This window comes from Methanoculleus chikugoensis, from assembly GCF_900095385.1.
Lineage (GTDB): Archaea > Halobacteriota > Methanomicrobia > Methanomicrobiales > Methanoculleaceae > Methanoculleus > Methanoculleus chikugoensis_A.
In genome coordinates, this window is record NZ_FMID01000044.1 from 1 (window position 1) to 55,978 (window position 55,978).

Below are 55,978 nucleotides of genomic sequence, written 5' to 3' on the forward strand. Positions count from 1 at the left end.
AACCCGGGGCAGCCGGAAGTGCAGGAGAAGATCCGTAAGGCGATGCAGTGAGGGCGCACGGCGCTCCCGAAGCTTTTCACCATCACCGGCCGCAGCACCGCAGGGGAACAGCAGGTTCTTTCCCGATGAAGAACACCGGGACCGGCATGGCACACCACACGCGTTCCCGGAGATACCTGCCCGGGGATGAAGCCGCCCGGCGGCGCTGGCAGCACCCCGAGTCCATCCTTGAAGGGATCGGGCTTGCCTTCGGCTCGACCTTCATCGACGTCGGGTGCGGGGAGGGGTTCTTCGCACTCCCGGCCGCGCGGATGGTCGGACCGCACGGCCGCGTCTGCGGGATCGATATCGATGCGGAGGCCCTCGATCTCCTGCAGGAGAAGGCTTTTTCCGAAGGGCTCGACAACGTCGTCCTCCACCGGGGGATGGCCGAGGAGATCGTTCTCTGCAGCGGCTGCGCGGACGTCGTCTTCTTCGGCATCGACCTCCACGACTTCGTCGACCCGGTTCGGGTGCTCCGGAATGCAAACCGGATGGTATCCGGATCCGGCCTGATCGTCGACGTGGACTGGAAGAAGGAGCCTCTCCCCCTCGGTCCGCCGCCCGAAAGAAAGTTCAGCCGGGAGCATGCGGCGGCGTTGATGGCGGAGGCGGGACTGGAGGTCAGGGCGGTGGCGGAGTCAGGACCATACCATTACATCGTCACGGCCGTGCCGGAGAATAAAAAAAAGGGTTAGGGGTTACTTCAGGTTCGCAAGGCCGCCGTAGTTGACGGCGTTCACGAACGCATCGAGATCCGATTTGGAGCCGCCTTCAACGCTGACGTAGACCATGAACCGGTCGTTCACGCCGATCCAGGTGCCGTAGGAGTCAGGCTTGGTGAAGTACTCCCAGGACGGGTAGCCGCCGGCCTTCCCCTGCTTGTAGTAGCCCTCGGTCGACTCGAACGAGACCATCGAGTCCCAGGACTGCCAGTAGCCCACGTCGTAGTAGGCCGAATCCTGGATCAAGATCGTCGCCCAGGCGTTGTCCTTGCCGTATTCACGGGACGCCCAGGTCCACTGGCTGTCCTCGACCGTCCAAGACGCCCCGACAGGCTCTTCTGCAGTCCAGCCTGCAGGCGCATTCGGGAGGAACGCGATCAACGCCGTATACGAGACCGCGGTCACGCTGCCCGGGACGCCCCCGGGAGCGGAGGTACCGCTGGCGGTGACGCTGGTGGTGGCCGCCGGGCCAGTTCCAGAGGAGGCGTCGCCGGTCGTGTCTGAGTCTGAAGTACCTGTACAGCCTGCCGTCATGAGGCAGAGCGCGAGCAGCGCAAAGAGTCCCAGAACCATTGCTGGTGAGATGTTTCTCATGATGATGCCCTCTGAACGACCAGAATGATAGAATAATATTTATAGATTGTTATTTTGCCCTTCAGACCGTTCTAATCATCCAAAAACCGTTTTGGAGCATGCACGAATCTCCCGTTAAAAGGGCCGGCTCCGAAACGATCGAATCCGGATACGCCCGGGCTGCGAATATCATTTCCAGGAGTTTAAGAAAACTATTTAACCATTCCGAGATACCTTACCGCATGGTTCAGAAAAAGAGCATCTGCAGCGTCCTGGTTGCAGGATTGCTGGTAATGTGCCTCCTCGGTGCCGGCTGCACATCGCAGCCGGAAGAGGGAACCCCGACCGCGACGCCCACGCCCGCCGCGACGGGGGAGTATGCCTTCAACGAGACGAACAACAACGAGACCGTCACCCTCCCGGCCGGAAGCGAGATCACCATCAGCCTCGATGAGAACCCGACGACCGGCTTTTCGTGGAACGTCACATCGTCTGCCGGACTCGAGTACGTGAACGACACCTACATCGCGCCGGAGACCGAACTCGTGGGCGCCGGTGGAGTGCACGTCTGGCAGTACCGCGCCGCCGAGCCCGGTGCCGCCGAGTTCACCGCGATCTACAAGCGCCCCTGGGAAGAGACGACCGGCAACGAGACCACGTTCTCGCTGGCCTTCACCATCGAGTAACCTGCGCACGTTCCCCCGCAACCGTGCGGGGGGCAAAGACCCCTCTTTTGGGAGCCGGGTCACCCCAGGAACCTGCGCCGGTGCGCGGCCGAGAGAATGAGCGAGCTCAACCTCCCGGTCTCGTTCTCGCGGAGCGCCCGGGCGATCTCGCCCGTGATCTCCGCATGCTCCGCGTCCGGTTCGACATCCACCAGGTCGGCCACCCTCTCCGCAAGTTCCCGGGGGACGAACCCGGTCTCCGTATTGAGGAAGCGGGCGGCGGCCCTCAGGTCCTCGTCGAAGTTTATGTAGGTGTCCCTGAGAAACCCGATGTCCGCATCGTCCAGCGCATCCAGGCCGAGGACCTCGGGAGGGAGACCGATCGAGTAGAGGGCCGCGGTGAACTTGATCGCCCGCGGCAGGGTGATCCCGCCGGTGCTCCGGGCGTAGCCGAAGAGGCCGATGTGCAGTTTCCGCTTCCGCCTCTCGGGCACATGCCGGGCAACCCGGTTGATCACGGGGGCAAGCGGCCCGAGCCGCCGCTCGTATGCCCGGGTATACCTCCCGATCAGGTCGAGAGCCGCCGCCTCGTCGACGGGCCGGGGGCGGCCGGGCCTTCGCTCCTCCAGCCTCCGGACCGCATCCTGGACATCCTCAAGCGGGTGATCGTACTTGAACGCCGACTGGACGGTGAACGTGTGGACGCTCGGGTACTCGGTGGTAACCCGACCGACGGTCCCCGGGGAGAGACCGCCCCGAAACGGCGCCGAACCCACCCCGATGATGGGATAGATCCGTGTCCCCGTCTCCTCCGAGACCTCCTGGAGATGCAGGAGCGCGATCTTGTTCAGAAGAACCGCGCTGACAAGCCCGTAGTTCATCGCCGGGTCGGATCGGGCTAGGAAGACGCGCTGGTCGGCGATATCCTTGCCTTCGAGGTAGCGCCTGACCGTGGTATGCGCATCCAACATATGGTCCATCTCCTCAAAGAGCGGGATCACGTTGATCCTGTTCGGCCGGAACCTCCCGATCCAGTCCGCGATGGTCAAGCCCCCTTCCCCAAGGCTTCTCTCCTGCTTCCCGACGACGATATCGGTGTAATAACGATAGATATTATCGATAGCGGCGTGAGACGCCGTCATCGGGAGGATCACCTCGAATATCGGAGGACACTCGTCCCCGTAGAAGAGGCACGCCGTATCGAACGACCGTGGGATGCTCTCAAGCGTCTCGAGGAGTATCTTCGCCTCGGCCGTCTCGACCTCGGGGTTCGGGACCCGGAGCGTCAGGAAGACGTCCCGGCCGAGCCTCTTCTCCCGGAAGTAGGTGTCGTACCGGGAGAGGAGTTTCCTGACCACGAAGTTGTCGACCTCTTTTCCCTCGCAGTCCCACATCTGCTCGGTGCACCCCAGGTGAGAGTAGGCGTAGTACGCCTCCTGGACCTCGTCGTCGCCGCCGAGCTCCGGGCTCTCGGCAAAAAACGGCAGGTTGACGTTGTCGGGGTGCTGGGTGCTCATGCACTGCGGTATTCGTACCATAGAGTTTAGCGCTCCTTCATAGCGGGGACCGGGCGTCTCATGTCAACCCCCTCTTTGGTCTACGGTTGACATGAAAAGATCTTCGGTCGCCTCCTGTCCCACCGCGGTTCATTCCCGGGCCTTCCGCCCCGTCTTCCCGCCGCCGAACCGTCTCAATACTTCCGTTCCCGGCCACGGCCCCCCGCGTGCCGCATAAACCTGTTCCGGCCCGAAGGCAAGAAGATCCAAAAGGCTCCTCTTTGCCGCCGCGGGATCGTCCATCCTGAAGGGAAACCGGGGTCTTCCGCCCGGGAAGATGGCGGAGAGGAGATCGCCGACGATGGCGGTGCCGCCGGCGAGGAGAACCGAGACCGAGCCGGGAGTATGCCCCGGCGTGGGGACGATCCTGCCCCGGAGACCAAACGCCCCGAGGTCGGCGATGCCCTCGATGATGATATCGGGCTCAATGCCCCCCGGACCGGAGACGGCCTTCCTCTCGCGCACAAGCCGGATCAGGCCCGGGACGACCCGGGCGGGGAAGCACAGGCCGTCGACCCCGAGGCGGACGGCACCGGCATCGCCCTCGTGAACGGCGACCGGTGCGCCGGTCAGTTCCCGGAGCGCGTCGGCACTCCCGTAACTCTCCGGATGCCCGTGCGTGACCAGGATCAACGAGACCTCGTCGCGCCTGATGCCCGCCTGCTTCATCGCGGCCAGGATGGCCGCCTCATCCCCGGGATTGCCGGTATCGACCAGGAGCACGCTCCGGTCCCTGACGATGAACGCAGAGGTCGCGCCGAGCGGCACGGCAACGACCGCCGGAAGGCGGCGGGTGGCAGGGCTCCTTGTCTTCTGCTCCATAATCCACCCGCTCCCGGCAGAACCCACCGCATTCCGACCGTCGGCCTTCATGGCACCCCAACCCCAGGATGCCTTCTCCCTACATCAATGATTCGGTCGGAACGAGGAGAATACGTAGGGGATAGGAGATATCGGCCGACATCGGAGAGATTTGCAAGACGGGGGACAGGAACTCCGACCGAATTTCAATACACATATATATCGAAGAAATGAGTCTGAATCTATGGCGTATGAGAAATCGACATCCCGACATCTCCTCGTGATCCTCGTAGTCCTCTCCCTGGCGCTCGTCGTCCCGGCAGCCGCACAGGAGAAGACCGGTACACGATTGGTGCAGCCCGGCGATACGATCGAGGTGGAGGCCGAACCGATCGTCCTCGACCTCATAGGGCTCCGCAAAGCGGATTCGTTCAACCCGATCACGGAACTCCGGAAGTACCAGGACGACAACCCTGCAAAATCGATCAAGCGGGTTATCGGCGTCCCGAAGGACAGCTACTTCACGATCAACGTCTATACGTTCAAAGGGCATTACGGACGATATTTTGCGTATAGTAAGGAAGACGGCCTGATTCACGAGAACAGCATCGTGTTCGTCCATGCTCCGCCGCCCACGGCCACGGAGACCACTGCCGAGGTCACGGAGACGCCCACGGAGACACCGACGGCCACGGCCACGCAGGAACCGACCCGGGCACCGCTCCCGGGACTGATCGCGATCGCCGCGATCGCTCTCGCTGGACTGCTCGGCGCAGCGCAGAAGCGGTAGACAGACTCCACGATATCGTTTGATGAGGCACCGCGGACCTCCCCGACCGGTAAAACGGCTGCCGGTCGGCCTCGCAACCGTTCTTAGGGGACGCCTCTCCCGGCTGCAGGTCGGTATTATATACAACCATCCCTACTTCCCCACCCGAGGAAGGATCACCCATGCAGGATCGCCGGCACCGCCCGGTCACCATCTCTCGCGAGACGTCCCTCTCATCGAATCGGTGTCGATATAGGGACGCTGCAGGTGTTTGCAAGGCGGGGTGAGAACTTTCTCCGTGAATGAAGGGAACCTGCCCGGCCGGTGCTCCGGAGGAGCGGCGAGCGGGGGGTTCCGGGAGGCTCAAACGATGAACGGATGTAACCTCTATGCACCGGCGGTGGCCCTGATCGCCCTCGCCCTTCTCGCCGGTGTCGCAACGGCCTCGGAGCACCGGGTCACCAACGCCACGGTCGACCAGGTCTATTCAACGGTCCTTGCCGACCGCATCCTCTGGTCCGACAACCGAACCGGGGACTACGATGTCTACCTCTACAACCTGACCGGGGAGAGCGAACGCGCGCTCTCACCGCCGGAGACAGACCAGTTCGCCGCAGCCCTCCCCGCCGGGATGGGGGTGAGCGGCGATAAGGTCGTCTGGGAGGACAACCGGAGCGGGAACCGGGACATCTACCTCTACGACCTGGCCACGGGGGAGGAGAGGCAGATCACGAGCGGGTCCGGTCATGAGGTCAATCCCGTCATCGCCGGAGACTGGATCGTCTGGCAGGACGACCGGAACGGCAACTGGGATATCTACCTCTACGACCTCTCTACCGGACAGGAGACCCGGATCACGGACAACGAGAGCGCGCAGATGACTCCCGCCGTCACGGAGAGCATGGTCGTCTGGAACGACTACCGGCACGGCAACTGGGACATCTACGCCTGGACCCCCGATGAGGCGGCAACGTCCGCACCATCTGCGCCGTCTGCCCCCTCCGCACCGGGGCCGGGCCTGACACCCGCCTCACCCGGAACGCCCGGAGTGCCCGGTACAACCACCCGTCCGACGGCCGCAACACCGACGGCCACTCCGACGGCTACTCCGACGGCGACGGCCACACCGACGCCGGAAGCAACGGTGACCATGCCGCCCGATGATCTGACGGAGACCTTGACGCCGACAAGAACCCTGCCGCCGAGAACCTTCCCGCCGGTGACCTTCGTAACCCTCGAACCAACCCAGACACCGTTCCTCCTGTGACGGGGCGGAGCATGCCGTGAGGTTGTCCCGGAGACGAGGGGTTCCTCACCACGCCCCTCGCTTCAGGACATCCGGCGCCATGCCCTCCTGTATCGCATAACGGACCCGGCAGGCATCGGCCGGAGGCATCCGCTCGCAGGGACGAAAAACAAAAAAGGGAGGGTATCGGGGAGGTGATTACGCCAGGTAGTCGTCCGGGCGCGGGAGCTGTTCCTTCAAGCCCTTGCGCTTGCGGATAGCCATGACCACGTCGTTCACGATGCCGGAGGGCACCAGTTCGAACCCGGCGAACTCGGTGCTCCACATCGCACGGCCTTCGGTAGCGGACCGGATATCTCCGGCAAACCCGAAGAGTTCGGCGACCGGGGCCCTGCCGACGATCGTCATCGTGTCGCCTTCACTCAGCATATCGAAGACCTGGCCGCGCCGACCCTGGATCTGCGAGGTCGCCGCACCCATCTGCTCGCTCGGGACGGTGATCTGGATCTTCTGGATCGGCTCGAGGAGCGAGTCGCCGGCCATCAGGATGCCTGCCTTGACGGCGCTCCTGACCGCCGGGATGACCTGGGCGGGGCCGCGGTGGATGGCGTCTTCGTGGAGTTTCACGTCCACCAGCCGGATCTTCAGGTTCTGAACCAGCTCGTCGGCGAGCGGGCCGCCGCGGAGCGCTTCGCGCCAGCCGTCGAGGACCAGTTCCATCGTTTCGTTGAGGTACTGGATACCCTTCGTCATGTCGATGAACATGTTGCTGCCCTCGATCGCCTTGACGTTCTTGGCCTCCTCCTTGTCCATGCCGGCAGCAGCGAGAATGTCACGCCGCTCGACCGCCTGCTGGTGCATCGAGACCTCGCCCTCCTGGATCAGTTTCACGATCGCAGGGTCCATCGGTTCGAGCTCGATATAGAACCGGTTGTGACGGTTCGGCGACTTCCCTTCGACCGGGCCCGCGGGGCCCGTGACCGTCTCGCGGTAGACGACGATCGGCGGGGAGGTGAGGATATCGACGCCCTTGTCGCGCTTGATACGGCCGGTGATGATCTCGAGATGGAGCTCGCCCATGCCGCTGATCAGGTGCTCGCCGGTCTCCTCGTTGATCGAGACCTGCACCGTCGGGTCTTCCTTCGCCACCTGGCGGAGAACCTCGACGAGTTTCGGGAGATCCTTCATGCTCTTCGCCTCGACGGCGACGGTCATGACCGGCTCCGAGTAGTGCTTCAGCGACTCGAACGGGGTCATCTCAATGAGCGTCGTGACGGTCGAACCGACGATGGCGTCTTTTAAGCCCGTCACGGCGGCGATGTTGCCTGCCGGGAGCGCTTCCACCTCGATCCGCTCGGCACCCATGAAGACGCCGACCTGGGCAAGGCGGTTCGCGCGCTTCGCCGCACCCATGATGTAGCACTCGGTGCCCCGGCGGAGCGTCCCCGAGAAGAGACGGCCGGTGGCGACCTCGCCCGCGTGCGGGTCGAACGAGATATCGGTGACCATCATGCAGACAGGTCCGTTCGGGTCGCAGGCAACCATGGCCTTGCCCTCGGCGGTGTTGTAGTCCCCGTGCCAGATGATGTGGGTACGCCGGTCCTGGGCCTGGAGGGGGTTCGGCAGATGCTTGACCACCATGTCGAGAAGGACGGCGTGCAGCGGGCTGTTCTTTGCCAGCCACTTCATGTCGCCGGCGTTGCACTTCTCAAAGACGTCCTTGAACGAGACGTTGCTCTTCTTCATGAAGGGAACGGAGACGGCCCAGTTGTAGAGCGCGGAGCCGAAGGAGACGGTGCCCTTCGCGGCATCGAGCTTCCAGCCCTCGTTGTACATCTTCTCGTTCATGCCCTTGATCAACTTGTTGACCTTGTCGATCACCTTCGCAAGGCGGATCTGCATCTCCTGCTCGTCCACCTTGAGTTCGTTGACCAGCCGGTCGACCTTGTTGATGAAGAGAACCGGGCGGACACCTTCTTTGAGGGCCTGCCGGAGCACCGTCTCCGTCTGGGGCATGGTGCCTTCGACCGCGTCCACCACGACGACGGCGCCGTCCACCGCACGCATGGCACGGGTCACGTCACCGCCGAAGTCCACGTGGCCGGGGGTATCGATCATGTTGATGAGATACTCTTCCCCGCCGTACTCGTGAACCATCGAGACGTTGCTCGCATCGATGGTGATGCCGCGTGCCTGTTCCTCCTCGTCGGAGTCCATGAAGAGCTGCCGGCCGGCAAGCTCCTCACTGATCATGCCCGCGCCGGCGAGCAGGTTGTCTGAGAGTGTTGTCTTTCCGTGATCGATGTGGGCGACGATACCGATGTTCCGGATGTGCTCCGGCTTGTCCATCAGCTCCGTCACCCGCTCTACCATCTTCTTTCGTCGGGTCATGTTTCACCAAAAAAATAAAGGGTATTAGCGAGCAGCCTTTGCGATACGCTCTCTTTCTTCTTTCTTCGAGACGGCGTAGGAACGGGTGTCGCCGTTCGCGGCTGCAATCAGTTCTTCGGCAAGCGCTTCGCTCACGCTCTTCTTCTTCTTGTGGCTCGCCTGCAGGACACCGGCGGTGATGAACCGGAGCGCGGTGTCGACACGGCGCTGGGGAGCGGTATCGACCGACTTCGGGACGTTGATGCCGCCGTACTTCAGCCGGACGGTCTCCTCGCGGGGCCCGGTGTTCGCGACTGCGTCCACCAGCACCTGGACCGGGTTCTTCTTGGTCTTCTTGTTGATGATCTCGAAGGCTTCCCGGACGATGCGGATGGCGAGTTCCTTCTTGCCGGTATTGTTCTCGGTCTGCATCATCTTGTTGATCAGCCGCTCGACGATCAGCATGTTGCTCTTGTTGAACTGCTGGCCGACGAGCTTTCCGCAGGAGTGCGGCACGATCATCGTGTGCAGGTTCACGTAACGGGCAAGGCTCGGATCCTGGATCTCCACCTCGCTCATATCCCAGCGGTTGAAGAGGAGCTGCTGGGACTGTTCTGCTCCTGCTTCTGCTGCTTCTACCATACCACTTACCTCCGCGGCTTCTCTTTGCGGCCCACAACCATCTCGTGCAGGCTAACGTTGTTCACCTTGGTCACGACGAACCGGACGCCGGGGATATCACCCTTCGACCTGCCCAGTCTGCCGCCGATGCCCTCGATCTCGACTTCATCGTGCTCGTCGATGAAGTTGATGGCACCGTCGCCGACGGCGAACGCGGTTACCTGACGACCGTTCTTGATCAGCTGTACGCGGACGCACTTCCGGATCGCGGAGTTCGGCTGCTTTGCTTCAACACCCACCTTCTCGAGAACGATCCCGCGACCCTGCGGCGCTCCCTCAAGGGGGTCAGCTTTTACATCGAGCCCGAGCTGACGACGCGCGTAGTTGGTGTCATGCCACCGGTTATTATTTGCGTCGCGCTTCAGTTTTCGGGCTGCAAATTTTCCATTTCCCATCGAATACCCTCGAATTAGTTGAATTTGTGGATAGGAGCAACTCCTGGTGTGCTATAAAGCAACGCGCGTTGCGGATTTATATATTGTGGAACCCGCTTGCACGCCGATCTTCTGCCTTAGGTATTAGATCGGGAGCTGATATAATATTATATCCTGGCGGGCAACCTTCATTGATGACAACCCGGATATACAAAGAGGTTTTTTTCGAGGCGACCCACCGCCTGATCCATTACCGGGGGAAGTGTTTCCGGCTGCACGGGCACCAGTGGCGCGTGGAGGTCTGGATCGAGGGGACGGCCGACGAACGCACGGGAATAGTGCTCGACTACAACTGCATCAAAGAGGTCGTCGGGCGGTTCGACCACCAGGTGATCCTGAACAAAGACGACCCCATGGCTGCGTGCATCGAGGAGTTCCACCCTGTCGTCACCACCGATGGCGACCCGACGAGCGAGCACCTCGCAGGGCTGATAGCGGAGATGATCGACGCCGAGGCCGCACGGCAGGGACACGACGCCCGCGTCGCGAAGATCCGGGTCTGGGAGTCGACGACCTGCTACGCAGAGCGCACCTATGATCGTCAGTGAGATCTTCCGGAGCCTCCAGGGGGAGGGGAAGAACCAGGGGCGGCCCTGCACGTTCGTCCGGCTCACCGGGTGCAACCTCAGGTGCGCCTGGTGCGACACCCCATACGCCCATGAAGGTGGGGAAGAGATGAGTGTTGCGCAGGTCCTCGACCGGGTCTGGCTGCTTCGCGGAACGCATATCTGCATCACCGGCGGGGAGCCGCTCCTGCAGCGGGAGGAGGTGCTCAAACTCCTTGAGAAGTTCGATCTCCACGGGTATACCGTCGAGATCGAGACGAACGGCACCTGCGACTTCCGCGAGGTGCAGGCATACGCCTCCATCTGCATGGACGTGAAATGCCCCTCGTCCGGAGAGAAGAGCGATCTCTCGCTCCTCCCCTACATCACCCCGCGCGACTGCGTCAAGTTCGTGGTGGCGGACGAGGACGACCTCCTCTACGCCCGGGCGGTGATGAGCCGGTACGAGATCCGGGGCGAGGTCTTCATCTCGCCGGTGGAGGGATCCGACTACCGGGCCGTCGCGGACTACATCGTCGAAGAGAACCTCCCGGTGAGGTTTCAGGTGCAGCTCCACAAGCTCCTGGGGGTACAATGAAGAGAGCGGTCTGCCTTCTCTCGGGCGGCATGGACTCGACCACGCTCGCCTACGTCGCGAAGGATATGGGCTACGAGATCGTCGCGCTCCACTTCACCTACGGCCAGCGGACGGAGGAAAAAGAGCGGGAGTGCGCCCGCGCCGTCGCGAAAAAACTCGATGCGCTCGATTTCGTCGAGATCAGCCTTGAGCACTTCAGGAAGATCGGGGCATCGAGCCTGACGGACACCTCGATACCGGTCGAGGAGTACGCCGGCAAGGAAGAGAGTGTCCCGAGCACGTATGTGCCCTTCAGGAACGCGAACCTCCTCGCCATCGCGACCAGCCTCGCGGAAGCCCGCCGTGCGGAGGCGATATTCATCGGCGTCCAGACCGGCGACTACCCGGGCTATCCCGACTGCCGGCCGGAGTTCATCGAGGCGTTCCAGCGGGCGGTCGACCTCGGCACGGCGGCGGATCCGCGGATCGTCCTGATGACGCCATTCGTCCGGATGTCGAAGGTGGATATCGTCAGAAAGGGGCTCGCGCTCGGCGTCCCCTACGAGCTGACCTGGTCGTGCTACCAGAACGACGACCGGGCCTGTGGGGTCTGCTCCTCCTGTCACTACAGGAGGACGGCGTTCCGGGAGCTCGGGCTCGAAGACCCGATCAAGTACGAGGTGTGATGGTGGAGATCTACCGGGGCAAGAGGCTCAGTATCGAGACGAGGGAGTTCACCCTCCCGAACGGCACGAAGAAGGAGCGGATCGTCGTCCATCCCGGCGGCGCGGTCGCGATCCTCCCGATCGAGGGGGACGACTGCTACCTCCTCCGGCAGTACCGGTTTGCCGTCGACGACTACGTCTTCGAGGCGCCGGCAGGCACCATCGACGAGGATGAGGAGCCGCACGAGACCGCATACCGGGAACTGATCGAGGAGACCGGGATGAAAGCAGAGACTTTCGTCCCGAAAGGCTGGATCTATCCCTCTCCCGGTTACACAGACGAGCGGATCTGGCTCTACCTCGCAGAGGGGCTCTCCCCGTGCTCCGACTACCAGATGGACGACGACGAGGTGATCGAAGTCGTCCGTGTCCCCGTCGGGGACGTAAAGGCGATGATCGAGGACGGGAGGATCGTCGATGCAAAGACGATCTGCCTGGTCTGCCGGTGCCTCGGGTGAAGGTGCGGGAGGGATCGGCGAATGTGCGCAGATTTATGCCGTCCCCGGAGAAACACATAGTAGCTTCGATATATGAACAACCTTTGGCAAGCCAGGTGAACCTCCATGGAAGAGACGCAAGAGATGGATACCGCGCGGAAGCGCTACGAATTTAAAAAGATGCTCGAGAAGCTTGCGGAGAAGGAGGGGAGCGGCACCGAGCTGATCACACTCTATATACCTCCGGACAAGCAGATATACGACGTGACCGCCCAGCTCCGCGACGAGTTCGGGCAGTGTGCGAACATCAAGAGCAAACAGACCCGTACCAACGTCCAGAGTGCCATATCCTCCATCCTCTCCCGCCTGAAATACTATAAGCGCCCGCCGGAGCACGGCATGGCGGTCTTCTGCGGCACGATCAATATCGGCGGCGACCGCACCGACCTCGACTGCGAGATCATCGAGCCGCCCGAGCCGCTCAACACCTACATGTACCGGTGCAGTTCTTCGTTCGAACTCGAACCGCTGCAGCAGATGCTCGGGGAGAAGGAGGTCTACGGCCTGATCGTCCTCGACCGGCGGGAGGCCTACATCGGCTTCCTGCGGGGCAACCGGATCGAGCCGGTCCACGGTGTCACCTCGACGGTTCCCGGCAAGCAGCGGAAAGGAGGTCAGTCGAGCGTCCGGTTCCAGCGGTTGCGGCTGATCGCCATCAACGAGTTCTACAAGAAGATCGGCGACCGGGCGAGCGATATCTTCCTTGCCGAGAAGGACTTCTTCGAGCGGTTCAAGGGCGTGCTGATCGGCGGCCCGACCCCGACCAAGGAGGAGTTCGAGGCGGGCGGGTTCCTCCACCACGAGTTGCAGAAACGGATCATCGGGCTCTTCGACGTCTCCTACACGAATGAGTCGGGGCTGGCCGAACTCGTCGAGAACGCGTCGGACGCCTTGAAAGGCCTCGACATCATCAAGGAGAAGAACGTGATGAACCGGTTCCTCCAGGAACTGGTGAAGGACGATGGAGCGTCCTCCTACGGCGAGGAGAGTGTCAGGAAGAACCTGGAGCTCGGCGCCGTCGACACCCTCCTCCTCTCCGACAAACTCCGGAGAGCCCGGCTGAAACTCGCCTGCCCGAACGATGACTACACCGAGGAGCGGACGATCAGCATCGAGCCGGGCATGCATATTAAAGACCTCGACCTCGGCACCTGCCCGAAGGACGGCGGAACGCTCTACGTGGCCGAGGAGAGCGATATCATCGACGAACTGACCGCGCTCGCCGATCAGAGCAGCACGACGGTCAGGATCATATCGGACGACTTCGAAGAAGGTTCGATGCTCTACAATGCATTCGGCGGGATCGCTGCAATCCTGCGCTACAGGACAGGATACTGATGATGTACCAGGAGAAGTATCACCAGATCGAGCGCATGCTCCGGGCATGCATCGGCGAGGAGGACGTCCTCCTCACGACGGGGGGGGATCACGCCGATCTCGCCTCGACGATAGCGTTCAAACTCGCGAAGATTGAGAAGCGGGCTCCCCAGAAGATCGCCGCCGATATCGCGGAGAAACTCTCGGGGAACCCCGAAATCGGCGACGTCCGGGTCGAGGCGGCCGGACCCTACGTCAACTTCCGGTTCGGCCCGACGCTTCTTTCGGAAGCGGTCAGGGAGGCGATCGAGCCCGGCTACGGGGCCCTCCAGCGCCGTTCCGGCAGGGTCGTGCTCGAACACACGAGCGCGAACCCGAACGGCCCCCTCCATGTCGGCCACATAAGAAACACCGTCATCGGCGACACCCTTGCCCGGGCGTTCCGCAAGGCCGGGCACCCGCTCGAGGTGCAGTATTATCTCAATGATATGGGCCGCCAGATCGCCATCGTCTCGTGGGGGTTCGACCACCTCGACATCCCCCGCAAAGATGGCGAGAAGGAGGATCACTACGTCGCCCGGATCTACGTCGCGGCGAACCGTGAGATCGAGAAGAACCCCGCCATCACCGAGGAGATCGACCGCCTCATGCAGAAGGTGGAGCGCGGCGATGCCGAGACCGTCGCGAAGTTCCGCAGAGCCGTCTCCCTCTGCGCGGAGGGGATCAAGGCGACCCTCGCCGCCCTGAACGCCCACCACGACCGGTTCGTCTGGGAGAGCGATTTCATCCGTATCGGCGACGTCGACCGGATCGTCGAACAGGTCCGGCGGCTGCCGCAGGCCCACGAGGACGAGACGCTCTGGGTCGACCTCACCGAGCAGGGGTTCGAGAAGAAGTACATCCTCCGCAGGAGCGACGGCACCTCGGTCTACAGCACCCGCGACCTCGCCTACCATACCTGGAAAGGGCGCAACTACGACCGGCTGATCGACGTCCTCGGGGCGGATCACAAACTGATCGGCGCCCAGCTCCGGGCCACCCTCGAACTCCTCGGCGAGAAGCCGCCCGAGATTGTCTTCTTCGAGTTCGTCTCCCTCCCCGAAGGCTCGATGAGCACCCGGGCGGGCAAGTTTGTCTCGGCGGACGAACTGATCGAGGAGGTTGCCGCGAAGGCGTTCGAGGAAGTGACCACCCGGAGGCCGGAACTCCCCGAGGAAGAACGGTGCGCGATCGCGAAGTCGGTCGCCATCGCCGCCATCCGCTACGACATCGTGAAGGTCTCTCCCGAGAAGAGCACGGTCTTTAACTGGAAGGAGGCGCTGGACTTCGAGCGGCAGAGCGGCCCCTACATCCAGTACGCCCACGCCCGGGCCTGCAGCATCCTCGATAAGGCCGGCGAGTTCGAGCGGGCCTACACGCTTGAGACCGACCACGAGGTCGCGCTCGCCCGGCACCTTGCCCGGTTCCCGGCCGTCGTCGAGCAGACCGTGCAGGAACTCCGCCCGCACCTCCTCGCCGCTTACGCTCGCGAACTCGCCGACCTCTTCAACGCCTTCTACCACTACGACCCGGTCTTGAAGAGCGAGGGCGAGACCCGGAACAGCCGTCTCGCGCTCGTGGATGCGGTCAGGAACACCTTACAGGAGTCGCTTGGGACTCTCGGGATCGATGCGCTCAGAAGCATGTAAGGCCCTCAGAAAGCAGGGCTACCAGTTCATCACCCCGAACTCCTCGGCGGCCGTAAAACCCTGCATGTGGAACAAGCGGGCGCTCAAGGGCGGGGAGATGTGCTACAAGGCGCAGTTCTACGGCATCGAGAGCCACCGCTGCGTCCAGATGACCCCGACCCTCAAGTGCAACCAGCACTGCCTCTTCTGCTGGCGGTCGTTCGAGCACGAGGTCGTGGAGGAAGAGGAGTGCCCGCCGGAAGTGATCGTGGCAAACCTCCGGCGCGTCCAGAAGAAGGCCCTCTCGGGCTACAAGGTCTCGCCCTACGTCGAGCCCGAACAGTTCGCGGAGGCTCTCGCCCCCACCATGGTCGCGATATCCCTCTCGGGGGAACCGACCTGCTATTCAAGCCTCCCGGAACTGGTCGACGCCCTCAACGCGGACGGATATACGACCTTCCTCGTCTCGAACGGCACCAAGCCGGACGTCCTCGCCCGGTGCCGGCCCTACCAGACCTACGTCTCCCTGGACGCCCCCGACCGGGAGACCTACCTCGCCCTCTGCCGGCCGGTGGAGGATTACTGGGACTGCATACAGGAGAGCCTCGCCGGACTCCGGGACCGGCGGTCGGCCGTCCGCACCACCGTGGTCCGCGGCTACAACGACTTCTCCCCCGAGCGCTACGCGGCGATCTACCAGGACTCCGGCGCCCGGTTCATCGAAGTAAAGGGTTATATGCATCTGGGGTACAGTAGGAATCGACTGCAGAGGGACCGAATGCCGGAACATCACGATATTCGGGCGTTCGCCGAGAAAATAACGGAGCACTGCGACTATGCCATCAAGGATGAGAGCCCGGTGAGCCGGGTCGTCTGTCTGGAGCGGAAGATATGAGATTTGATGTGGAAGCGTTCAAAAAGAGAGCGAGAGAGGACTTCGAGCATGCCTGGCATGAAGGGCCGTCGGTTCTGACACCGGCCGGGGTCTCCGGCCGGTACCCCCGGCTGAGGTACACCCGGGCGACACCGCACCCGATCTTCGAGATCGTACAGCGGCTCCGCGAGACCTACCTCGCGATGGGGTTTGACGAGGCGATCAACCCCCTGATCGTCGAAGAATCGGACATCTACCGGCAGTTCGGCCCCGAGGCCATGGCCGTCCTCGACCGGGTCTTCTACCTCGGCGGGCTGCCCCGGCCGAACGTCGGGATTGCAAGAAAGCAGGTTGATGAGATCGAGGCCATCCTCGGCCGTGCACTCTCGTCCGGGACCGAGGATAAACTCCGCGAAACCCTTCACGGCTACAAGAAGGGGACGATCGACGGCGACGAGCTGACGCACGAACTCGCGGCCGTCCTCGAGGCCGACGACGCCGCCGTGGTGCATATCCTGGACGCGGTCTTCCCCGAGTTCCGGGAACTCGCACCCGAGTCGTCGCGCAACACCCTCCGGAGCCACATGACGAGCGGCTGGTTCCTGACGCTCTCCTCCCTCTGGGAGAAGCGTCATCTCCCGATACGGCTTTTCTCGATCGACCGGTGCTTCCGCCGCGAGCAGGAGGAGGGGCCCACCCGCCTGATGACCTACCACTCGGCCTCCTGCGTCGTTGCGGGCGAGGACGTCACCCTCGAAGAGGGGAAAGCCATCAGCGAAGCCCTCCTCTCGGCCTTCGGGTTTACCGAGTTCCGGTTCCAGCCCGACGAGAAGCGCTCGAAGTACTACATGCCCGAGACCCAGACGGAGGTCTACGCCCGTCACCCGGTCCTCGGCTGGGTCGAGGTCGCCACCTTCGGCATCTACTCCCCCTCGGCGCTTGCGGAGTACGGGATCGGCGTGCCGGTGATGAACCTCGGTCTCGGGGTGGAGCGGCTCGCGATGATCGCCTACCAGTCAAACGACGTCCGCCAGCTCACCTATCCGCAGTTCTTCCCGCAGAAGATCTCCGACCGCGAGATCGCCGGCGCCGTCCACCTCCGTGAGGAGCCGGTATCCGCGGCCGGAAAACGGATGGCGGAGGCTATCCGCGATACGGCCGCCGAGCACGCGGCCGCGGCCGGGCCCTGTGCGTTCACCGCGTGGAAGGGCGAGATCGCCGGAAGAGAGGTTGAGGTGATCGTCGAGGAGCCCGAGTCCAACACGAAACTCTGCGGGCCGGCCTGCGCGAACGAGGTCTACGTTCACGACGGTTCGGTGCTCGGCGTCCCGGATATCGAGAAGTGGGCGAAGGTCCGGGAGGAAGGCGTCTCCACCGGGATAACCTACCTCGACGCGGTATCGAGCCTCGCCGCCGCCCGGATCGAGGAGGCGGCACGGTGCGGCGAAGGGACGCACGTCCAGGTTAAGATGTCGAAACTCCCCTCCGACGTCAACCTGCGCATCGAGGAGTACGCGATGCGGTATGTCACCGACCACAACAAAAAGGTGGACCTCCGGGGCCCGGTCTTCCTGACGGTCAGGTCCGTCATCCCGGAGCAGCCGACTCAATAAGGGGCTTCTCCCTCCCGGGCCTCTCTTTTTTTCCGGAGACGCACCCCCTATCGCCCTCGATGCACCTCCTCAAGAGAGGCAGCACGTCCCGCTGGGCGACCAGATTGAACCTGGCCCTGCTCGGAGCAAGCCCGACCTTGATCGAGTAGGCGTCCGGCGGCATCGCCTCGAAGAGGTCTTCGTCCGTCCGGTCGTCCCCGATGGCGAGGATGAACTCCCAGGCGTTCCGGGATACCCAGTTCAGCGCCGCTCTGCCCTTGTTGACGACGTTGTTCTTGATCTCGATGACCTTGTTCCCGTCCATGACCCCGACGTTGAGGTTGGAAGTCAGGTGCAGGAGGTCGTCTTTGAGGTCTTTCGCCCGCTGCGCCCCGAGCAGAGGCTCGGTTCTCCGGTAGTGCCAGACGAGAGAGTAGTCCTTCTCCTCGATGAAAGCGCCGGGCGTACGATCCGTGTAGAGTTCGAGGAGCGGGTAGATCTCCCCTTTCCACTCGTCCGAGAGCGCCTCAGGCATCCGCCACTCCCCGGAGCGCTCTTTCACCCAGACGCCGTGCTCGGCGATGATCCCGATATCCAGTTCCCCGAACCAGGTATCCAGCGTGGACCGGTCCCTGCCGCTGATCACCACCACCTCGTTTCCGGGCGTCCGGGAGAGGGACGTGAGCACCTCCCGTGTTACGTCGCCGGGAACCGCTTTCTGGGGCCTTGAGGCGAACGGAACCAGGGTGCCGTCGTAGTCGAGGAGGAGGAGACGGTCGTTCGCGGCACTGTAATCCGCGACCAGTTCGTCCCTGATGGCGGGGGTGACGATCTGCTCGGAGCGTTCGACCCGGACCGCCCGGGCGTCGCCCAGGCGTGTGAGGAAGTCGCCGACCCAGTGCTCGATGTCGTAGCGCATCAACCTCCTCTGCATCGTCCGGTTCCGCTCGATCTGCTCCTTCTCCGGCATGGCGAGCGCCGTCTCGATCGCCTCGATCACGGCGTCCTGGTCGTTCGGGTTGACGATGATCGCTTCGCCGAGCTCCTCGGCCGCCCCTGCCATCTCGGAGAGGATGAGGACGCCTATGCCGTCGGTCCTCGTGGCGACGTACTCCTTCGCCATCAGGTTCATGCCGTCCCGGAGCGGCGTCACCAGGGCGACGTCGGCGGCGCTGTAGAACGCCACCAGCGTCTCGAACGGGAGGAAGTTGTAGAAGTAGCGGACGGGAACCCAGTCGGTCGTCCCGTACTTCCCGTTGATCCGGCCGACGAGTTCGTCGATCCGCTTCTTCAGCACCTTGTAACTGTTGACGCTTGTCCGGGACGGGACTGCGACGAGGACGAGGGAGACCTTTCCCTGGTACTCCGGCTTCTTCTCAAGGAGCGCGTCGAACGCCTCGAGCCGGAGCGGGATCCCCTTCGTGTAGTCCAGGCGATCGAAGGAGAGGATGATCTTGCGCTTCCCGTACTTCTGCCGGATCCGGGTTATCTCCTTCTGGACGGGGGCGCTGCCCGCGGAGTCGGCGAACCGGTGGTAATCGATGCCCATCGGGAAGAGGTCGGTCCGCACCACCCGGGTGCCGGTCCTGACCTCCCCGAAGGAATGTTCATAACCGAGGATCCGCCGGACGCTGGAGAGGAAATGGCGGACATAGCCGTAGGTATGGAACCCGATGAGGTCCGCTCCAAGGAGGCCGGAGAGGATCTCGTTCCGCCAGGGCAGGTGCCGGAAGACTTCGAACGACGGGAAGGGGATGTGGTGGAAATAGCCGATCTCGGCATCGGGGAGACGCTCCCGGAGCATCTGCGGGAGGAGCATCAGGTGGTAGTCGTGGATCCAGATGGTGTCGTCGGGCCGGGCCACCTCCATCACGGCGTCGCAGAACTTCTCGTTCACCCGCTGGTAGACCTGCCATGTCTTCGGGTCGTAGTCTGCATAGAGGTTGAAGTAGTGGAGGAGCGGCCAGAGGGTGTTGTTGCAGAACCCGTCGTAGTAGTGCCTGATATCATACGGGGTGAGGAAGACCGGGTGGCACTGCTCCTTCCTGAGCGTCTCGACGATCCGATCTCTCTCTTCGCTCTGCTGCTTCTGGATGTTCATGCCGGGCCACCCGACCCAGAGGCTCTCGTAAGACTTGTAAAACGAACCGACCCCGGTGGCAAGTCCGCCGACGCTCCGCTGGAGATGGAGATCGCCGTTTTTCCGGGATACGCTGACCGGAAGCCTGTTTGAGACTATCAGTAACCGATTCATGGTTCGACCCTGTTCATGATAGGATATGATCAGCACCCAAAGAATCTCAATCAAAATTAAGGTTTTGGAGAAATCTCGAAAAATTACAGACATCAGAGATCGAGGAACCAACCCATCTGCCCGGTTCTGCCGGTCTCCGGAGAACCCATGCATACCGTGCACGCCCGAACGCGGCGATCCCGCCGGGGCATCACCGGCAACGGCTGCCCGGTGCCCCTCAGATATATGGGAACGTGAGGAGACAGGGCATTTACGGTCGATCCGGCATCCCGTCCCCGGAACCTGCGTGTGATACCGATAACGTTATATTTTTCTAACACATTGTTAGATATACCTAACAGGTGCAACGATGAAGAGACGATACGCAATACAGATTGCAGCGGGAGCGGTTCTCAGCGCTGCAGGCATCCTCCTCCCGTTCCTCGTAGACGGGACGGAGGCGCTCTCCTCGCTTATGGTGACGATCGGTCTCGTGATCCTCGCGGTGGCCGTGGTTCGGTACTGGAGGTTCCGGGACGAGCCGGAGAAAGACGAGCGGACGCAGAAGATCGGGGCCTACGCCATCTCCTACTCCTGGCTTCTCACCATCGTCTTCCTAGCAATCCTCTTCTGGGTGGACTACCTCAGGCTGCTCGCCCTCACGGTCGAGACCGTGCTGCTCTCCGCCATCCTGCTGATGGGGCTCTCCGCACGGCTCTTCCAGTGGTACCTCTTCCGGCAGGGGGACGTGGCGTGAAGCCGGCCCGCCTCATTTTGAGGGGGGATGTGCTGTGAAGACACGGATACGGGAACTGCGGGCGAAGACGGGGATCACCCAGGAGGAACTGGCGCAACAGGTCGGGGTCAGGAGGGAGACGATCGTCTTCCTCGAGAAAGGAAAGTACAATCCCTCCCTGAAACTCGCCTACAGGGTGGCCCGGACGCTCGGCTCCACCATCGAGGAGGTCTTCATCTTCGAGGAAGAGGATCTGGCATGAACGTACCCTGCAGGTGACTGCACGGCAGGTTACGACAACACGGGAACAAACCGCAAAAAGGTATTGGGGGCAAGTTCTAAGGTCGGAACCGCAGTTTAAAAAACATTTTGCTCTGCAATTCCCCCTCTCCAGCCCCCTATTCGCGAATAAGGACAGGTTACACGCGATACCAAGTATTTGAGTTTTTATTGTCAGGTAAACATATAATCCGAGAGTATGCTCATTCTTCGGGCTGAGCGCGGTACAAAGGAAGTATTGTTTCGGCATTCCGCGGATTTGTCCCGATATTTTCCTTCCTGCCGCCCCCTTCCGATCAGCCGCGGCATGGTGCCGCACCACCATCGCCATCCCCCCTGAGGAGTGCGAAGAGCCGGGCAAGCGAGACGATGTCCTGCCGGTTATGCTCCACGACCGGGACAAGCGGGCCGGGATTTCCAGTCCTGCGGTAGGTCTCGTAGAACTCCGGAACCATCCGGCTCGGGACATCGTCCGCCCGGGCGACGCCGAGAACCCCTGTCTCCAGCGCACCAAGCCGGCAGGAGGCGAGCGAGTCCTTCCAGCGCCGGCGTGCGAAGTAGAGAACGTCGAAGTGGGGAGCGGCAAGGTCTGCCGGGATGCCGTGCCGGGCGAGCCGGTCCCGGATGTACGGGACGTCGAACGCCCGGCCGTTGAAGGTGACGAGGGCCGTTCCCTCCGCCTCCAGGTCGGGCAGGACGGCGGCGAGCGCCGCTTCCTCTTCCTCGACCGACCTTGAGAGGTACTGGCGGACGGCGATCGACCCGCCGCTCACCCGGGCGAGGCCGATGAGGATGATCGGCCGTGAAGAGAGCCCCAGCGTCTCGATATCGAGGAAGACGAAATCTTCGGGTGCGTGGAACCGGCTGGCCTCGAGGAGGAGCGGGTCGCTCCGCCGGCGCCGCCGCTCGATCTCCGCCGTGAGGCCCCGGGTATCCGCTATCGAATCGAGGAGCCGGGCAGCATCCCGGCGATAGCGAGGATACGCCATAAGATCGGCGATCGTCCGGCAGCCCCGCTCCGCGAGGCGCCGCCGGGTCGCTTCGCCGATGCCGCGAACCAGGGTGAGGTCGCCGAGGACGGCCGATGTCGCCCGACCGGGGTCGCGGGCGTCAAGGCTCATGGGGGTCCGGGACTCGACGACGTAGCACGTCCCGGAAGGGCACGCTATCTCACGGCCGCAGAAGACGTCCTCGACCGCCCGGCCCCGGTATCCGGCGACGAGGTCGTCCCGGAGCCTTCGGGCCTCGTCGTCGTCGGAACGGCGGATGAACGGCGGCCGGAAACTCGGGGCAGACCTCCAGCGCTCATCGAACGGGTATGACATCCTCCCGGCCAGGGTTGGATTCTCCCGGCCTTCAACCTACCCGCCGCGTGGCGAAAGTGAACGGTGGACCCGGGGTCCCAGCATCACTTCCGCCGTGCAGGCCTCACCACGATCGAACACGCTGCGTCGCCGGCGCAGATGGCGCTCTGATAATTCGGGGCGTAGTTCGGGTTCAGGCCGGATATCGCGGCGTTCGTGTAGGCGTGGCAGGCGTTGCAGGCTGCGAGCGGGTTTTCGCCCTCCTCCTCTGCCCGGGCGGTCATCGCACACCCGCTGACGGTCAGGAGCGCCTCTCCCGGCGCCGGGTCTTTGACCTCGTACCGGTATTCCGGCCCGAAGAGCAGTCTCGTCGCCGCCGCAAACGCTTCCGCAACCTCCCGGGCGTTCCCGAGCGGCATCCCGAAAGCACGGGCTATGACGCCCGCTTCCCGGCCCTGCTCCTCCCACACCGCCCGCTCGACCTCGTTGTAGAGCTGGTCGTCGGCGCCGTCCCTGATGGCTCTCCGGTAGGCAAGCGGCAGCGCGGAGACCTCCCGGGCGGCGAGTTTCCATCGCACGTCCACGGGAATTCGCTCGAATGTATCCATCTTCTCATCCCCTCCTTATGACGGTTTTCGGATCGGGGACGGATACACCTGCAACCCCATGAAGGTTCTCACGAATCTGCCGCCCCTCCCGGGCACCGCATAAATACTCCCGCGGACAACAGAAGGTATGAAGATCGGAGCAGTCCTGATCGATATCGACGGCGTCCTCTACGTCGGCAATCGGTCGGTCGCCGGAGCCGGGGAAGCGCTCCGGGAGCTCGACCGGCGGGGGATACCCTACCGGTTCGTCTCCAACACCACCCGGCGCTCCCGCCATTCGGTCGCGCAACGTCTGCAGGCTCTCGGCTACGCCGTCCCGGAGCCCTGGATCGTCACCGCCCCGGTCGCTGCCGCCGCACACCTGCGGGAAGGGGGCCGGACCCGGTGCTTCCTCCTCACCACCCCCGACGCCCGGACGGACTTCGAGGAGGCCGGGATCGTAGCCGTGGAGGAGGGAGCCGATGCGGTCGTGGTCGCCGACGCGGCCGACGGCCTTTCCTACGAGCGCCTGAACCGGGCGTTCCGCCTTCTTGTGGAGGGCGCGGACCTCGTCGCGCTCGAGAAGGACCGGTTCTGGATGGGAGCGGACGGGTTGATGCTCTCCGCCGGGCCCTTCGTTACCGCACTCGAGTACGCCGCCGGGAAAGAGGCGGAGGTGATCGGGAAACCCTCTCCGGCGTTCTTCCTGCGTGCGCTCCGGGAGATCGGGGCCGGGCCCCGCGAGGCGGCGATGGTCGGCGACGATATCGTTACCGATATCGGCGGCGCCCGGGCCTGCGGCATGAAGGGCATCCTGGTGAAGACCGGCAAGTACCGGGAAGAGGCCGTCCGTGCTTCAGGCATCGAGCCCGACCTCGTCATCGACTCGCTCGCTGACCTCCCGGAGTATATCTGATCCTATGCGGCGACGAATCCTCACCGCGCTCACCCTCGCCGCCGCGATCCTCGCGGTCGGGTGCCTGGGCGGCCTCCCCGGGCTTGGAGAGCGCCGGGGAGAGGTCGTCCCGCCGGCGATCGTGCCGGTCGAGGGGGCGGCCCCGGGGGAGGCGCCGGTCTATACCTTCCCCTTCGGTGACGGGGAGGAGACGATCCGGATCGAGCCCGACCCGGCGGTCTACGCCGGTGCGAAAGAGGCCGACCGGCAACTCTACCTCTACGAAGACCTCGCGAAGGAGGAGTGGATCCCGATCTATTACCTGGCGTTCGCGAACGACCCCCACCAGGAGCCCTTCTATATCGACCTGCTCGCGGCTCTCCGCGAGATCCGGGACCGGGAAGAACTCGACGACGATCGTTACCTCGAACTGATCGCCGTGTTCGTGCAGTCGATCCCCTACAAAACCGATGCCTCGACGACCGAACCGAAGTTCCCGATCGAGACCTACATGGACGGCGAGGGCGATTGCGACGACAAAAGCCTCCTCCTCGCCGCGCTCCTCGCACGGGAAGGCTACGGGGTCGCGCTCCTCTACTTGGGGGAGGAGGAGCATATGGCCGTCGGGGTGAAGAGCGCCGGGTGCCGTTACCGCAACACAACATATGCCTACATTGAGACGACGAACAGGAGCTACGCGGGCATCCTGCCTGCAGCGCTCGCGGACGGGACGGCCCTCTCCTCCGATCCGCTCGTGATACCGGTCGGGGATGGAGACGGACTCTATGCTGCCTGTGAGGAGATTGAGACGATCGAGCGTGCCCTCTCCGCATCGCGCGACAGGGTCGGGGAACTCGAAGAGGAACTTGCGGTGCGCACCCACGAACTCGATGCGGACCGGGGGGCTCTCGCGGCCCTGGACTCAAAGATGGCGGACCTCTCACGGTCGGGGAATATCCGGGAGTACAACCGGCTCGTCCCGGAATACAACCTGATGGCCGGCGACTACAACGACGCGGTAGAGGCCTACAACGTCATGCTCGATGAGGCGGAGGCTGCCGTGAACCTCCACAACCACCTCGCCGGCCACGCCCACGACCGGCCCGGGTCGTACCTTTTAGCCCGCGAGTATCTTACGGGGTGACCGGGAGAGGACTTACGCGAGGCTCTCCGCCACAAGGAGGGGTCGGTTTGCCGGGGCGTCGGAGGCGAAGTACGCCGCCTTGCGCATCTGGCTGCGCCGAACAACGGTCGGATACCGGGCGGCCCGCTCGGCGATGCAGGCAAACGTTGAGAATGCAGATTGTTCCATACATCAAACGGGGCGAGGGGCCTACTTAACCGTAGGCCGCGTGCGGGGTGAAAGTGAACTGCCGGAATTCCGCCCCAAATCCCGGCCCCAATCCGAATAAGAGTCTTACTAAACCGGCAAATCCTCAAAACCGGTGCATTCCGACCACCTGCCGGCCGAAACAGCAACAGTTCTGTTGGCAAGTGTTAATGTATCCCCTGACAAATACATGAAACGGAGTGCCGTATGCTGGATATCAGTGATTTGCACGTGGAAGTGGATGGCACCGAGAAACTCCACGACATCAACCTCCATATCGGGCAGGGGGAGACCCATATCCTGATGGGGCCGAACGGCTCGGGAAAGAGCACGCTGCTCAAAGCCATCATGGGGTTCGGCGGCTACACGATCACGTCCGGGTCCATCGTTTTTAAGGGAACGGATATCACCAGGATGCCGATCCACGAGCGCGCCCATCTCGGGATCGGCATGATGTTTCAGCACCCACCCGCGATATCGGGGCTGAAACTCGGAAAACTCCTCACCGCCACGTCTCATCTCGGCAGCGACGCGATCGAGGCGCTCGCGCAGACGGTCAATATGGAGCGCTTTCTCGCCCGGGACACCAACGTCGGGTTCTCCGGCGGCGAGATCAAACGGAGCGAGGTTCTGCAACTGAAGGTCCAGCAGCCCGATTTCCTCATGCTCGACGAGCCGGAGAGCGGTGTCGACCTCGAGAACATGGGCCTGATGGGCAAAGAGATCGCGAACCTCCTCGAAAAGGATGTCCATATCGTCAACCGCCGCAAGAGCGGCCTCATCATCACCCACACCGGCTACATCCTCGATTACCTCGAGGCCGACCAGGGTCACGTGCTCATAGACGGCCGGATCCGGTGCCACGGGAACCCCCGCGAGATCCTGCGCGTGGTCAAAGAGAAAGGATACGGAGAGTGTCTGCGTTGCAAACAGATGTAGGCGACATCGAACGGCTACCGGAGAAAGACCGGGAACGCCTCGCCCTGACCGGTCTCGAGGTCGGGATGCAGAACCGGTGCGGGAGCTTCTTTCAGATCGACCAGAACGTGATCCAGACCACCTGCGGGGCGGAAGGGATCGAGATGATCCCCATCAAGGCCGCTCTCGAGAAGTACGACTGGGTGAAGGACTACTACTGGAACGCCGTTCCGAAGGATAAGGACAAATACACAGAATACCTTGCAAAACAGGAGAATCCGCAAGGCCTCGTCGTCATCGCCCACGAAGGGGTGAAGGTCGAGATGCCCCTCCAGGCCTGCCTCTTTCTGCGCGACGAGCCGGTGCAGCACGTCCACAACCTCTTCATCGCGAGAGAAGGCTCGGAGATCAACATCATCTCCGGCTGCGCAAGTTCCTGGCAGAAGGAGCACGGGGCGCATATCGGGGTGACCGAGATCTACGTCGGCAAAGGCGCCAAGGTCACGTCCACGATGATCCACAACTGGAACCCCGGGATCAGCGTCTTCCCGCGGAGCGCCACCGTCGTCGAGGAAGGCGGAACCTTCCTCTCGAACTACGTCTGCATGCAGCCGGTCAGGAAAGTCGACATGTACCCGACGGCCCGCCTGATCGGGAGGAACGCCGTCGCCCGGTTCTCGAGTATCGTCGTCGCGACACCGGGATCGACCCTCGATCTCGGCTCCCGCGCCATCCTCGGCGCCGAGCATACGAGCGCCGAACTGATCACCCGGGCGATCACCACCGGCGGCACCATCATCTCCCGCGGTCACATCCTCGGCGAGAAGGACGAGACCCGGGGCCATATCGAATGCAAGGGCCTGATCTTAAAGGACGGGATCGTCCACGCCATCCCCGAGATCGAAGGAACGCTGACCGGCACCGAACTCTCCCATGAGGCTGCGGTCGGAAAGATCGCCCGCCACGAGATCGAGTATCTCATGGCCCGGGGGCTCTCCGAGGAGGAGGCCACCGCAACCATTATACGCGGGTTTCTGGATGTGAAGATCAGCGGTCTGCCTGCAGTCCTGCAGGAGCAGATCGACGCCGCGATCGACAAAGCTGAATCAGGATTCTGATCCGGGAGAAGGTATGACGACGGCCGACCCCTGCCAGAGGGAGCGCGAGGAGATGGTGGAGTTCCAGATCCGGGCGAGAGGGGTCAGGGACGAGCGGGTTCTTGCCGCGATGGAGAAGATCCCCCGCCACCTCTTCGTTCCGGAGAACTGGGAGCGTGCCGCCTACGAAGACCGGCCGCTCCCCATAGGCGAGGGGCAGACCATCTCCCAGCCCTACATCGTCGCCGTCATGACTGAACAACTGGAGATCCGCTCCCACGACCGCGTCCTCGAGATCGGGACCGGCAGCGGCTACCAGGCGGCGATCCTCGCCGAACTCGGCGGGAAGGTCGTCTCCGTCGAACGCCTGCCGGAGCTCGCCGACCGGGCGCGGGAGAACCTCGCCCGGGCAGGGGTCAGGGGTGTCGAGATCGTCGTCGGCGACGGCACACAGGGTTACCCGCCGGAGGCACCCTACGACGCCATCATCGTCACGGCGGCATCGCCCGATATCCCCGGCCCCCTGGTAGAGCAACTCGCCGAAGGCGGGCGATTGATCGCTCCCGTCGGGCCACGGGAATGCCAGGACCTCGTCAAACTCGTCAAACGCGGGGCGAGAGTGGAGACGATCCCGCTCGGCGGCGTCTGCTTCGTGCCGCTGATCGGGCAGTTCGGGTGGCAGGGAGAGGTATCCCCGTGACGATCTACGACATCACCCGGGACCTCTCCGGGGATGCCGTCCTCTACCCGGGAGACGTCCGGCCCCGGTTCCGCGAGATCGACAACGGACAGTATCGCGTGACCGAGATGGTGCTCGGGAGTCATACCGGGACGCATATCGACGCCCCTTCGCACTACATTGAGGGAGGACTGACGGTAGACGAGATCCCGCCCGCGGTGCTGATGGGGCCCGCACGGGTGCTCGACTGCAGCACCGCAGGCGGGATCATCGAACCGGGTCATCTCGCCGGCCGCCTCGACGGCGCGAGGACGATCCTCGTAAAGACCTGGTTTTCAGGGCGGCGGGAGTTCGACCCCGGGTACCCGGCGCTCTCCCCCGAAGCGGCGGAGATGACCGTCGAGGCCGGGATCGTCTGCCTCGGGATCGATACCCCGTCGATCGAGTCGTTCAACGGCGACGGTTCCGTCCACCGCCTGCTGCTCGGGAGCGGAACGGTCATCCTCGAACTCCTCGATCTCTCCGGCGTGCCGGAAGGAGACTATCGCATGACGGCGCTCCCCCTGCGGCTCAAAGGTATCGACGGGTCGCCCGTGCGGGCAATCCTGTCGGATGTGGAGGAAGAACCATGAGTTTCTGGAACAGTGCAATCGAGAGGCTGGAGACGATCCTCGCTGACAGCGGGTGCGAGGACGGTATCGTGACGCTCAGCGTGAATCACGACGCGGACATCTGCCAGTACCCGAAAGGCGTCGCCATGGAGGGACGCTTCGGCGGGCGGAGCGGACAGTTCATCACGAGCGAGCCGGTCCGGGCAAACACCCGGATCTCCTTTATGTTCGGTGCGCCGCTCAAAAATCAGAAGCAGCGGGGCGCGGCAGGCGCGATCGTCAACACCGTCTCGGCGTTCCTCTGCCTGGCGCGGAGACTCCAGCCCTGCACCCCCGACTGCTACGCCCCCTGCCTTGCGGAGCTCTCCCGCGAGGTCGCGGGAAAACGGGTCTACCTCGTCGGTCCGATGCCGGTGCTCGAGCGGGCGCTTGCACCGCAGATCGTTGATACGCCGGAGGCGGCCGATATCCTCCTGGTCGGCGGAGACGGCATGACGAGCGATGCGGGGGTCGCCTGCATCGACGAGTACCGGGACCGGAAACGGATGGTATTCCTCGGACCCTCGGCCGCCGGGGTCAGCGGGCTTATCAATCTCGAGCACTGGTGTCCCTACGGACGATGAATACCTTTTTTTAGGAAAGAAAGGATTATACAAGAATATGCTTTTCGGCTCTTCCGGCATCCGGCAGGAGTTCGGCCCCGGCCTCGTCGACCTCGCGCTCCGCGTCGGAGCGGCCGTCGCAGCCGGGGCTTCGGGGATCGTCGTCGGCCGGGACACCCGCACGACCAGCGAACTGCTTGAGCACTGTGTCGTCTCCGGGATGCTCTCGGCCGGTGCAACCGTTTATTCCTGCGGGATCGCGCCCACGCCGACGGTCGCGCACGCTACGCGGAATGCGGACGCAGGATGCATGATCACCGCCTCCCATAACCCCGAGTCCTACAACGGGGTCAAATTGCTCAACCCCGACGGGTCGTCGTTCACCCTCCGGCAGCAGGCGGGGATCGAAGATGCGCTCCGCGCCACACACTGGAGAACCTGGGACAAGCAGGGGCATGCCCGGCCGATAGACGCGGTGGACGCGCACCGGGAGGCGATCCTCGATAAGGTCAGTCTCTCCCGTCCCACCACGGCCGTGCTCGACTGCGGCAACGGTGCCGGAAGCGTCATCACCCCCGATCTCCTCGCCGGGATGGGGGTAACCGTGATCGGCCTGAACTGCAACGTCATGGGAAGGTTCTCCCGGCCGTCGGAGCCGCTCGAGGCAAACCTCCCCTACATCGGCGAGATCGTCCGGCGGCGGGGTGCGGCGTGCGCGGTGATCCACGACGGCGACGCCGACCGGATGATGGCGTTCGACGAGCGCGGCCGCTATATCGACGGCGATCACCTCCTCATGCTCTTTGCGAAATATCTCGACCGCAAACGCGTCGTCACCACCGTCGACGCCTCGATGGCGATCGAGGAGGTCGCAGAGGTCCGCCGCACGCCGGTCGGCGACAGTTTCGTCTCCGAAGAACTCCTCTCCTGGGGGGACTTCGGCGGCGAGGCGTCGGGGAGCTGGATCTTTCCCGAGCACTCCTACTGCCCGGACGGGATCTACGCTGCGGCCCTCCTCTGCGAGATCGCGTCGGAGTGGTCGATCGCCGAGGAACTCGACCGGATGCCCCGCTACACCCTTCTGCGGGAGTCGTACCGGATCAACGTTCCGCGGGAGGTCATGGGGGCGATGGGGGCCGATGAGCCGACGCACGGGGTCCGGTTCGAGGATGAAGACGGCTGGTACCTGATCCGGGCAAGCGGCACCGAACCGAAGGTCCGGATCACGGCCGAGGGAAGAACACCCGCAAAGGCGAAAGAAATGCTCGACGCGGGGCATGCCGCCCTTGAGAAGGCGAAACATACTCTGGAGTAATATATGCAGTGTGTCGTACTGGCAGCAGGAGAGGGGAAACGGATGCGGCCCCTGACCGCCCGGCGCCCGAAAGTGATGCTTCCGATAGCAAACCGCCCGATGATGGAGCACCTGGTCGTCGCGGCCCGCGATGCAGGAATCACCGACTTCATCTTCGTGGTCGGGTACTTTGAACGCGAGATCCGAAACCACTTCGGGGACGGCAGCAGCCTCGGCGTGAAGATCGCCTACGTGACCCAGCGCCACCAGCTCGGTACCGCCGACGCACTGCGGGTGACGGCAGGGTTGATCGACGACCGGTTCCTCCTCTTGAACGGGGATATGATCCTCAAATCCGGCGATATCAGGAAATTCTGCCGGATGGATGCCCCATGCGTGGGAATTCACGAGACCGACCACCCGCAGGACTACGGCGTGGTGACCGTCGAAGGGAACCGCATCACCGGCCTCGAAGAGAAGTCCGAGGAGCCGAAGAGCAACCTGATCAACGCGGGCGCTTACCTCTTCGACCCCGGTATCTTCGACCTTCTAGCGGGCATCAAGGTATCGGGCCGGGGCGAGTTCGAGCTGACCGACGCGCTCGATACCTACATCGGGGAGGGGACGCTCAGGGCATACCCGCTCGCCTACTGGCTCGATGTGGGGCAGCCGTGGGATCTCCTCGACGCAAACGAAGGGCTTCTCGCCTCGATCCACCACGAACGGCACGGCGCCGTCGAGGACGGATGCACCGTCCCGGAGACGGTCAGCATCGGGAAAGGGACGGTTATCCGGGCAGGAACCTATATCGAGGGTTCCTGCGTCATCGGCGAGAACTGCGTCATCGGTCCTCACGCCTATATCCGGGGCTCCACCGCCATCGGGGATAACTGCCATATCGGGCACGCGACCGAACTCAAGAACTCCATTATCATGCCGGGGACGAAGATCCCCCACTTCAACTACATCGGCGACAGCATCGTCGGGAGCGGCTGCAACTTCGGGGCGGGCACCAAGGTCGCGAACCTCAGGCACGACAACGGATCGGTGAAGGTCTGCGGGAAGACCACAGGACGGAGGAAGTTCGGCGCCATCATCGGCGACGACGTCCTCTTCGGGATCAACTGTTCGGTCAACGTCGGGTGCCTCGTCGGCAGCGGCAGCCGGGTGGCTCCTCACTCCTTCGTCGAAGGGTGCGTCGAGGAGAACTCAGTCATCAGGTGATATGATGCAGGCAGTCATTCTGGCAGCGGGAGAAGGGAGCCGTCTGCGGCCGCTGACGAGGAGCAAGCCCAAGGCCATGCTCCCGGTCGCGAACCGGCCGATCATCGAGTACGTCATCGACGCCCTTCTCGAGAACGGAATCCGCGATATCGTGGTGGTGGTCGGCTACCGCAAGGAAGAGGTCATCCGGCACCTCAACCGGCTCGACGCCCCCATCCAGGTCGTCGTGCAGGAGCGCCAGCTCGGAACCGCGGATGCTCTCCGGGCTGCCGAGTCGGAGATCGCGGACGACTTCCTGGTTCTTCCCGGCGACAACTACATCAACGCCGGATCGATAGCCCGGATCAAGGAGGAGCGGAACGCCATGCTCGTCGCCGAGCACCCGAACCCCTCGAACTTCGGGGTCGTGGTGATCAGGAACGGCATCGTCCGCGAGATCGTCGAGAAACCCGAAGACGCCCCGACGTTCACGGTATCGACCGGGATCTACTCCTTCACCCCCGACGTCTTCTCCTATCTCCAGACGAACGAGATCCCCGACGCCCTCTCCGCCATGATCGCGTCGGGCCGGCGGATACGCGCAATCCCGGCAGACGACTGGCAGGACGCCGTCTACCCCTGGGATCTCCTGAAACTGAACAGCCGGATGCTTCGGGGGGTCAGGCCCGGGATCGCGGGGGAGGTCGATGCATCCGTCATCCGCCGGGGCACCGTGCGTATCGGCGCCGGAACGACCGTGGGGCCGAACACCGTCATCTATGGTCCCGCCGTCATCGGGAGCAACTGCAACATCGGCCCGAACACCGTGATCATGCCCGATACGAGCATCGGCGACCGGGTGGTGCTTGAACCGTTCACCTACGTTGCCGACTCGCTCATCATGAACGACGTCACGATCGGGTCGCATTCGAGGATCGTCTCGGCAGTCCTCGGCCAGGGGTGCATCCTCGCCGACCATACCACCACCTACCCCTCCGCGAGTTTCATCGAGGTCGGAGGCCACGTCCAGAAGGAGGAGTTCGGCGCAGTCCTCGGTGAGGGAGTACGCGCGGCACCATTCACAACGTTTAAGAACTGCATCGCAGGTAACAATGTCACCGTCGGTGAGCGGAAGACAGTGGTCGGCCTCATCGAGGACGGCACGCGGGTGATGTAGATGTGCGGGATCGTCGGCTATATCGGGAGACGGGAGGCAACCCCGATCCTGGTCCAGGGTTTGAAACGGCTCGAATACCGGGGTTACGACTCCTTCGGCATCGCGACGGTCGGGAGCGCGATCGAGGTCTACAAGAAGACCGGCCGCATCTCGGACGGCGAGGCCGGAGCAGCCAATCTCACCGGATTCACCGGGATCGGGCATACCCGGTGGGCCACCCACGGCGAGCCGAACGACCTCAACGCCCACCCGCACACCGACTGTTCGGGAAGGATCGCCGTGGTGCACAACGGGGTCATCGAGAACTACGGTGAACTGAAACGGCAGCTTGAAGAGCGCGGCCATACGTTCCGGTCGGAGACCGACACCGAGGTGATTGCCCACCTCGTCGAGGAGCATTACGACGGCGATCTCCTCGCCGCGGTCAACGCGACCCTCCCCCTGCTCCGGGGCTCGTACGCCGTCCTCGTGATCGCGGAGGACACCCAGCAAATCGTCGCCGCCCGCGACGCGAGCCCGCTCGTCCTCGGCGTCGGGGATGCCGAGATCTTTGCCGCCTCGGACATGACGCCGCTTCTAGAATACACCGAACGCGTGATCTTCCTCGAAGACGGCGACGTTGCCGATATCGCGCCCGGCCGTTACACCATCTACCATGACGGCCGGGCGGTGGAGCGCCCGATCGAACTGATCAACTGGTGCGTCGAGGATACCCGGAAGGGCGGGTTTGCCCATTACATGCTTAAAGAGATCTACGAGCAGCCCCAGTCCTTCTACGAGACCATCAGGGCGGGCATCGACGACCGCGTGCAGCGGATGGTCATGGAGGCCGACGAGATCACCCTGGTCGCGTGCGGGACGTCCTACCACACCGCCCTGGTCTTCAAGTACCTGGCCGAACCGCTCTGCGGCATACCGGTGCGGGTCGAAGTGGGGTCGGAGTTCAAGTACTTCACCCCGCCCCTCCACGGCCTCGTGATCGCGGTCTCGCAGTCGGGGGAGACGGCGGACACAATCGCCGCCCTGAAGATGGCGAAAGCCCGCAACTGCCCGACGCTCGCCATCACCAACATGCAGGGGAGCACGGTCACCCGGGTTGCGGACGAGACCCTCCTGATGCGGGCCGGCCCCGAGATCGGCGTCGCCGCGACCAAGTCCTACACGGCGCAGCTTGCGGCGCTGATGCAGATCGTCAACCTCCGCTGCGAGGGGGCGTTCGACGATGCCCTCTCGCACGCGCACCTGGCCATCGGTGACGTTCTCCTCCAGGATATCCACGAGGCGGTCGCCCTCTGCTCGAAGGCCGAGCACGTCTTCTTCGTGGGAAGAGGACCGTTCTACCCGGTCTCGATGGAAGGCGCCCTGAAGATGAAGGAGATCAGTTACGTCCACGCCGAGGGGTATGCGGCGGGAGAACTCAAGCACGGGCCGTTTGCCCTGCTCACCCCCGAGACGCCGGTCGTCGCCGTCTGCACCCCGGGCCCGACCTACGGCGTGATGGCCTCGAACATCAAGGAGATGAAGGCGAGGAAAGCCCCGGTCATCGCGCTCGGGGTTGCCGGGGATACGGAACTCGCCGAGATCGTGGACATCTTCATCCCCATTCCGAACACGCACCATCTGGTGCAGGTGCTGACCGCGTCGGTCGTCCTGCAGCTGCTTGCCTACCATACCGCCTGTGCCCTGCAACGGGACGTCGACAAGCCGCGGAACCTGGCAAAGAGCGTGACCGTTGAATGATAGAGTATGGACGTAACGCCCTCGGCGAAGGGGCGACGATATTCGAGCCGGTGACCGTTGGGTTTCCCTCCCGCGACCGGATGGGAGAGAAAGATTACCCCGGCACCACCATCGGGAGGGGCGCCGTCCTCCGTTCGGGCACGATCATCTACTGCGACGTCGTGATCGGCGACGACTTCCAGACCGGGCACAACGTGCTGATCCGGGAAAAGACGACCATCGGCGACCGGGTCGCGATAGGGACGGCGGCGGTGATCGAGGGCGACTGCACGATCGGCGACGACGTCCGGCTCCAGAGTCTGGTCTACGTCCCCACCGGCGCCCGGATCGGCAACCGGGTCTTCATCGGCCCGAACGCCGTGCTGACGAACGACCGCTACCCGCCCGGCCCGCACGAGTCCCTCCGGGGGCCGGTGATCGGGGACGACGCCGTCATCGGTGCGAACGCGACGATCCTCCCCGGCGTCGTCGTCGGTGAGGGGGCATTCGTCGCCGCGGGAGCGGTGGTGACGAAGGACGTCCCGCCCGGGATGCTCGCGGTGGGGACACCGGCACGGTTCCGGCCGCTCCCCCCTGAAGCGAGGCGGTCCCAGTGAAGATTCCCGTCGCCCGGCCGCTTGTCGGCGAGGAGGAGGTCGAGGCTGTCGCCCGCGTGATGCGATCGGGAATGCTGGCCCAGGGGTCGGTCGTCACGGAGTTCGAGTCGCGGTTTGCGGATTACTGCGGCGCCGCTCATGCCGTCGGCGTCAACTCGGGCACTGCAGCGCTCCACGCGGCCCTGCTTGCTGCAGGCATCGGGCCGGGTGACTCGGTGGTCGTTCCGGCGTTCACGTTCTTTGCGACGGCGTCCAGCGTCTCAATGTGCGGGGCGACGCCGCTCTTTGCGGATGTCGATCCGGAGACGTTCAACATCGACCCGGACTCCGTCGCGGCCCTCATCCGGCCGGATACCCGGGCGGTCATCGGCGTCCACCTCTTCGGGCAGCCGTTCGACGTCGGTTCCGTTCGCGAGGTCTGCGACGACCACAACCTCATCCTCATCGAGGACGCGGCCCAGGCGCACGGCGCGGAATACCACGGGAAGCGGGCGGGGAGCCTCGCCGATCTCGCCTGCTTCTCGTTCTACCCCACGAAGAACATGACCACCAGCGAGGGGGGCATGGTCACGACCGACGACGACGCCCTCGCGGAGCGGGTCCGGCTCCTCATCAACCACGGGCAGAGCCGGAAGTACCTCCACACGGTTATCGGCTACAACTACCGGATGACGAACATCGACGCCGCGATCGGCCTCGTGCAGCTCGGGCGGCTCGAAGGGTTCAACGAGCGCCGGAGAAAGAATGCTCGCTACCTCGACCGCCACCTCGCGGGCACGGGGCTCGCGACGCCCTGCGTCGCACCGGGCGTCCGGCACGTCTACCACCAGTACGTCGTGAAGGTTCCCGGCGATTACGCGCTCTCAAGGGACGCGTTCATGAGCGCCCTCGCGGATCGGGGGATCGGAACCGCCGTCCACTACCCCATCCCCGTCAACCGGCAGCCGGTCTACGAGAACGAGCGCGCTTCCTGCCCGGTATCGGACGACCTCGCGGCATCGGTCGTGAGCCTGCCCGTCCACCCGGCGGTGACGGACGAGGATCTCGCGTATATCCGCGATACGGTGCGGGGGCTTCCGTAACCGGGTAGCGGCCCGTACACGACCTCAAACCGCCCGGATCCAGTCTTATTTCCTGTCCTCGTGACCAGAAGGCATCGCCAGCGGCGCGTCTTGAGATACGAACGATCGCTTTCGCGAAGGGAGAGGAAAGAGCACCATACAACTAGAAAAAGGAGAACGCAATGAGGACGAACCACTTCTTCTATTCCCAAACGATAAATACCAATCCCATAGATTAATTTCATGCTTCTCTGGATCGGCCTGGGGCTCCTCGCGGCTGCGGTCGTACCCTACGTCATCTTTGTTATCGGGATCCATATCGGAAAAAAGCCGGAAGAACCGCCGGCACTCAGTGAATACCCCCCGATAAGCATCGTCATATCCGCCTATAACGAAGAGGCCGTAATCCGGAAGCGGGTCGAGAACATTCTCGTGTCCTCGTATCCGGCGGACCGGTACGAGGTGATCTTCGTAGACGACTGCTCCTCCGACAACACCAGAGCGCTTGCACTGGACGCCTTCGAGAAGGCCGGCATCGATCACCGGATCATCGCGAACACGGAGCGCCTGGGCACGAATCGGTCGTACAACAAAGCAATCTTAGCGGCACGTTTCCCGATCGTCGTCACCACGGACGCGGACGTCTTTTTCGAGCGCGAAGCTCTCGAACGCCTCATCGCCCGGCTCGTCAGCGATGAGCGTATCGCTGCAGTCTGCGGCGACCTTTACCCCCTTCCCGGCGACGGGTCCCACCCGGCGCAGATGGAAGGCGCTTACCGGAACTACTACGGGCGGATGTGCAGCTGGGAGAGCGCCGTCGACTCCACCTACGCCTTCAACGGTGCGCTCGTCGCGTTCAAGCGCGACCTGGTGACCCGGATCGATGACCGGCGCGGGGCCGACGATGCAAACACGGCGTTCGAGGCGATCCGCCGCGGATATCTGGCGGTGTACGAGCCAGGCGCCCGGGTATACGAGGACGTGCCCCCGGACTTTCATCGGCAGTACCGCCAGAAGATCCGGCGGGCGACGCACCTGATCGAGGCGACGATCTCAAATCTCGATCTCCTGAGGCATCCCCGCCCGTTTTCGCGGTTCTTCTATCCCCTGCGGATCTACATGTACCTCGCAACGCCGGCCCTCTTCTTTACCGGCAGCGTCCTCTTCGTTGTAGGGCTCGCCCTTGCATTCCCGGTCCTCGCCATCGGGGTGCTCGGCCTCTTCGCTCTGATTGGTTACTTCCGGAGGGGCAGCACGATCGTTTCCTTCGCCACAAATCAGGTTTATCTGGCAAAAGGACTGCTCAACCTCGGAAAAGACATGAGGGTATGGGAGAGCACGTCTAACAAGGTGGGGACCGGGTAGCCGGCCCTGTTACCCGGGTTCACCGACGACCGGTTCCGGTCGCCATCAACAAACTCTATTCTATGTAACTCGGAGATACTTCCGACCGGATTAACGTGCTGCGCGGAACGCCCTGCCGGATTATGTTTTCAATAATCCACTGCACCCCCGTCAAAACCCCACTGCAGTGAAGCCGGGATCATCTTTAACTACTTCTAATCGATCGCAAGAGCGCAAGATCGATGAAGATCCTCCTCGTCTCCACTCAGGACTACATCCACCACCCGATCCCCTCGAGGCACCACAACATCTTCGAGGAGCTCGCGACACGGCACGAGGTTCATGTCCCGCACTTCCATGTCAGCCGGGGCAAGGAACGCGAGACCCGCCTTCACGTCCACGAGGCGACGCGGTTTCCCGTCGAGAGCCCGTTCCTTCACTATACCCTGAACGCACCCTGCCACTACCGGGTCATCAGCGAGATCATCCGCGACCACGATATCGACGTTGTCGTCGGGGCCCATGTCCTCGCAGGGACGGCGATGGTCAAAGCGGCGAAGAAGTACGGCGTTCCGGTGGTCTTCGACCTCAAAGACTGGTTCCCCGACTCCGCCGCCGCTTACTACAAAAACCCCGCCGTGAAGTGCCTGCTCCAAAAAGGCGTCCTCGCCATAACCCGCTACAACCTCGATCACAGCGATGTCGTCACGACGGTCTCGCCCGGACTCGTCGAGAAACTCAGGGTCTACGGCTACGAGGCCGAACTGATCACGAACGGCGTCGACACCGACCTCTTCCGCCCGACCGACGATGGGGCGATGCGCTCGGCCCTCAATATCGCCCCCGATGCCTTTGTGCTCGGGTTTGCAGGGGCGGTCGAGCGGTGGTACGCCCTCGACGAGGTGATCCGGGCGTTCCCGAGTATCCTTGAGCGGCACCCGAACGCGGAACTCCTGATCGTCGGGAGTTCGCTCTTCACCGGCTACCTGGACGAACTGCAGGCACTCGCTGCCCGGCTCGGGGTCGCCGGCCGGGTGCATTTCACCGGCGCCGTCGACTACCACGACCTTCCCGGCTACATCGCGCCGATGAACCTCTGCCTCATCCCGCTCTCTCCCCCCCAGTGGGTTGATATCGCGCTCCCGAACAAGTACTTCGAGTACTCGGCATGCGGAAAACCGATCCTCTCGACCCCCATCCCCGACATGCTCCGGATGGCCGGCGACAATATCTCCGTCTACCGGGATAGAGTTGAGTTTCTCGACCGGGTCGACGAACTGGCACTCGCCCCGGGGTGTACCCGCCCCGGGATCGAGGAGCACAGTTGGAAGAAGAAGGCCGAGGCGTTCGAGAGGATCTTCGAGCGGGTGGCGGGAACACGCTGAAATTCGCTCGTTTTCCGGCGACGCGGATACGCCAAGGTTATTAATGGTTCGAAGGGAAACAGATTCGTAACAAGGAGTGTCCGATGGCTCAGATGGATCTCAAAAAGTACCAACCATACATCATCATTGGTATCATCGTCCTGTTTGCCCTGCTCACGCTCTGGACGCGGGGTATCCCTTCGGAAGGTCTGGTAACCGCCGAAGGCGTCAATCTCCTCGGCAACGACCCCTGGTACAAGGTTCGCCAGGTTGAGCAGACCGTTGCGAACTTCCCCGGCTACGCCTGGTTCGAGGTGATGACGCTCTACCCGACCGGCGATAACATCCACTGGGGGCCGCTCTTCGCCCAGATCATAGCGACGCTCTGTCTCCTCACCGGCGCATCGACGCGCCCCGAGATCATGGTGGTGGCGTCCTGGGTTCCGCCGCTGATGGCCGTGGCAATGGTGCCGATCACCTACCTGCTTGCAAAAAAGATCGCCGACTGGAAGACCGGTCTCATCGCAGCGGGCCTGATTGCGGTCATCGGCAGCAACTATGCCTACCGGTCCCTCTTCGGCTTCGTCGACCACCATATCGCGGAGACACTCTTCTCGACGATCTTCGTCCTCGCCTACGTCACGGCACTGCTCGCGGCACGCGACCGTCCGCTCTTCCCGATGAACTTCGAGAACCTGAAGATCCCGGTGATCACGGCGGCCCTCGCCGGTATCGCGTACCTCCTCGGGTTTTTCAACATGCCGACGATGGTTCTCTTCGCGCTCATCGTGGCAGCCTTCACTCTGGTTCAGTTCATCCTCGACTCCTTCGAGGGCAGATCGAGTGAATACCTGGTTCTCGTAAACGCCGTCGCCTTCGGCGTCGCCATCGTCGGGGCGGCGGCATTCGGCTTCCCGCACCCCGGACTCGGCCTCCCCCTGTACAGCGTCGGACACGTTATCGCCTACGCCGCCCTCATCGCAGGCACGCTCGCGCTCTACGCGCTCTCGGTCTTCCTGAAAGACCGCCCGAAGTACTACTTCCCCGCCGCGCTCGCGGCCGTCGCGGCGCTCGCCGTCGCGGTGCTCTACTTCGCCCTGCCGGAGATCTACAACCTCCTGATAGCGAACCTCTTATCCTTCTTCGGCACTGGAGCCACGACCACGACCGTCCAGGAAGCCCGGGCCTGGTCGTTTGACGCGGCCTGGGCAACGTTCCACTGGGGCCTCGTCCTCGCGGCCGGCGGGGCTGCCGCCCTCCTCTGGCAGAACCGCGAGCGGGTGAACCCGGCCCACGTTTTCGTCCTGATCTGGACGGCGATCATCCTTGCTTCGACGGCCGCACACGTCCGGTACGAGTACTACCTCGCGGCAAACATCGCCCTGCTCGCGGCGGTCTTTGCAGGCGCGGTCATAGACGCGACCTGGAGAGACGTTGCACGTCTCCTCGGGAGAGGGAGCGGCAGCCGGGCCTCCCCCGACCCTGAGGTTCCCGAGAAGCAGGAGACGCCGGTAAAGAAGGGCAAGAAGGGCGGCAAGGCTCCCGAGGCCCGGAAGGCAAAGACCCCGAGAAGGGACCAGCCGGATTACCTCAAAGTCGGAGCGTTCGCCGTGGTTGTCGGCGTCACGCTCATCTTTGCGGGAACGTCGCTCCTCGGGAACATCGCTCTCGCCAACAGCGCGAAGTACGGCGGCATGGACTCACAGTGGATGGAGGCCCTCGAGTGGATGGGCGAGAACACGCCCGACCCCGGCGTCGACTATTACACGATCTACGACCAGAATACCTTCACCTACCCCGAAGAGTCCTACGGCGTCATGTCCTGGTGGGACTTCGGGCACTGGATCACTTTCATTGCAAAGCGGATCCCGAACAACAACCCCTTCCAGCACGGGGTCGCGGGGCCGAACGGCTCTGCGGTCTACCTCGTCTCGACCGACGAAGCGGCCGCAAACCGGATCCTCGACAACATCGGCACCCGCTACGTCATCACCGACATCGAGGTCGACACCTCGAAATTCCACGCCCCGGTGACCTGGGCCGACGTGGGTCAGGAGCGCTTCCAGCCCTACTTCCTCCTCCCGGTGAGCGCGGGCTCGTCGGAGTACCAGGCAGTGCCGTTCAACAGCCAGGAGTACTACCTGACGATGATCTCGCGGCTCCACAACTTCGACGGATCCATGACCGATCCGACGGAGGCATCGGTGATCTACGCCGAGTACCGGGAACCGGCGGCAGCAAACACGTCCCTCCCGGTCATCACGCGCACCCAGCAGATGAACGCCACGGAAGGTGCGGCCGCGGTGGAGGCCTACAACAGGAACGCTCCGGCGGGGTCAGGCGCGACCCTGCTGAACATGTACTACCAGTACCGTGGGGACTCGGTCCTCCAGCCGCTCGAGCGGGTGCCGGCGCTCCAGCACTACCGACTCGTCCACGAGACACCCCGGAACGTCTACGGCAACGTCGGTGAAGACGGGCCGGACCTGAAAGCCGTCAAGATCTTCGAGTACGTCCCGGGGGCCACGATCAGGGGCGAAGGGATCATCGAAGTTCCCATCGTCACAAACACCGGCCGTGAGTTCACCTACCGGCAGGAGAGCGTGAACGGTACGTTCGTCGTCCCGTACGCAACGTCCGGATGGTCGGGCGAGGTGAAGGCGACCGGGCAGTACCGGATTGCGGGCACCGGCCAGACGTTCGACGTCACCGAAGAGGATATCCTGCAGGGACACACCATCAACTGACGAGGATGCGGTCTTCAGTCATCTACGGTGACGTCTTTACCAGGCACGACATGGAGGCTCACCCCGAGTCGGGTGCCCGGTTACGGGCGGCCCTCTCGGGGATCCCGAAGAACGTGAGGTGGCGCGCTCCCGTCCGCGCCACCGAGAGCGATCTCGAGCGGGTTCACGACCCGCGATACATCAGGTGGGTGCAGGAGATGGCGACGGGAACCTGTTTTCTGGACGTGAACACCTACGTCACCTGCCACTCCTTCGATGCTGCATCCTACGCCGCCGGGTCGACCTTTGCGGCAGTGGAACGAGCACTCGACGGCGAACACCTCTTCGCCCTGGTCCGCCCTCCGGGCCACCATGCCGAGCCCGATCGCGCGATGGGGTTCTGCATCTTCAACAACGCCGCCGTCGCGGCGGCGAAGGCGCTTTCATCGGTCGATCGGGTGGCGATCCTCGACTGGGACCTGCACCACGGCAACGGCACCCAGACGGCTTTCTACGGGAGCGACCGGGTGCTCTACTGCTCGGTGCACCAGGAGAACAGTTTCCCGAAGACCGGGTGGGTGGACGAGATCGGCACCGGGAGGGGCCGGGGCTACACCCTCAATGCCCCGCTCGCGGCAGGCTCGACCATCGCCGATTACGCGCTTGTCTTCGACGAGGTCTTCGTCCCGGCAATCGCCCGGTTCCGCCCCGACGTCCTGATCGTCTCGGCCGGGCAGGACGGTCTCGCCGACGACGAGCACGGCCGGATGAATCTCGAACCCGACGACTACGGCGTGCTTGCCGGGATGCTGATCGACGGCACGGATCTCCCCCTTGCGCTGACGCTCGAAGGGGGCTACGGCCCGTCGATCGGGGAGGCGATCCGCGCAATATTCCAGGCCCTCGGGGGGAAGCGGTTCGAGCCGGCAGAGAGACCGCTGAACCGTGGGACGAAGAGGGTCGTGGACCTCCTGAAGAAGGTCCGGTTCTGTTAAGCAGCCCCTTTCGACCGTTGAACCGGCAGTGTGCCGGTGTGGAAGGGGAGATGACATGGGCTCATGCATGGGCTCATGTGAAGACGCGAGGTCCGGCTCTGTTGAAACCCTGTTCCGATCTTCATCCTTTCCCTGATGAGGCTGGTGCCTGAGCAGGCTGTCGCCGGAACGACCTTTTTCTCGGGCATGTCCTCATGCAGTGGACCGTGGTGGCTATCGCAACCGGGGGTGGGGCTGACGGGGAGGGGGAGGCCCCCTCCCCTGTCTCTTACGCGCGAAGAACCGCATACCTCATCGACCCCACCCCACCCGGCCTCCGGCCTCCTCCCCCGCCCCAAGGCGGGGGCAGTCATCGCGATACCCGGTGGAAAACCGTGCCCCTGAGTACCCCTGATTGCGGCCATCTGGGGCAAGCAGGGAGGGTTCAACAAGGCCCGAGGTCCAGATGTTAAGCACTGGCAAACTCCCTTCGCGGCTTCGCGTGAGTCGGCGGCATACTGGAATGATCCAGTCTCACACGAAGCCGCGAGGAACGCGAAGAGTTCCGCCGCCTGGCGCGCGTCACCCCTGCGCCGGCCGCTTCCGGTCGGGATCCATATACGAGACCTCGAAGCCCGGGACGACGACCCGGACCACCGGCACCGCCGTCCGCGAGAGATCGCAGACGCAGACCCTGTCTGTGTGCACCGCGACCTCCTCGAGCACCTGCCGGATATCGGTGTCGAACCGCCGGGTGCTCGCATCGGGAACGTCGGCGATATCGACGGCATCCGCGTCGGCAAACCACATCCGGTTGATCCGCTTCAGCCGCTCGTATCCGGCCTTCCTGATGATCATCTCCCGCTGGGGATCGTTGCGGCCGCCCTGCAGGTAACTCCCCCGGCTCTGGGCGACCTCGGTCAGGGCACGGAGCGCGGCGATCTCCGGGGAGAGATGCGTCCCCGACCCGATGACGAGCATCGCCGGGTCCTTCGTGACGGTATCGTCTGCAGCCGCCGCGACCGTGGGGACACCGGTCTTTCCCTCAAGCAGCCAGAGGTGGATATCGATCCCGTTCTCCTCGAACCGGTCGAGGACCTCGCGGGCGGCACACTCCTTCTGGATGAGGAGACGGCGGCCGAGGTCGTGCTTCTGGTCGGCAATGCTGAGCGCGTCCCGCTCGATCACCTCGAAGAGAGCGTGCAGGATCGCCTCCTCGATGACGTTCCCTGATGCCAGCCCGTTCGTGTCGCTCCGGAAGAGCGGGAACGCCATGCCGAGCGAGTCGTAGGGGTGGAAGACGGCGTTGCTCGGGACGGAGATCTCCTCGTCGTTTAATATGTCCCACCCCGGCGTCCAGTGAACCTTCTCCCCCTGCTTGAACTCCCGCGGGAGGAGGAGGTCTTCGGGATGCACCGCCCTTCCCGGGCCGATCTCTTCGTAGGTCGCATACTCCATCCGGTCGCCCCGGTACTCGGCGCAGTAGCGCTCGAGCGCCTCCATCATCGCCGAGACCCGGGCGTGAACCGACTCCTTCCCCTTTCCCGCGTGGACGCGAACCGCTCCCCGGGCCGCTCCCGGCCGAACCGCCGCAAAGACCGGGATCCCGATACGGTCGAGCGGGGTGACGTCGATGATCTCGGTGACGCCGATCTCCGGCATCAGCGGCTCCACGGCGGCACGGGTCTCCTCCGGGGAGCGTGAACGGTGGGTGCCGTCAAAGTACAATTTCTCTACCGGGCGAATCGTGATTGCCATTGAAGATACCTTGGAGATGATACCTTAATAGTATGGCAGATAGACTACCTCGTATGAGCACGGATGATGTAGCAGTGGGCGCAGTCGTCCGGTACCCCCGCACCGGCACGACCGGAAAGGTCGTGCGGATCGAGGAGATCGACGGCCGGAGGTATGCCGAGATCGACAGCACCGGGCTCTATTACCGGGTGGACGAACTCATCGGCGCCGAGAAGACGAACGAAAAGGTGGAGAGAGAGGAACGATCTCTTGAAGAGTACCTCAAGGAGCACAGGGAACTCCAGGAGCAGCTTGAGGAGGTCTGGGAAGTAGGGACCGATCGGAGCTGCGAGGGCGGCGGTTAACCCTCAACCGGTATGGTGGTGAGTTTCACCGCCTCGACACCTTTCTGTGCCATCAGTCTCTCAGTAATATCCTTCAGTACCACCCCGTCGCCCCGGATCAGGATCACTTCGAGGCACTTGTTGTGGGTCACGTGCGAGTGCAGAGATGCTTGAATGCTGCTAGCATACTGGTGCTGGATCTCGGTGAGCGTCTGGAGCAGGCCCCGCTGGTCATGGTCGTAGACCATGGTGATGACGCCCTGGCGCTCGCCTTTTACGTCGGATATCCACTGGTAGTGAGTGATGTAGCTTCGTATTGAATCCCGTATCCCTTCGGAACGGGATGAGTACCCCCGGAGGCTCAGGATCTCATCGAACTTATCGAGGAGGTTCTTGGGGAGAGAGATCCCGATGCGTGAAAGTTCAGTATCGCCTGGCATTGCGATCAGTTTTCATATCTCATTTCATAGAGTATAAATTTTCGCCAACAACCAGGTCATTATTCATACTTCGTATGCCAAACACAATATGGCAACCGGGGGATTGTCTGCGCGTACTACAAAAGCGCGGCACCGGGCGGCAGAATAATCCCTACCGATTATGTATAAGTAGTGTCACTATATATTGGATAAGGAGGTTCGAAAACTTTTGCGAGATGCATTCATTCCCGGAGTCAATATTGGGCTCGTAGGTCACGTCGATCACGGCAAGACCACTCTGGTCAGCGCGCTGACCGGGGCCTGGACGGACAGGCACAGCGAGGAGATCAAACGCGGCATCTCCATCCGGCTCGGCTACGCGGACACGACGTTTTACCGATGCGAGAACTGTGAGGGGGCTGATGCCTACACCTCCCAACCGGAATGCCCGAACTGCGGCGGGAAGGCAGTTCCGTTCCGGACGGTCTCGTTCGTCGACGCGCCGGGCCACGAGACGCTGATGGCGACGATGCTCTCGGGTTCCGCGCTGATGGACGGCGCGATGCTCGTCATCGCTGCAAACGAGGTCTGCCCGCAGCCCCAGACCAAGGAGCACCTGATGGCGCTCGAGCTGATCGGCATCAAGAGGATCGTCATCGTCCAGAACAAGATCGATGTGGTTACGCAGAGCGAGGCACTGGAGCACTACAAACAGATCAAGCGGTTCATCAAGGGCACCATTGCCGAGAACGCGCCCATCATCCCGGTCTCCGCGCAGAAAGGAGTCAATATCGGTGTCCTGATCCAGACGCTCAACGAGGCCATCCCGGAGCCCGACCGCAACCCGGAGATCGACCCGCTGCTGCTCATCGCACGGTCGTTCGACGTCAACAAACCCGGTTGCAACTGGCGGGACGTGAAGGGCGGCGTCATCGGCGGTTCGCTCATCCGGGGTGTCCTCCGCGAAGGAGACGACATCGAGATCCGCCCCGGCCGGCAGGTCCAGATCGAGAATCGGACGAAGTGGGAGCCGATCGAGACAAAGATCACCTCCATCAACGCAGGCAAGATCGGCGTGACCGAGGCGGCGCCCGGGGGTCTCCTCGGCGTCGCGACGAAACTCGATCCGGCACTGACGAAGAGCGACGCCCTCGCCGGGCAGGTTGCCGGGCTTGCGGGGAAACTCCCGCCGGTCTGGGAACGGCTGAAGTTCGACGTCACGCTGATGGATCGGGTGGTCGGCGCGGACAGCGAGCAGATCATCGAACCCCTGAAGCACAAGGAGCCGCTGATGCTCTCGGTCGGCACCGCCGTCACCGTCGGCGTGATCGTGAACACGAAGAAGAACCAGATGGAGGTTCAGCTGAAGCGGGCGGTCTGCGCGGAGGTCGGCGCACGGATCGCCATCAGCAGGCAGGTCGGCGGACGATGGCGGCTGATCGGCATGGGTGTTCTGGTCGAGTGAGGGTTCTCCTCGACACGAACGCCCTGCTGATGCCGGCCCAGTTCGGGATCGACCTGTATGACGGGCTTATGGCACTCTTCGGGGACTTCGAACCGGTAACGCTCGAAGAGGTGATGGGTGAACTCTCGGGGCTCGCCCGGGGTCGGGGCCGCGATGCGGCCGCCGCCCGTGTGGGCCTTGCAATGGCCCGGTGCTCGACGGTCGTCCCGAGCGGGAGTTCCGCGGAGCACGTGGACGACCGGGTGATCGAGTATGCCCGACGGGAAGGATGCACCGTGGTGACGAATGATCGCCAGCTCCGGAACGCTCTCCTCCGCGAGGGGATCGACGTTGTTTCGATGCGGAGAGGGAGAACACTGGAGCTGATGAGGGGATAAGTGAAACTATGTACTATAAGATGATACTGGAGGACAAGGTGCGCGTTCCGCCGCACCGCCTCGGGGAAGACCTGGAGAAGGTCATCCTCAACGTGCTGCAGGAGCAGCTGGAAGGCAGCATCGCAAAGGAGATCGGCATCTTCATTGCGGTGACGAATATTCTCAACGTCGGCGAGGGAGAACTGATCCCCGGGGACGGCGCCGTCTACTACGACGTCAGGTTCGAGGCTGCGGTGCTCCGCCTGGGGCTCCAGGAGGTGATCGAGGGGCAGGTGGTCGAGACGACGAGTTTCGGCGCCTTCGTCAGCCTGGGCCCCATCGACGCCATGCTCCACGTGAGCCAGATATCGGACGAATACATCAACTACGACGAGAAGAACGGCAGGCTGATCTGCCAGGACTCGAAGCGCTCGATCTCCGTCGGCGACGGTGTCCGGGCCCGGATCGTTGCGCTCTCGCTGAACGAGCGCGAGCCCAGAGAGAGCAAGATCGGGCTCACCATGCGCCAGTCGGGCCTCGGAACCACGACCTGGCTGGAAGAGGAACTCGAAGAGGAGAAGAAGGGGGCGGCATAGGATGGTCGTCCGTAAGAAGGTGGTCAAGGTCTGCCGCGAGTGTCACCGGGTCGTCGAGGGGGAGAGCTGCGTGATCTGCGCCACGTCGAACCTGAGCGAGGACTGGGCGGGCTATGTGGTGATCATCGATCCGGAGCGCTCGGAGATCGCAAAGAAGATGAACGTCACCATGGCCGGCAGGTACGCGCTGAAGGTCCGCTGATGCTCCGGCTTCCCGAAGCGTACCGGGGTCTCTTCAAGAGACCGTTCGGCACTCTTTACGGGAGCATCGGCGAACTCCTCCCCCGGCTCGAAGGACGACCGGTCTACGCCGTCGGCGATGTGGTGACCCATAACCTCCTTGCCGCAGGGGTCGTTCCCGAGATCGCCATCATCGACGGCTACACGATGCGCACGCCCTGCAACCGTTCGCCCCTGCTCCGGGCGAGATGGCTGACGGTAAAGAACCCTCCCGGCACGATCACCGCCGAACTTGAGGACGCGATCGAGGAGGTCGTCGGAGATCCTCCGGCGGTGATCTTCGTCGACGGGGAAGAGGATCTCGCGGTCATCCCGCTCGTCATCGCCGCGCCGGACGGGGCCGCCGTCCTCTACGGCCAGCCGGGAGAGGGAGTCGTCCTCCGGCTCGTGGACACGGCGGCAAAGCAGGAAGCCGCGTCCATGCTGAGTGTTTTCGTGCGTGAGTGAGGAAAGGGACTATATCGCCATCTCGTTACGTTGCCTCACGCGAAGTTCAGTACAATTACCTGGGGTTCCTTTTGCGGCTTCGCGTGAACCGATCGTATGGGTAATTACCCGACCTCACGTGAGATACAACTGCTTCGAAGGCGGGGCGCAGGAGCGCCGGAACGAGCCCGACCCCGCACCCCATCCCAGAGTATAAATAAATCCGTCAACAATATTTTAGGGATATCGATGGACTTCAAAATTACCCGTGATCTGAAGAACGAGTTGCTGAAGAGGAGAGAACTCGAGTTTACTCTCACCTTCGACGGGCCGACGCCCTCGCGGAAGAGCATTCAGGAGAAGCTCGCCGCACTGCAGAACAAGGATGAGAACCTCATCGTGCTGGACCTGGAGAGAACCCGGTTCGGGAAGATGGAACTCTTCGGCCGTGCCCGGATCTACGACGACGAGGAGAGCAAGACCTCGACCGAGAAGGCATACCTGCTCAAGCGCGGCGAGCCGAAGGCGGAGAGCGAGGCGTAACCATGGCAGCCAAGAAGCAGGTCTCGGCCAAGGGCAAGAGATACGAGTGCTACGAAGTCAAGGGCGATACCGCGGTCCTGCAGAAGCGGCACTGCCCCCGGTGCGGCCCCGGCGTACTGATGGCCGCGCACAAGGACCGGGTAGCCTGCGGCAAGTGCGGCTACACCGAGTTCCAGAAGTAGGTCCTCACCTGGATACACGATACGGGCGCGGCATCGGCCGCGGCCGGCCTTTTTCTCGTAACGGAGCGATACCTGTTTTATGCCGGATATGATGCCCGACGACGGGCTGGTGCTGGGGCTTGAAGGAACCGCGTGGAACCTCAGTGCCGCCCTCTTCGGGGACGACCTGATTGCCCTCCATTCGGCGCCGTACGTACCGCCGAAAGGCGGGATCCACCCGCGAGAGGCCGCGCAGCATCACGCCTCGGCGATGAAGGAGGTCGTCTCCCGGGTGCTCACGGAGCCGGAGCGGATCCGGGCTGTCGCCTTCTCCCAGGGGCCCGGCCTCGGGCCGTCGCTCCGGACGGTGGCGACCGCCGCACGCGCCCTCTCGATCGCCCTCGGCGTCCCGCTCGTCGGCGTCAACCACTGCGTGGCGCACGTCGAGATCGGGAGGTGGGCGACCGGATTTTCGGATCCGATCGTCCTGTACGCGAGTGGCGCAAACACGCAGGTGCTCGGTTACCTGAACGGCCGTTACCGGATATTCGGGGAGACGCTGGATATCGGGCTCGGGAACGGGCTCGACAAATTCGCCCGGAGCCACGATCTCCCGCACCCGGGCGGGCCCGCCATCGAGAGGCTTGCGCGGGAGGGTGAGTACATCGAACTTCCCTACACGGTGAAGGGGATGGATCTCGCCTTCTCGGGGCTCGTCAGCGCCGCCCAGGAGAGCAGCGCGCCCCTCGAAGACGTCTGCTTCGGCCTGCAGGAGACCGCGTTCGCGATGTGCGTCGAGGTGACGGAGCGCGCGCTCGCCCACGCGGGCAAGGACGAGGTGCTGCTGGTCGGGGGGGTCGGCGCGAACGGGCGGCTGCAGGAGATGCTCCGGGTGATGTGCGAGGAGCGGGGGGCGGCGTTCGCCGTCCCCGAACGGACGTTCCTCGGCGACAACGGTGCGATGATCGCCTATACGGGGAAGGTCATGCTGGAGCACGGGGTCACGCTCCCCCTTGAAGAGTCACAGATCCGCCCCGGCTACCGGGCGGACGAGGTGGAGGTCGCCTGGCGGACGGAGCCCGGCGAAGTCTTTTCACTCGGGCCGCACGAGGGCGGCGTCGCCCGGGGTGCGGAGGCGGTCGTGGAGATCGGGGAGGAGGATGTGATCAAGCGCCGGCCGAGCAAGCGCTACCGCTACCCGGGCCTCGACCGGCGGCTGATCGCGGAGCGGACGCGGGCGGAGGCGCGCCTGATCGCGACGGCGCGGCGGGGGGGCGTCCCGACCCCGGTGATCCGCGACGTCACCGCGGACACGATCGTGATGGAGCGGGTCAAGGGCGAGGTGCTGAAGTACGTCACCGCGCCGGAGACGATCCGGCTCGCGGGCGAGGCGGTCGGGCGGCTGCACGGGACGGGGATCGTCCACGGCGACCTGACGACGAGCAACATGATCGTCCGCGACGGCCAGTGCGTCCTGATTGACTTCGGGCTTGCGTCGACGTCGTCCGAGGTCGAGAGCCGCGGGGTCGATCTCCACGTCTTCTTCCAGACGCTCGAGAGCACGACGGAGAACTTCGAGGAGTTGAAGGCGGCCTTTATCAGGGGCTACGCGGGCGCGTTCCCGGAGGCGGACGAGGTTCTCGCCCGCGAGCACGAGGTGGAACTGCGAGGGCGGTACCTGTGAAGGTCGCGGTGGTGACGAGCAACCCGAACAAGGCGCGGGAGGTGGCGGCCTACTTTGCGGGGGTGCTCACGGTCGAACACGTCGCGCTCGAGTGCCCGGAGTTCCGCCACGCCGACGTGGGGGAGATCGCCCGCGGGAAGGCGGAATTTGCCTATAAAACACTCTCCCGGCCGCTGATCGTCGACGACACCGGGCTCTTCGTCGACGCGCTCGGCGGGTTCCCCGGGCCGTACGCCGCCTACGTCCACGATACCATCGGCAACGCAGGAGTCCTGAAACTCATGGAGGGCGTGGAGGACCGGAACGCCCGGTTCGAGACGGCGATAGCGTTCGCGCGCGAGGACGGCATCCGGGTCTTCCGGGGAGTCCTCCCGGGGACGATCGTCGCCCCCCGGGGGGAGGAAGGGTTCGGCTACGACCCGATCTTCGAGTACGACGGGCGGACGCTCGCCGAGATCCCGCTCGCCGAGAAGAGCAGGATCTCTCACCGGGCACGGGCGCTCGAGGCGTTCCGCGCCTGGGTGGAGCGGGAGGCCGGAGGCGACAGAACTGTTAATATGAGCAAGAACGAATAGTACCCAACTGACAAGTGGTGTTTTTAACATGGCGAGATTTCCCGAAGCTGAAGCACGTCTGCTCAACGTAAAGATCTGTATGAAATGCAACGCCCGGAACGCAATCCGCGCGACCAGCTGCCGCAAGTGCGGCTCGGACGAGCTCCGGCCCAAGTCCAAGGAACGGAAGGCGTAACGCCGCTCGTCCGGCCCCCGGCATACTCTTTTTCCGCGCTGATCGCGGGTGAGCGCCCTGTTCATCAGGCGCTGTAATAGGTGACTTTTCTGCCCTCTTCGCTGTACTCGCCCCGGTAGGTCTCGATGTTGCGCTTGTAGCCGATCCGCTCCGTAAACCCGAGTTCACGGAGCCGTTCGCGGACGCGCATCACGTCCGCCTCGTCCGCCCAGTCCCGGGTGTAGACGTAGATGACCGACCGCTCGTCGCGTGAGTCCGGGTTCGGCTTCGCCGTGCTGACCTTTGCGGATATCCCGAGGGTTCCCTTCACCGTCTCGTCCCGGACCTTCCGCCATGCCTCGTCCACCTCATCCGCGGGGGCGAATATGAGCCATTTCCCCACCTGGTCGTCGTCGAGACCTCTCTCCGAAGGGCCGGGGGCGTCCTGGACGATCCAGTACATCCGGGTCGTCTTCGAGGGGAGGACGCCTTCACCCTCCCTGAGAGGTGCATAGATCGCATCGATCCCGCCGAACCGGCGGAGGAGCGCATCGGCAAGTTCAGGGTAGTCGTCCCGGAATCTCCCGAAGATCTCGCGGACGTCGGCCTCGAAATCGGTTCCCTGCCCGACGAGTTCGAAGAGGTGCGGGCCGCGGAGATGGAGTTCGCGGTTGAGGTAGATCTCAAAGAGCCCGTACGCGACTTCGGCCAGGGACTCCGGATCGATCTCTTCCATACCTAATGGTAACCGCGGGGAGAGTAAAAAGAATTTTGAAGTGTCACCGGCCAAGCCTTTCAGCAACAAGCTCCGCGGCCCGCTCCCCGGACAGAAGCATCCCGCCGAAGATCGGGCCCATGCGGCACTCCCCGGCAACGGCGTTCGCCGCCATCCCGGTGACGAAGAGGCCGGGGAAGACTTCTTTCGTGTGGTCGAGGATCCGGGTCTCGGCGCGCTCGGCCCACATGAAGCTCTCGCCCTTCACCCGGAGGTTGCCGCCTTTCCGCTCGACCATCCGGGCGACCACGGCGTCGTGGCCGGTCGCATCCACGGTGCAGGTGCAGGCCATGGTGAGCGGGTCGACGTGCAGCCCGGCCATATCGACGGGCGTCCAGTTGACGACGAGGCCGCCGACCCTGCCGTCGCCCCGGATCATGACGTCCTCGACGGAGGTGAGGTTGAAGAACTCGACGCCGGCGTCGCAGGCCGCCGCGGTGAGTTTCGCGACCGCTTCGACCGATTTCGCGACGTAGTAGCCCTCTTCGAACTCTTTGTAGGCGATACCGAACCGGTCGAGGAGCCGCCGGGCCTCTTCCTGGACGACGATCCGGGGAAACATCATCCCGCCGCCCCACATGCCGCCGCCGATGCTGAGTTTCTTCTCGATGAGTGCGCACTTAACATCCTTCTCACCGAGGAGCGCGGCGCAGGCGAGCCCCGAGGGACCTCCGCCGATGACGGCGGCGTCCATCTCGAGGTGGTCGATGATCGCCCGGTGCTGCTCCTCGAGAATGGCCCTGCTGATGGTCACTTCGTTCAGCGTCATCCGATTCATATCTATGGCACCGGAGAGAGATAAGGGCACTGGCGCGTGTGCAAAACGCACCGGATCGCGGTTCAAGCGGAAGCAACCGGAGAGAGTGGCACAGACCTTAATAGCGATCCGGCACAATATATTTCCGTCATGAAGTGGACGCGCGACTTCGGTCTCACTATGAGGATGTTTCTTACGTCGTTTCTGCTCCTCATAGTCTACCTGATCTTCCTGGGCGTCCTTTCCGCCCTGAACTTCCCCTTTTGGTCTCTCCTGTTGATCGCCGCCGGGATGGCGTTCCTCCAGTTCTTCTTCTCCGATAAGCTGGTGCTCTGGAGCACCAGCACCCGGATTGTCGAGGAGGACGAATACCCGGAGCTGCACCGGATGGTCGAGGGCCTCGCCACGAGAGCGGGCCTCCCGAAACCGAAGGTCGGGATCATGGCTTCCCCGGTGCCGAACGCGTTCGCGACCGGCCGGAGCCCGAAGAACGCCGTGGTGGCGGTCACCGACTCGATCATGCGGACGCTCAACCGCGAGGAACTCGAAGCGGTGCTCGCCCACGAGATATCGCACGTGAAGAACCGGGACATGCTGACGTTGACGATGGCGAGTTTCCTCTCGATGCTCGCCTTCCTGATCATGCGCAACTGGTTCTTCATGGGGCTCTTCGGCGGCGGCGGCAACCGCGACAACAACATGGGCGCGCTGATCCTGGTCTACGTCGTCTCGATCGTCGTCTGGATCGTGAGCACGCTCCTCACCCGGGCGCTCTCCCGCTACCGGGAGTTCGCCGCGGACCGGGGCAGCGCCGCCCTGACGGAGAACCCCCGGGCGCTGATATCGGCGCTCCAGAAGATCAGCGGGCGGATGGACTACGTCCCCGCCGAGAAGAAACAGGAAGTGGAGGGCGCGAACGCGTTCTTCATCATCCCGGCCCTCTCCGGGAGATCCCTGATGGATCTCTTCTCCACGCACCCGTCGCTGGAGAAGCGGGTGGCAGCCCTCGAGGAGCTGGAAGCGCAGCGGCGCGGGTACTAACCCGCTCCGGCTCCTCTCCCACCCAATATTTAATATTCAGCACGATCTATCTATGTAGGCATACCGTGCATTCGCATCGATGGTCTAGTGGTATGACTTTGGCCTTCCAAGCCAATAGCCCGGGTTCAATTCCCGGTCGATGCATGGGGCTCGTGGTCTAGCTGGTTATGACGTCGCCTTCACACGGCGGAGGTCTCGAGTTCGAATCTCGACGAGCCCACTCGCAATATGAGCCCTGATTCGGGAGATCAGGCGGATTTTTCGTGCTGGATCTGGGGTTCACCTGATTTTGCACCCGACAGGACAACTTTGATCAATAACCGTTGACCGGCAGGTCTGGTGTAGCCGTCGTGGGTGCCAGTTACACTCTCTCCCGTCCTCGCAGACTGCTTGTCGCTATGGGTACAAGCTTCCCTTGCCCCTTTCAGATCCGCTCATCACGAGATCCAGACCACTGTACCTTCAAGAACCCCTTTTTGGCATCGAGGGCAGAGGGATTTCGTTTCCATCTCAGGTCCCAGAATCAGATGAGAATCCCCGCATTGGGGACATTGGACAGCTCCCTTTTTCTTGAACTTCTCTGCAGGTTCACATCGACCAGACCATACAGAGAGGGTATTCTGAGATGGTTCCTTGAATTCTACAAGAACTACATCAAATACCTTATCACACGTTGGACAATAGACCTCTCCGGACAACCCATAGATTCCCGACTCGGCAGCTGTATCGGATACGGGGCAAGGATGTCCATAGGGATGGCGGTTTCCCCCTCTATCCCGATAAAACTCCCACGGTCCCGATGTCTCTATGGAATATCCGCAGCTGGAACAAATATGCTTAAACCCTGCGCCCATAGTGCCTTCACAAATACTAATCGATCAGCAATTTATTTACTTTTCTATCGCCTTCGATGGGGGTTCGATAGTAGTAACCATGGTCGAACCAATACACAGAGTAGGTGTATGGTAGTGCTCTACGAAACGATGGTAATAGAAATACTCTTGCCGGGGCGTCTCTGTTACAGAGGGTAAAGGAAAACAAACGAGAAGTATCTCTCGTACCCGGTTTATCGAATCGCAATCCTATAGCCGATACATCCCCCCACAAGCGCCCCTACGAGTCCGCTGAATATGAGTGTGGTAGTTTCACCGGAACCCAGGATGCCCATGAGTGTGGCAACTCCGAAAAGTGCTCCTATGAGCGTAAACGCTGCCCGCTTGAGCATAGGTACGAGAGCTTTGCACTCAAGAGCAGAAAAGGCAATCGGAATGGTAAGGGAGGTTGGCCAGAAGTTTAAGGGAGTATGAAACGAGATGTTGCCACCGCACCTACTTCCTCAGTTTTAAGCGATAGTCTTTCCTTGAAGCAATCTCATCAAGAATCCGGTGAAGAGCCTTCGACCTTGCCCTGACGTCAAGCCCCCCGGGTTCTTCTTTTGCCTGGGAGAGCCCTTCCTCGAGTTCTCCGGGTTCCAGAACGGTTGCAGCGATGCAGTAATAACTCTTCGAACGGCCTTCGTTGAAGTTGTTCAGCATCTCCCGGAGCAAAACCCCCCGCCGTTCCTGTACGTTCTGAAATTCGGGTACTCCGTGCCGGGAGATAAACGAGATATCCTCCTCAAGCGTCTGGTAGCACTTAAAAGAATCGCGTTCTTTACCGGCTTCCCTGTGGTTCTTCCACCGTTCGCACGTCTCGCTCTCCTCGCACTCCCAGCAGAATTCGATCCCCTTTCTCTTGACGGCACACGTGATAAACGGGCAACCGACAGCCATCCTGGTTGAGCTCTTGCATCCCGAACATCTACTCTCTGCGTCGGTGTTGTACATGGGGCAGAGCCGACAGGAGAGTCCGCAGATACCGATATCGGGATATGCGATGTGCATGATCGTTCTTATCTGAGATATCCCGCCGGATATCTTTTATGGTAGCGGGAGTTCTGTAGGTCTCAATCGGGGCCGTGTTCAACAGTTCCGGAGACGGATCGCTGGCCGTGGACCCGGGCCCGAAGAGGGTTTCCGGAACCCCGGGGTTATCCCAAACCCGGATCTCTGCCTTCCGGCCGGGCGCCCCCGCGTGTATTCCCGGACCCCCTCACAATGCCTCGATCACGTTCCCGACCACAGACTCAAGATCCTTACCCGAGCACGCGACGGTAAGATCGGCATACTTCTCATACAGCGGGACCCGCTCGTCGTACATCCCGCGGAGACTCTGGCCCGGGAGGAGGAGTATCCCCCGGGTCGTGATGTTCTTGAGCCTCGCCTCCATCTCTCCGTACGAGATCGCCAGGTATACGACCGCT

Annotated in this window: 58 protein-coding genes, 2 tRNA genes and 1 pseudogene (1 of these 61 cut by a window edge); 45 read left to right on the forward strand and 16 right to left on the reverse strand. The window is 63.1% G+C overall.

Features of this window, described 5'->3' with window-relative positions:
* The first annotated feature begins 125 nt into the window (after positions 1–125).
* Entirely contained in the window at positions 126–737 is a 612-nt protein-coding gene (locus L21_RS08920; RefSeq protein WP_074370132.1) for a class I SAM-dependent methyltransferase, read from the forward strand.
* Positions 738–740: 3 nt separating this feature from the next.
* Here the strand turns inward: L21_RS08920 and L21_RS08925 are convergent, their stop codons facing one another.
* Positions 741–1,358 (reverse strand): hypothetical protein, encoded by a 618-nt coding sequence (locus tag L21_RS08925; protein WP_074370133.1) that lies wholly within the window; start codon positions 1,356–1,358, stop codon positions 741–743.
* A gap of 221 nt (positions 1,359–1,579) precedes the next feature.
* On the opposite strand from L21_RS08925, the gene L21_RS08930 reads away from it, so the two are divergent.
* On the forward strand, positions 1,580–2,023 hold the full coding sequence (locus L21_RS08930) for a protease inhibitor I42 family protein (RefSeq protein ID WP_256712860.1): 444 nt from the start codon (positions 1,580–1,582) through the stop codon (positions 2,021–2,023).
* Between the two features lie 59 nt (positions 2,024–2,082).
* Here L21_RS08930 and ppcA read toward each other — a convergent pair whose 3' ends face one another.
* Complete coding sequence (ppcA, locus tag L21_RS08935) at positions 2,083–3,540, reverse strand: phosphoenolpyruvate carboxylase (RefSeq protein WP_074370134.1); 1,458 nt, start codon at positions 3,538–3,540, stop codon at positions 2,083–2,085.
* Between the two features lie 108 nt (positions 3,541–3,648).
* Positions 3,649–4,380 (reverse strand): MBL fold metallo-hydrolase, encoded by a 732-nt coding sequence (locus L21_RS08940; RefSeq protein WP_256712862.1) that lies wholly within the window; start codon positions 4,378–4,380, stop codon positions 3,649–3,651.
* A gap of 223 nt (positions 4,381–4,603) precedes the next feature.
* Between L21_RS08940 and L21_RS14150 the strand changes: the two genes are divergently transcribed.
* Both L21_RS14150 and L21_RS08950 read left to right on the forward strand, forming a co-directional pair.
* On the forward strand, positions 4,604–5,149 hold the full coding sequence (locus L21_RS14150) for a hypothetical protein (protein ID WP_074370136.1): 546 nt from the start codon (positions 4,604–4,606) through the stop codon (positions 5,147–5,149).
* A 349-nt stretch (positions 5,150–5,498) separates the two neighbouring features.
* Positions 5,499–6,395, forward strand: coding sequence for a PD40 domain-containing protein (locus tag L21_RS08950; RefSeq protein ID WP_143727256.1), 897 nt, complete (start codon positions 5,499–5,501; stop codon positions 6,393–6,395).
* Positions 6,396–6,572: 177 nt separating this feature from the next.
* Here the strand turns inward: L21_RS08950 and L21_RS08955 are convergent, their stop codons facing one another.
* From L21_RS08955 to L21_RS08965, 3 genes are read right to left on the reverse strand one after another with little or no spacing between them, the layout of a single operon-like run.
* A complete protein-coding gene (locus tag L21_RS08955) occupies positions 6,573–8,765 on the reverse strand; it encodes an elongation factor EF-2 (RefSeq protein ID WP_074370138.1) in 2,193 nt (730 codons plus the stop codon).
* Positions 8,766–8,789: 24 nt separating this feature from the next.
* A complete protein-coding gene (locus L21_RS08960) occupies positions 8,790–9,386 on the reverse strand; it encodes a 30S ribosomal protein S7 (protein WP_074370139.1) in 597 nt (198 codons plus the stop codon).
* A 5-nt stretch (positions 9,387–9,391) separates the two neighbouring features.
* Positions 9,392–9,820 (reverse strand): 30S ribosomal protein S12, encoded by a 429-nt coding sequence (locus L21_RS08965; RefSeq protein WP_074370140.1) that lies wholly within the window; start codon positions 9,818–9,820, stop codon positions 9,392–9,394.
* Positions 9,821–9,993: 173 nt separating this feature from the next.
* On the opposite strand from L21_RS08965, the gene L21_RS08970 reads away from it, so the two are divergent.
* The 8 genes from L21_RS08970 to sepS all read left to right on the forward strand — a co-directional run bounded on the left by L21_RS08970 (position 9,994) and on the right by sepS (position 17,674).
* Positions 9,994–10,407 (forward strand): 6-pyruvoyl trahydropterin synthase family protein, encoded by a 414-nt coding sequence (locus L21_RS08970; RefSeq protein WP_074370141.1) that lies wholly within the window; start codon positions 9,994–9,996, stop codon positions 10,405–10,407.
* Positions 10,394–11,002 carry a 7-carboxy-7-deazaguanine synthase QueE gene (locus tag L21_RS08975; protein ID WP_074370142.1) on the forward strand — a complete coding sequence of 203 codons (609 nt, stop codon included), beginning with the start codon at positions 10,394–10,396 and terminating at the stop codon, positions 11,000–11,002. The genes L21_RS08970 and L21_RS08975 overlap by 14 nt, the downstream gene beginning before the upstream one ends.
* Positions 10,999–11,667 (forward strand): 7-cyano-7-deazaguanine synthase QueC, encoded by a 669-nt coding sequence (gene queC / locus L21_RS08980; RefSeq protein ID WP_074370143.1) that lies wholly within the window; start codon positions 10,999–11,001, stop codon positions 11,665–11,667. The genes L21_RS08975 and queC overlap by 4 nt, the downstream gene beginning before the upstream one ends.
* Positions 11,667–12,164, forward strand: coding sequence for an NUDIX hydrolase (locus L21_RS08985; protein WP_074370144.1), 498 nt, complete (start codon positions 11,667–11,669; stop codon positions 12,162–12,164). Before queC ends, L21_RS08985 begins: the two co-directional genes overlap by 1 nt.
* Before the next feature lie 105 nt (positions 12,165–12,269).
* Positions 12,270–13,541, forward strand: coding sequence for a peptide chain release factor aRF-1 (prf1, locus tag L21_RS08990; protein WP_074370145.1), 1,272 nt, complete (start codon positions 12,270–12,272; stop codon positions 13,539–13,541).
* A 2-nt stretch (positions 13,542–13,543) separates the two neighbouring features.
* A complete protein-coding gene (argS, locus tag L21_RS08995) occupies positions 13,544–15,208 on the forward strand; it encodes an arginine--tRNA ligase (protein WP_074370146.1) in 1,665 nt (554 codons plus the stop codon).
* Positions 15,189–16,082 carry a 4-demethylwyosine synthase TYW1 gene (gene twy1, locus L21_RS09000; RefSeq protein ID WP_074370147.1) on the forward strand — a complete coding sequence of 298 codons (894 nt, stop codon included), beginning with the start codon at positions 15,189–15,191 and terminating at the stop codon, positions 16,080–16,082. The genes argS and twy1 overlap by 20 nt, the downstream gene beginning before the upstream one ends.
* Positions 16,079–17,674, forward strand: coding sequence for an O-phosphoserine--tRNA ligase (gene sepS / locus L21_RS09005; RefSeq protein WP_074370148.1), 1,596 nt, complete (start codon positions 16,079–16,081; stop codon positions 17,672–17,674). Before twy1 ends, sepS begins: the two co-directional genes overlap by 4 nt.
* Here the strand turns inward: sepS and L21_RS09010 are convergent.
* Positions 17,649–19,907 carry a bifunctional alpha,alpha-trehalose-phosphate synthase (UDP-forming)/trehalose-phosphatase gene (locus L21_RS09010; protein WP_074370149.1) on the reverse strand — a complete coding sequence of 753 codons (2,259 nt, stop codon included), beginning with the start codon at positions 19,905–19,907 and terminating at the stop codon, positions 17,649–17,651. The genes sepS and L21_RS09010 overlap by 26 nt on opposite strands.
* Positions 19,908–20,256: 349 nt before the next feature.
* Between L21_RS09010 and L21_RS09015 the strand changes: the two genes are divergently transcribed.
* Both L21_RS09015 and L21_RS09020 read left to right on the forward strand, forming a co-directional pair.
* Positions 20,257–20,643: a hypothetical protein gene (locus L21_RS09015; RefSeq protein WP_074370150.1), complete on the forward strand. Its 387-nt coding sequence runs from the start codon at positions 20,257–20,259 to the stop codon at positions 20,641–20,643.
* Between the two features lie 34 nt (positions 20,644–20,677).
* Positions 20,678–20,884 carry a helix-turn-helix transcriptional regulator gene (locus L21_RS09020; protein ID WP_074370151.1) on the forward strand — a complete coding sequence of 69 codons (207 nt, stop codon included), beginning with the start codon at positions 20,678–20,680 and terminating at the stop codon, positions 20,882–20,884.
* Positions 20,885–21,197: 313 nt separating this feature from the next.
* Here L21_RS09020 and L21_RS09025 read toward each other — a convergent pair whose 3' ends face one another.
* Together L21_RS09025 and L21_RS09030 are read right to left on the reverse strand one after the other, a co-directional pair.
* Entirely contained in the window at positions 21,198–22,226 is a 1,029-nt protein-coding gene (locus L21_RS09025; RefSeq protein ID WP_083608920.1) for a ribonuclease H-like domain-containing protein, read from the reverse strand.
* An 83-nt stretch (positions 22,227–22,309) separates the two neighbouring features.
* Entirely contained in the window at positions 22,310–22,813 is a 504-nt protein-coding gene (locus tag L21_RS09030) for a hypothetical protein (protein WP_074370152.1), read from the reverse strand.
* 127 nt (positions 22,814–22,940) lie between these two features.
* Here L21_RS09030 and L21_RS09035 point away from each other — a divergent pair, with 127 nt between their 5' ends.
* Both L21_RS09035 and L21_RS09040 read left to right on the forward strand, forming a co-directional pair.
* Entirely contained in the window at positions 22,941–23,708 is a 768-nt protein-coding gene (locus L21_RS09035) for a TIGR01458 family HAD-type hydrolase (protein ID WP_074370153.1), read from the forward strand.
* Between the two features lie 4 nt (positions 23,709–23,712).
* Positions 23,713–24,831, forward strand: a complete 1,119-nt coding sequence (locus L21_RS09040; RefSeq protein WP_074370154.1) for a hypothetical protein — start codon at positions 23,713–23,715, stop codon at positions 24,829–24,831.
* A gap of 12 nt (positions 24,832–24,843) precedes the next feature.
* On the opposite strand, the gene L21_RS14155 is transcribed toward L21_RS09040, so the two are convergent.
* On the reverse strand, positions 24,844–24,999 hold the full coding sequence (locus L21_RS14155) for a hypothetical protein (protein ID WP_178377711.1): 156 nt from the start codon (positions 24,997–24,999) through the stop codon (positions 24,844–24,846).
* A 225-nt stretch (positions 25,000–25,224) separates the two neighbouring features.
* Between L21_RS14155 and L21_RS09045 the strand changes: the two genes are divergently transcribed.
* The 15 genes and pseudogenes from L21_RS09045 to L21_RS09115 all read left to right on the forward strand — a co-directional run bounded on the left by L21_RS09045 (position 25,225) and on the right by L21_RS09115 (position 42,424).
* Positions 25,225–25,956, forward strand: coding sequence for an ABC transporter ATP-binding protein (locus tag L21_RS09045; protein ID WP_074370155.1), 732 nt, complete (start codon positions 25,225–25,227; stop codon positions 25,954–25,956).
* Complete coding sequence (locus L21_RS09050; protein ID WP_394329528.1) at positions 25,932–27,053, forward strand: SufB/SufD family protein; 1,122 nt, start codon at positions 25,932–25,934, stop codon at positions 27,051–27,053. Before L21_RS09045 ends, L21_RS09050 begins: the two co-directional genes overlap by 25 nt.
* Before the next feature lie 13 nt (positions 27,054–27,066).
* Positions 27,067–27,732: a protein-L-isoaspartate(D-aspartate) O-methyltransferase gene (locus tag L21_RS09055; RefSeq protein ID WP_074370157.1), complete on the forward strand. Its 666-nt coding sequence runs from the start codon at positions 27,067–27,069 to the stop codon at positions 27,730–27,732.
* Complete coding sequence (locus L21_RS09060) at positions 27,729–28,343, forward strand: cyclase family protein (protein ID WP_074370158.1); 615 nt, start codon at positions 27,729–27,731, stop codon at positions 28,341–28,343. Before L21_RS09055 ends, L21_RS09060 begins: the two co-directional genes overlap by 4 nt.
* Complete coding sequence (locus tag L21_RS09065; protein WP_074370159.1) at positions 28,340–28,945, forward strand: hypothetical protein; 606 nt, start codon at positions 28,340–28,342, stop codon at positions 28,943–28,945. The genes L21_RS09060 and L21_RS09065 overlap by 4 nt, the downstream gene beginning before the upstream one ends.
* Before the next feature lie 37 nt (positions 28,946–28,982).
* Positions 28,983–30,239: a phosphoglucosamine mutase gene (gene glmM / locus L21_RS09070; protein ID WP_074370160.1), complete on the forward strand. Its 1,257-nt coding sequence runs from the start codon at positions 28,983–28,985 to the stop codon at positions 30,237–30,239.
* A gap of 3 nt (positions 30,240–30,242) precedes the next feature.
* Positions 30,243–31,442, forward strand: a complete 1,200-nt coding sequence (gene glmU / locus L21_RS09075) for a bifunctional sugar-1-phosphate nucleotidylyltransferase/acetyltransferase (RefSeq protein WP_074370161.1) — start codon at positions 30,243–30,245, stop codon at positions 31,440–31,442.
* A 1-nt stretch (position 31,443) separates the two neighbouring features.
* Positions 31,444–32,598 (forward strand): bifunctional sugar-1-phosphate nucleotidylyltransferase/acetyltransferase, encoded by a 1,155-nt coding sequence (gene glmU, locus L21_RS09080; RefSeq protein ID WP_342764773.1) that lies wholly within the window; start codon positions 31,444–31,446, stop codon positions 32,596–32,598.
* A complete protein-coding gene (gene glmS / locus L21_RS09085) occupies positions 32,599–34,338 on the forward strand; it encodes a glutamine--fructose-6-phosphate transaminase (isomerizing) (RefSeq protein ID WP_074370163.1) in 1,740 nt (579 codons plus the stop codon).
* Complete coding sequence (locus L21_RS09090) at positions 34,335–34,934, forward strand: acyltransferase (protein ID WP_074370164.1); 600 nt, start codon at positions 34,335–34,337, stop codon at positions 34,932–34,934. Before glmS ends, L21_RS09090 begins: the two co-directional genes overlap by 4 nt.
* A complete protein-coding gene (locus L21_RS09095) occupies positions 34,931–36,016 on the forward strand; it encodes a DegT/DnrJ/EryC1/StrS family aminotransferase (RefSeq protein WP_074370165.1) in 1,086 nt (361 codons plus the stop codon). Before L21_RS09090 ends, L21_RS09095 begins: the two co-directional genes overlap by 4 nt.
* Before the next feature lie 222 nt (positions 36,017–36,238).
* Positions 36,239–37,147: pseudogene (locus tag L21_RS09100) on the forward strand (glycosyltransferase); the annotation flags it as partial.
* 434 nt (positions 37,148–37,581) lie between these two features.
* The gene (locus L21_RS09105; RefSeq protein ID WP_074370167.1) at positions 37,582–38,724 is read left to right on the forward strand and encodes a glycosyltransferase; all 1,143 of its coding nucleotides are present in this window, start codon (positions 37,582–37,584) and stop codon (positions 38,722–38,724) included.
* A gap of 83 nt (positions 38,725–38,807) precedes the next feature.
* On the forward strand, positions 38,808–41,450 hold the full coding sequence (locus tag L21_RS09110) for an oligosaccharyl transferase, archaeosortase A system-associated (RefSeq protein ID WP_074370168.1): 2,643 nt from the start codon (positions 38,808–38,810) through the stop codon (positions 41,448–41,450).
* Positions 41,451–41,455: 5 nt separating this feature from the next.
* Complete coding sequence (locus tag L21_RS09115; RefSeq protein ID WP_074370169.1) at positions 41,456–42,424, forward strand: histone deacetylase family protein; 969 nt, start codon at positions 41,456–41,458, stop codon at positions 42,422–42,424.
* A gap of 561 nt (positions 42,425–42,985) precedes the next feature.
* Here L21_RS09115 and L21_RS09120 read toward each other — a convergent pair.
* Complete coding sequence (locus L21_RS09120; RefSeq protein WP_074370170.1) at positions 42,986–44,161, reverse strand: YcaO-related McrA-glycine thioamidation protein; 1,176 nt, start codon at positions 44,159–44,161, stop codon at positions 42,986–42,988.
* A 53-nt stretch (positions 44,162–44,214) separates the two neighbouring features.
* Here L21_RS09120 and L21_RS09125 point away from each other — a divergent pair, with 53 nt between their 5' ends.
* Positions 44,215–44,505 carry a DUF2098 domain-containing protein gene (locus L21_RS09125; protein WP_074370171.1) on the forward strand — a complete coding sequence of 97 codons (291 nt, stop codon included), beginning with the start codon at positions 44,215–44,217 and terminating at the stop codon, positions 44,503–44,505.
* Here the strand turns inward: L21_RS09125 and nikR are convergent.
* Entirely contained in the window at positions 44,502–44,924 is a 423-nt protein-coding gene (gene nikR / locus L21_RS09130) for a nickel-responsive transcriptional regulator NikR (protein ID WP_074370172.1), read from the reverse strand. The two genes, L21_RS09125 and nikR, sit on opposite strands and share 4 nt — an antisense overlap.
* A gap of 208 nt (positions 44,925–45,132) precedes the next feature.
* Here nikR and L21_RS09135 point away from each other — a divergent pair, with 208 nt between their 5' ends.
* The 10 genes from L21_RS09135 to L21_RS09180 all read left to right on the forward strand — a co-directional run bounded on the left by L21_RS09135 (position 45,133) and on the right by L21_RS09180 (position 51,124).
* A complete protein-coding gene (locus L21_RS09135; protein ID WP_074370173.1) occupies positions 45,133–46,368 on the forward strand; it encodes a translation initiation factor IF-2 subunit gamma in 1,236 nt (411 codons plus the stop codon).
* Positions 46,365–46,745 carry a type II toxin-antitoxin system VapC family toxin gene (locus L21_RS09140; RefSeq protein WP_244987727.1) on the forward strand — a complete coding sequence of 127 codons (381 nt, stop codon included), beginning with the start codon at positions 46,365–46,367 and terminating at the stop codon, positions 46,743–46,745. Before L21_RS09135 ends, L21_RS09140 begins: the two co-directional genes overlap by 4 nt.
* 8 nt (positions 46,746–46,753) lie before the next feature.
* On the forward strand, positions 46,754–47,320 hold the full coding sequence (locus tag L21_RS09145) for a DNA-directed RNA polymerase (RefSeq protein ID WP_074370175.1): 567 nt from the start codon (positions 46,754–46,756) through the stop codon (positions 47,318–47,320).
* A 1-nt stretch (position 47,321) separates the two neighbouring features.
* Positions 47,322–47,522 (forward strand): transcription elongation factor subunit Spt4, encoded by a 201-nt coding sequence (gene spt4 / locus L21_RS09150; RefSeq protein WP_074370176.1) that lies wholly within the window; start codon positions 47,322–47,324, stop codon positions 47,520–47,522.
* Positions 47,522–48,007 carry a GTP-dependent dephospho-CoA kinase family protein gene (locus tag L21_RS09155; protein ID WP_074370177.1) on the forward strand — a complete coding sequence of 162 codons (486 nt, stop codon included), beginning with the start codon at positions 47,522–47,524 and terminating at the stop codon, positions 48,005–48,007. Before spt4 ends, L21_RS09155 begins: the two co-directional genes overlap by 1 nt.
* 228 nt (positions 48,008–48,235) lie before the next feature.
* A complete protein-coding gene (locus L21_RS09160) occupies positions 48,236–48,529 on the forward strand; it encodes a 30S ribosomal protein S24e (RefSeq protein ID WP_074370178.1) in 294 nt (97 codons plus the stop codon).
* 2 nt (positions 48,530–48,531) lie between these two features.
* Positions 48,532–48,711 carry a 30S ribosomal protein S27ae gene (locus L21_RS09165; RefSeq protein WP_074370179.1) on the forward strand — a complete coding sequence of 60 codons (180 nt, stop codon included), beginning with the start codon at positions 48,532–48,534 and terminating at the stop codon, positions 48,709–48,711.
* Between the two features lie 79 nt (positions 48,712–48,790).
* Complete coding sequence (locus L21_RS09170) at positions 48,791–50,374, forward strand: bifunctional N(6)-L-threonylcarbamoyladenine synthase/serine/threonine protein kinase (RefSeq protein WP_074370180.1); 1,584 nt, start codon at positions 48,791–48,793, stop codon at positions 50,372–50,374.
* Positions 50,371–50,949, forward strand: a complete 579-nt coding sequence (rdgB, locus tag L21_RS09175; protein ID WP_074370181.1) for an RdgB/HAM1 family non-canonical purine NTP pyrophosphatase — start codon at positions 50,371–50,373, stop codon at positions 50,947–50,949. The genes L21_RS09170 and rdgB overlap by 4 nt, the downstream gene beginning before the upstream one ends.
* Before the next feature lie 28 nt (positions 50,950–50,977).
* Positions 50,978–51,124, forward strand: coding sequence for a 50S ribosomal protein L40e (locus L21_RS09180; RefSeq protein ID WP_074370182.1), 147 nt, complete (start codon positions 50,978–50,980; stop codon positions 51,122–51,124).
* A gap of 64 nt (positions 51,125–51,188) precedes the next feature.
* On the opposite strand, the gene L21_RS09185 is transcribed toward L21_RS09180, so the two are convergent.
* Entirely contained in the window at positions 51,189–51,839 is a 651-nt protein-coding gene (locus L21_RS09185) for a putative phosphothreonine lyase domain-containing protein (RefSeq protein WP_074370183.1), read from the reverse strand.
* A 43-nt stretch (positions 51,840–51,882) separates the two neighbouring features.
* Positions 51,883–52,647: a sulfide-dependent adenosine diphosphate thiazole synthase gene (locus tag L21_RS09190; RefSeq protein WP_074370184.1), complete on the reverse strand. Its 765-nt coding sequence runs from the start codon at positions 52,645–52,647 to the stop codon at positions 51,883–51,885.
* A 138-nt stretch (positions 52,648–52,785) separates the two neighbouring features.
* On the opposite strand from L21_RS09190, the gene htpX reads away from it, so the two are divergent.
* The 3 genes from htpX to L21_RS09205 all read left to right on the forward strand — a co-directional run bounded on the left by htpX (position 52,786) and on the right by L21_RS09205 (position 53,896).
* On the forward strand, positions 52,786–53,676 hold the full coding sequence (htpX, locus tag L21_RS09195) for a zinc metalloprotease HtpX (protein WP_074370185.1): 891 nt from the start codon (positions 52,786–52,788) through the stop codon (positions 53,674–53,676).
* A gap of 73 nt (positions 53,677–53,749) precedes the next feature.
* Positions 53,750–53,820 (forward strand) — tRNA-Gly (locus L21_RS09200).
* A gap of 2 nt (positions 53,821–53,822) precedes the next feature.
* Positions 53,823–53,896: transfer RNA gene (locus L21_RS09205), tRNA-Val, on the forward strand.
* A gap of 1,108 nt (positions 53,897–55,004) precedes the next feature.
* On the opposite strand, the gene L21_RS09210 is transcribed toward L21_RS09205, so the two are convergent.
* Positions 55,005–55,559: a DUF3795 domain-containing protein gene (locus L21_RS09210; protein ID WP_074370186.1), complete on the reverse strand. Its 555-nt coding sequence runs from the start codon at positions 55,557–55,559 to the stop codon at positions 55,005–55,007.
* 208 nt (positions 55,560–55,767) lie between these two features.
* Positions 55,768–55,978, reverse strand: the final stretch of a protein-coding gene (locus L21_RS09215) for a shikimate kinase (protein WP_074370187.1). The gene runs 290 nt beyond the window's last position; 211 of the gene's 501 nt are visible here — the last part of the coding sequence; its start codon lies off the right edge, out of view; its stop codon occupies positions 55,768–55,770.

Coding starts and splice junctions, on each gene's coding strand:
- L21_RS09065 (WP_074370159.1), top strand. CDS start 28,340: ATGAGTTTCTGGAACAGTGCAATCGAGAGGCTGGAGACGATCCTCGCT.
- L21_RS08975 (WP_074370142.1), top strand. CDS start 10,394: ATGATCGTCAGTGAGATCTTCCGGAGCCTCCAGGGGGAGGGGAAGAAC.
- L21_RS08970 (WP_074370141.1), top strand. CDS start 9,994: ATGACAACCCGGATATACAAAGAGGTTTTTTTCGAGGCGACCCACCGC.
- L21_RS08940 (WP_256712862.1), bottom strand. CDS start 4,380: ATGGAGCAGAAGACAAGGAGCCCTGCCACCCGCCGCCTTCCGGCGGTC.
- L21_RS08960 (WP_074370139.1), bottom strand. CDS start 9,386: ATGGTAGAAGCAGCAGAAGCAGGAGCAGAACAGTCCCAGCAGCTCCTC.
- sepS (WP_074370148.1), top strand. CDS start 16,079: ATGAGATTTGATGTGGAAGCGTTCAAAAAGAGAGCGAGAGAGGACTTC.
- L21_RS09145 (WP_074370175.1), top strand. CDS start 46,754: ATGTACTATAAGATGATACTGGAGGACAAGGTGCGCGTTCCGCCGCAC.
- glmU (WP_342764773.1), top strand. CDS start 31,444: ATGATGCAGGCAGTCATTCTGGCAGCGGGAGAAGGGAGCCGTCTGCGG.
- argS (WP_074370146.1), top strand. CDS start 13,544: ATGTACCAGGAGAAGTATCACCAGATCGAGCGCATGCTCCGGGCATGC.
- L21_RS09170 (WP_074370180.1), top strand. CDS start 48,791: ATGCCGGATATGATGCCCGACGACGGGCTGGTGCTGGGGCTTGAAGGA.
- nikR (WP_074370172.1), bottom strand. CDS start 44,924: ATGCCAGGCGATACTGAACTTTCACGCATCGGGATCTCTCTCCCCAAG.
- L21_RS09055 (WP_074370157.1), top strand. CDS start 27,067: ATGACGACGGCCGACCCCTGCCAGAGGGAGCGCGAGGAGATGGTGGAG.
- glmM (WP_074370160.1), top strand. CDS start 28,983: ATGCTTTTCGGCTCTTCCGGCATCCGGCAGGAGTTCGGCCCCGGCCTC.
- L21_RS08930 (WP_256712860.1), top strand. CDS start 1,580: ATGGTTCAGAAAAAGAGCATCTGCAGCGTCCTGGTTGCAGGATTGCTG.
- L21_RS14150 (WP_074370136.1), top strand. CDS start 4,604: ATGGCGTATGAGAAATCGACATCCCGACATCTCCTCGTGATCCTCGTA.
- L21_RS09185 (WP_074370183.1), bottom strand. CDS start 51,839: ATGGAAGAGATCGATCCGGAGTCCCTGGCCGAAGTCGCGTACGGGCTC.
- L21_RS09125 (WP_074370171.1), top strand. CDS start 44,215: ATGAGCACGGATGATGTAGCAGTGGGCGCAGTCGTCCGGTACCCCCGC.
- L21_RS09115 (WP_074370169.1), top strand. CDS start 41,456: ATGCGGTCTTCAGTCATCTACGGTGACGTCTTTACCAGGCACGACATG.
- L21_RS08920 (WP_074370132.1), top strand. CDS start 126: ATGAAGAACACCGGGACCGGCATGGCACACCACACGCGTTCCCGGAGA.
- L21_RS09015 (WP_074370150.1), top strand. CDS start 20,257: ATGAAGAGACGATACGCAATACAGATTGCAGCGGGAGCGGTTCTCAGC.
- glmU (WP_074370161.1), top strand. CDS start 30,243: ATGCAGTGTGTCGTACTGGCAGCAGGAGAGGGGAAACGGATGCGGCCC.
- L21_RS09040 (WP_074370154.1), top strand. CDS start 23,713: ATGCGGCGACGAATCCTCACCGCGCTCACCCTCGCCGCCGCGATCCTC.
- L21_RS08950 (WP_143727256.1), top strand. CDS start 5,499: ATGAACGGATGTAACCTCTATGCACCGGCGGTGGCCCTGATCGCCCTC.
- L21_RS09165 (WP_074370179.1), top strand. CDS start 48,532: ATGGCAGCCAAGAAGCAGGTCTCGGCCAAGGGCAAGAGATACGAGTGC.
- L21_RS08965 (WP_074370140.1), bottom strand. CDS start 9,820: ATGGGAAATGGAAAATTTGCAGCCCGAAAACTGAAGCGCGACGCAAAT.
- prf1 (WP_074370145.1), top strand. CDS start 12,270: ATGGAAGAGACGCAAGAGATGGATACCGCGCGGAAGCGCTACGAATTT.
- L21_RS09120 (WP_074370170.1), bottom strand. CDS start 44,161: ATGGCAATCACGATTCGCCCGGTAGAGAAATTGTACTTTGACGGCACC.
- ppcA (WP_074370134.1), bottom strand. CDS start 3,540: ATGGTACGAATACCGCAGTGCATGAGCACCCAGCACCCCGACAACGTC.
- L21_RS09030 (WP_074370152.1), bottom strand. CDS start 22,813: ATGGATACATTCGAGCGAATTCCCGTGGACGTGCGATGGAAACTCGCC.
- L21_RS09105 (WP_074370167.1), top strand. CDS start 37,582: ATGAAGATCCTCCTCGTCTCCACTCAGGACTACATCCACCACCCGATC.
- L21_RS09190 (WP_074370184.1), bottom strand. CDS start 52,647: ATGACGCTGAACGAAGTGACCATCAGCAGGGCCATTCTCGAGGAGCAG.
- spt4 (WP_074370176.1), top strand. CDS start 47,322: ATGGTCGTCCGTAAGAAGGTGGTCAAGGTCTGCCGCGAGTGTCACCGG.
- L21_RS09160 (WP_074370178.1), top strand. CDS start 48,236: ATGGACTTCAAAATTACCCGTGATCTGAAGAACGAGTTGCTGAAGAGG.
- queC (WP_074370143.1), top strand. CDS start 10,999: ATGAAGAGAGCGGTCTGCCTTCTCTCGGGCGGCATGGACTCGACCACG.
- glmS (WP_074370163.1), top strand. CDS start 32,599: ATGTGCGGGATCGTCGGCTATATCGGGAGACGGGAGGCAACCCCGATC.
- L21_RS09010 (WP_074370149.1), bottom strand. CDS start 19,907: ATGAATCGGTTACTGATAGTCTCAAACAGGCTTCCGGTCAGCGTATCC.
- L21_RS09155 (WP_074370177.1), top strand. CDS start 47,522: ATGCTCCGGCTTCCCGAAGCGTACCGGGGTCTCTTCAAGAGACCGTTC.
- L21_RS09035 (WP_074370153.1), top strand. CDS start 22,941: ATGAAGATCGGAGCAGTCCTGATCGATATCGACGGCGTCCTCTACGTC.
- L21_RS08955 (WP_074370138.1), bottom strand. CDS start 8,765: ATGACCCGACGAAAGAAGATGGTAGAGCGGGTGACGGAGCTGATGGAC.
- L21_RS09025 (WP_083608920.1), bottom strand. CDS start 22,226: ATGTCATACCCGTTCGATGAGCGCTGGAGGTCTGCCCCGAGTTTCCGG.
- htpX (WP_074370185.1), top strand. CDS start 52,786: ATGAAGTGGACGCGCGACTTCGGTCTCACTATGAGGATGTTTCTTACG.
- L21_RS09210 (WP_074370186.1), bottom strand. CDS start 55,559: ATGCACATCGCATATCCCGATATCGGTATCTGCGGACTCTCCTGTCGG.
- L21_RS09180 (WP_074370182.1), top strand. CDS start 50,978: ATGGCGAGATTTCCCGAAGCTGAAGCACGTCTGCTCAACGTAAAGATC.
- L21_RS08925 (WP_074370133.1), bottom strand. CDS start 1,358: ATGAGAAACATCTCACCAGCAATGGTTCTGGGACTCTTTGCGCTGCTC.
- L21_RS08985 (WP_074370144.1), top strand. CDS start 11,667: ATGGTGGAGATCTACCGGGGCAAGAGGCTCAGTATCGAGACGAGGGAG.
- L21_RS09090 (WP_074370164.1), top strand. CDS start 34,335: ATGATAGAGTATGGACGTAACGCCCTCGGCGAAGGGGCGACGATATTC.
- L21_RS09110 (WP_074370168.1), top strand. CDS start 38,808: ATGGCTCAGATGGATCTCAAAAAGTACCAACCATACATCATCATTGGT.
- L21_RS14155 (WP_178377711.1), bottom strand. CDS start 24,999: ATGGAACAATCTGCATTCTCAACGTTTGCCTGCATCGCCGAGCGGGCC.
- twy1 (WP_074370147.1), top strand. CDS start 15,189: ATGCGCTCAGAAGCATGTAAGGCCCTCAGAAAGCAGGGCTACCAGTTC.
- L21_RS09045 (WP_074370155.1), top strand. CDS start 25,225: ATGCTGGATATCAGTGATTTGCACGTGGAAGTGGATGGCACCGAGAAA.